This is a genomic window from Haliscomenobacter sp. (assembly GCF_033763495.1).
Taxonomy (GTDB): Bacteria; Bacteroidota; Bacteroidia; order Chitinophagales; family Saprospiraceae; genus Haliscomenobacter.
The window spans coordinates 1-57,671 of sequence record NZ_JANRKL010000228.1; the positions used below are offsets into that span (position 1 = coordinate 1).

Annotated in this window: 41 protein-coding genes and 2 pseudogenes (1 of these 43 running past the window's edge); 20 read left to right on the forward strand and 23 right to left on the reverse strand. The window is 47.4% G+C overall.

Going from position 1 to position 57,671, the window contains the following annotated elements; all coding sequences use genetic code 11:
* Window positions 1-1,579, reverse strand: a 1,579-nt coding sequence (locus tag SFV55_RS26865; RefSeq protein ID WP_320032676.1) for a DNA gyrase/topoisomerase IV subunit A, incomplete at its 3' end; no start/stop codon positions are given.
* A 355-nt stretch (window positions 1,580-1,934) separates the two neighbouring features.
* On the opposite strand from SFV55_RS26865, the gene SFV55_RS26870 reads away from it, so the two are divergent.
* The gene (locus SFV55_RS26870) at window positions 1,935-2,891 is read left to right on the forward strand and encodes a threonine/serine dehydratase (RefSeq protein WP_320032677.1); all 957 of its coding nucleotides are present in this window, start codon (window positions 1,935-1,937) and stop codon (window positions 2,889-2,891) included.
* 166 nt (window positions 2,892-3,057) lie between these two features.
* Window positions 3,058-3,381: a hypothetical protein gene (locus SFV55_RS26875; protein ID WP_320032678.1), complete on the forward strand. Its 324-nt coding sequence runs from the start codon at window positions 3,058-3,060 to the stop codon at window positions 3,379-3,381.
* A 141-nt stretch (window positions 3,382-3,522) separates the two neighbouring features.
* On the opposite strand, the gene rpiB is transcribed toward SFV55_RS26875, so the two are convergent.
* Window positions 3,523-3,963 (reverse strand): ribose 5-phosphate isomerase B, encoded by a 441-nt coding sequence (gene rpiB, locus SFV55_RS26880; protein ID WP_320032679.1) that lies wholly within the window; start codon window positions 3,961-3,963, stop codon window positions 3,523-3,525.
* 74 nt (window positions 3,964-4,037) lie between these two features.
* Between rpiB and SFV55_RS26885 the strand changes: the two genes are divergently transcribed.
* A complete protein-coding gene (locus SFV55_RS26885; RefSeq protein WP_320032680.1) occupies window positions 4,038-4,688 on the forward strand; it encodes a hypothetical protein in 651 nt (216 codons plus the stop codon).
* A gap of 4 nt (window positions 4,689-4,692) precedes the next feature.
* Here SFV55_RS26885 and SFV55_RS26890 read toward each other — a convergent pair whose 3' ends face one another.
* Complete coding sequence (locus SFV55_RS26890; protein ID WP_320032681.1) at window positions 4,693-5,058, reverse strand: hypothetical protein; 366 nt, start codon at window positions 5,056-5,058, stop codon at window positions 4,693-4,695.
* 198 nt (window positions 5,059-5,256) lie between these two features.
* Here SFV55_RS26890 and SFV55_RS26895 point away from each other — a divergent pair, with 198 nt between their 5' ends.
* Window positions 5,257-6,276, forward strand: a complete 1,020-nt coding sequence (locus SFV55_RS26895) for an aldo/keto reductase (RefSeq protein ID WP_320032682.1) — start codon at window positions 5,257-5,259, stop codon at window positions 6,274-6,276.
* A 55-nt stretch (window positions 6,277-6,331) separates the two neighbouring features.
* On the opposite strand, the gene SFV55_RS26900 is transcribed toward SFV55_RS26895, so the two are convergent.
* From SFV55_RS26900 to SFV55_RS26915, 4 genes are all read right to left on the reverse strand, one after another.
* Window positions 6,332-7,498: a site-2 protease family protein gene (locus tag SFV55_RS26900; protein WP_320032683.1), complete on the reverse strand. Its 1,167-nt coding sequence runs from the start codon at window positions 7,496-7,498 to the stop codon at window positions 6,332-6,334.
* A 17-nt stretch (window positions 7,499-7,515) separates the two neighbouring features.
* Entirely contained in the window at window positions 7,516-8,148 is a 633-nt protein-coding gene (locus SFV55_RS26905) for a DUF4230 domain-containing protein (RefSeq protein ID WP_320032684.1), read from the reverse strand.
* 71 nt (window positions 8,149-8,219) lie between these two features.
* The gene (locus SFV55_RS26910) at window positions 8,220-9,128 is read right to left on the reverse strand and encodes a DUF3108 domain-containing protein (RefSeq protein WP_320032685.1); all 909 of its coding nucleotides are present in this window, start codon (window positions 9,126-9,128) and stop codon (window positions 8,220-8,222) included.
* A gap of 91 nt (window positions 9,129-9,219) precedes the next feature.
* Window positions 9,220-10,215 (reverse strand): lysylphosphatidylglycerol synthase domain-containing protein, encoded by a 996-nt coding sequence (locus SFV55_RS26915; RefSeq protein ID WP_320032686.1) that lies wholly within the window; start codon window positions 10,213-10,215, stop codon window positions 9,220-9,222.
* 67 nt (window positions 10,216-10,282) lie between these two features.
* Between SFV55_RS26915 and ruvC the strand changes: the two genes are divergently transcribed.
* From ruvC to SFV55_RS26930, 3 genes are all read left to right on the forward strand, one after another.
* Complete coding sequence (gene ruvC, locus SFV55_RS26920) at window positions 10,283-10,855, forward strand: crossover junction endodeoxyribonuclease RuvC (protein WP_320032687.1); 573 nt, start codon at window positions 10,283-10,285, stop codon at window positions 10,853-10,855.
* A gap of 159 nt (window positions 10,856-11,014) precedes the next feature.
* On the forward strand, window positions 11,015-11,359 hold the full coding sequence (locus SFV55_RS26925) for a PadR family transcriptional regulator (RefSeq protein WP_320032688.1): 345 nt from the start codon (window positions 11,015-11,017) through the stop codon (window positions 11,357-11,359).
* Complete coding sequence (locus SFV55_RS26930) at window positions 11,356-14,052, forward strand: ABC transporter permease (protein ID WP_320032689.1); 2,697 nt, start codon at window positions 11,356-11,358, stop codon at window positions 14,050-14,052. The genes SFV55_RS26925 and SFV55_RS26930 overlap by 4 nt, the downstream gene beginning before the upstream one ends.
* Window positions 14,053-14,089: 37 nt before the next feature.
* Here the strand turns inward: SFV55_RS26930 and SFV55_RS26935 are convergent, their stop codons facing one another.
* The gene (locus SFV55_RS26935) at window positions 14,090-15,403 is read right to left on the reverse strand and encodes a hemolysin family protein (protein ID WP_320032690.1); all 1,314 of its coding nucleotides are present in this window, start codon (window positions 15,401-15,403) and stop codon (window positions 14,090-14,092) included.
* 218 nt (window positions 15,404-15,621) lie between these two features.
* Here SFV55_RS26935 and SFV55_RS26940 point away from each other — a divergent pair, with 218 nt between their 5' ends.
* Both SFV55_RS26940 and SFV55_RS26945 read left to right on the forward strand, forming a co-directional pair.
* On the forward strand, window positions 15,622-17,679 hold the full coding sequence (locus SFV55_RS26940; protein ID WP_320032691.1) for a tetratricopeptide repeat protein: 2,058 nt from the start codon (window positions 15,622-15,624) through the stop codon (window positions 17,677-17,679).
* An 85-nt stretch (window positions 17,680-17,764) separates the two neighbouring features.
* Window positions 17,765-18,412: a carboxypeptidase-like regulatory domain-containing protein gene (locus tag SFV55_RS26945; protein ID WP_320032692.1), complete on the forward strand. Its 648-nt coding sequence runs from the start codon at window positions 17,765-17,767 to the stop codon at window positions 18,410-18,412.
* Window positions 18,413-18,535: 123 nt separating this feature from the next.
* On the opposite strand, the gene SFV55_RS26950 is transcribed toward SFV55_RS26945, so the two are convergent.
* A complete protein-coding gene (locus SFV55_RS26950; protein WP_320032693.1) occupies window positions 18,536-18,838 on the reverse strand; it encodes a DUF4286 family protein in 303 nt (100 codons plus the stop codon).
* A 96-nt stretch (window positions 18,839-18,934) separates the two neighbouring features.
* Here SFV55_RS26950 and SFV55_RS26955 point away from each other — a divergent pair, with 96 nt between their 5' ends.
* Window positions 18,935-21,070, forward strand: coding sequence for an endo-1,4-beta-xylanase (locus SFV55_RS26955; protein ID WP_320032694.1), 2,136 nt, complete (start codon window positions 18,935-18,937; stop codon window positions 21,068-21,070).
* Window positions 21,071-21,131: 61 nt separating this feature from the next.
* Here the strand turns inward: SFV55_RS26955 and SFV55_RS26960 are convergent, their stop codons facing one another.
* Both SFV55_RS26960 and SFV55_RS26965 read right to left on the reverse strand, forming a co-directional pair.
* A complete protein-coding gene (locus tag SFV55_RS26960) occupies window positions 21,132-21,764 on the reverse strand; it encodes a hypothetical protein (protein ID WP_320032695.1) in 633 nt (210 codons plus the stop codon).
* 126 nt (window positions 21,765-21,890) lie between these two features.
* Window positions 21,891-22,484, reverse strand: a complete 594-nt coding sequence (locus tag SFV55_RS26965; protein ID WP_320032696.1) for a C40 family peptidase — start codon at window positions 22,482-22,484, stop codon at window positions 21,891-21,893.
* A gap of 306 nt (window positions 22,485-22,790) precedes the next feature.
* Between SFV55_RS26965 and SFV55_RS26970 the strand changes: the two genes are divergently transcribed.
* Window positions 22,791-24,011 (forward strand): CotH kinase family protein, encoded by a 1,221-nt coding sequence (locus SFV55_RS26970; protein ID WP_320032697.1) that lies wholly within the window; start codon window positions 22,791-22,793, stop codon window positions 24,009-24,011.
* Window positions 24,012-24,047: 36 nt separating this feature from the next.
* Here the strand turns inward: SFV55_RS26970 and rpoN are convergent, their stop codons facing one another.
* Window positions 24,048-25,598 (reverse strand): RNA polymerase factor sigma-54, encoded by a 1,551-nt coding sequence (rpoN, locus tag SFV55_RS26975; protein WP_320032698.1) that lies wholly within the window; start codon window positions 25,596-25,598, stop codon window positions 24,048-24,050.
* A gap of 136 nt (window positions 25,599-25,734) precedes the next feature.
* Window positions 25,735-25,830 (reverse strand): annotated as a pseudogene (locus SFV55_RS30305) (DUF2236 domain-containing protein); the annotation flags it as partial.
* A 340-nt stretch (window positions 25,831-26,170) separates the two neighbouring features.
* On the opposite strand from SFV55_RS30305, the gene SFV55_RS26980 reads away from it, so the two are divergent.
* Both SFV55_RS26980 and SFV55_RS26985 read left to right on the forward strand, forming a co-directional pair.
* On the forward strand, window positions 26,171-27,226 hold the full coding sequence (locus SFV55_RS26980; protein ID WP_320032699.1) for a two-component regulator propeller domain-containing protein: 1,056 nt from the start codon (window positions 26,171-26,173) through the stop codon (window positions 27,224-27,226).
* Between the two features lie 112 nt (window positions 27,227-27,338).
* Window positions 27,339-27,683, forward strand: a pseudogene (locus SFV55_RS26985) (nucleoside hydrolase-like domain-containing protein); the annotation flags it as partial.
* Between the two features lie 208 nt (window positions 27,684-27,891).
* On the opposite strand, the gene SFV55_RS26990 reads toward SFV55_RS26985, so the two are convergent.
* Complete coding sequence (locus SFV55_RS26990) at window positions 27,892-30,315, reverse strand: ABC transporter permease (RefSeq protein WP_320032701.1); 2,424 nt, start codon at window positions 30,313-30,315, stop codon at window positions 27,892-27,894.
* A gap of 322 nt (window positions 30,316-30,637) precedes the next feature.
* Here SFV55_RS26990 and SFV55_RS26995 point away from each other — a divergent pair, with 322 nt between their 5' ends.
* Window positions 30,638-32,065, forward strand: a complete 1,428-nt coding sequence (locus tag SFV55_RS26995) for an ATP-binding protein (RefSeq protein WP_320032702.1) — start codon at window positions 30,638-30,640, stop codon at window positions 32,063-32,065.
* Window positions 32,066-32,189: 124 nt separating this feature from the next.
* On the opposite strand, the gene SFV55_RS27000 is transcribed toward SFV55_RS26995, so the two are convergent.
* From SFV55_RS27000 to SFV55_RS27010, 3 genes are read right to left on the reverse strand one after another with little or no spacing between them, the layout of a single operon-like run.
* The gene (locus SFV55_RS27000) at window positions 32,190-34,571 is read right to left on the reverse strand and encodes an ABC transporter permease (protein ID WP_320032703.1); all 2,382 of its coding nucleotides are present in this window, start codon (window positions 34,569-34,571) and stop codon (window positions 32,190-32,192) included.
* A gap of 23 nt (window positions 34,572-34,594) precedes the next feature.
* Window positions 34,595-36,976, reverse strand: a complete 2,382-nt coding sequence (locus tag SFV55_RS27005) for an ABC transporter permease (protein ID WP_320032704.1) — start codon at window positions 36,974-36,976, stop codon at window positions 34,595-34,597.
* A gap of 16 nt (window positions 36,977-36,992) precedes the next feature.
* Window positions 36,993-39,467, reverse strand: a complete 2,475-nt coding sequence (locus tag SFV55_RS27010; RefSeq protein ID WP_320032705.1) for an ABC transporter permease — start codon at window positions 39,465-39,467, stop codon at window positions 36,993-36,995.
* A 265-nt stretch (window positions 39,468-39,732) separates the two neighbouring features.
* Here SFV55_RS27010 and SFV55_RS27015 point away from each other — a divergent pair, with 265 nt between their 5' ends.
* Window positions 39,733-42,186 carry a S9 family peptidase gene (locus tag SFV55_RS27015; protein ID WP_320032706.1) on the forward strand — a complete coding sequence of 818 codons (2,454 nt, stop codon included), beginning with the start codon at window positions 39,733-39,735 and terminating at the stop codon, window positions 42,184-42,186.
* A 120-nt stretch (window positions 42,187-42,306) separates the two neighbouring features.
* Here the strand turns inward: SFV55_RS27015 and SFV55_RS27020 are convergent, their stop codons facing one another.
* The 3 genes from SFV55_RS27020 to SFV55_RS27030 all read right to left on the reverse strand — a co-directional run bounded on the left by SFV55_RS27020 (window position 42,307) and on the right by SFV55_RS27030 (window position 47,216).
* Window positions 42,307-44,709: a polymer-forming cytoskeletal protein gene (locus tag SFV55_RS27020; RefSeq protein WP_320032707.1), complete on the reverse strand. Its 2,403-nt coding sequence runs from the start codon at window positions 44,707-44,709 to the stop codon at window positions 42,307-42,309.
* 34 nt (window positions 44,710-44,743) lie between these two features.
* Entirely contained in the window at window positions 44,744-45,235 is a 492-nt protein-coding gene (locus SFV55_RS27025; protein WP_320032708.1) for a T9SS type A sorting domain-containing protein, read from the reverse strand.
* A gap of 370 nt (window positions 45,236-45,605) precedes the next feature.
* Entirely contained in the window at window positions 45,606-47,216 is a 1,611-nt protein-coding gene (locus SFV55_RS27030; RefSeq protein ID WP_320032709.1) for a carboxylesterase/lipase family protein, read from the reverse strand.
* 134 nt (window positions 47,217-47,350) lie between these two features.
* On the opposite strand from SFV55_RS27030, the gene SFV55_RS27035 reads away from it, so the two are divergent.
* Entirely contained in the window at window positions 47,351-48,064 is a 714-nt protein-coding gene (locus SFV55_RS27035) for an NUDIX hydrolase (protein ID WP_320032710.1), read from the forward strand.
* A gap of 150 nt (window positions 48,065-48,214) precedes the next feature.
* A complete protein-coding gene (locus SFV55_RS27040) occupies window positions 48,215-48,793 on the forward strand; it encodes a Crp/Fnr family transcriptional regulator (protein WP_320032711.1) in 579 nt (192 codons plus the stop codon).
* A 77-nt stretch (window positions 48,794-48,870) separates the two neighbouring features.
* Here SFV55_RS27040 and SFV55_RS27045 read toward each other — a convergent pair whose 3' ends face one another.
* Window positions 48,871-51,846, reverse strand: a complete 2,976-nt coding sequence (locus SFV55_RS27045; protein ID WP_320032712.1) for a glycoside hydrolase family 3 N-terminal domain-containing protein — start codon at window positions 51,844-51,846, stop codon at window positions 48,871-48,873.
* Between the two features lie 373 nt (window positions 51,847-52,219).
* Between SFV55_RS27045 and SFV55_RS27050 the strand changes: the two genes are divergently transcribed.
* From SFV55_RS27050 to SFV55_RS27060, 3 genes are read left to right on the forward strand one after another with little or no spacing between them, the layout of a single operon-like run.
* Window positions 52,220-53,962 (forward strand): amidohydrolase family protein, encoded by a 1,743-nt coding sequence (locus SFV55_RS27050; RefSeq protein WP_320032713.1) that lies wholly within the window; start codon window positions 52,220-52,222, stop codon window positions 53,960-53,962.
* Between the two features lie 22 nt (window positions 53,963-53,984).
* On the forward strand, window positions 53,985-55,355 hold the full coding sequence (locus SFV55_RS27055) for an amidohydrolase family protein (RefSeq protein ID WP_320032714.1): 1,371 nt from the start codon (window positions 53,985-53,987) through the stop codon (window positions 55,353-55,355).
* A gap of 4 nt (window positions 55,356-55,359) precedes the next feature.
* A complete protein-coding gene (locus SFV55_RS27060) occupies window positions 55,360-56,664 on the forward strand; it encodes an amidohydrolase family protein (RefSeq protein ID WP_413776747.1) in 1,305 nt (434 codons plus the stop codon).
* Between the two features lie 47 nt (window positions 56,665-56,711).
* Here SFV55_RS27060 and SFV55_RS27065 read toward each other — a convergent pair whose 3' ends face one another.
* Window positions 56,712-57,173 (reverse strand): hypothetical protein, encoded by a 462-nt coding sequence (locus SFV55_RS27065; protein ID WP_320032716.1) that lies wholly within the window; start codon window positions 57,171-57,173, stop codon window positions 56,712-56,714.
* A gap of 12 nt (window positions 57,174-57,185) precedes the next feature.
* Window positions 57,186-57,671 carry the 3' portion of a class I SAM-dependent methyltransferase gene (locus tag SFV55_RS27070; protein ID WP_320032717.1) on the reverse strand. Its footprint extends 405 nt past the window's final position, so the window shows 486 of its 891 coding nt (coding positions 406-891); its start codon lies beyond the right edge, outside the window; its stop codon occupies window positions 57,186-57,188.

A 57,671-nucleotide genomic window follows, 5' to 3' on the forward strand; every position in this document is an offset into this window, starting at 1 on the left:
CAATGTCTGAGCAATCTTGCACATACTCGTCTTTTTTCAGACCGTAACCTATGAAGCCGTCGGCGCGGTTGACATAAAGTTTGGCGTTGTTAGCCACCACTGCCGATGCCTGAATAGTGTCGAACTGGGCGATTTCGGTGCGGCGCTCGCGGCCTTTGCCGTGTTTTGCCAATAGGTTTTCAAAATAAGCAATCGCGTACTCCGTGAGGTGTTCGAGGTGGTGTTTCGTCTGTTCGAGTTCCTCGTTCAGTTTAGCGATTTCCTCGTCGGCCTTGAAGGAATTGAATTTGGAAATACGTTTGATGCGGATTTCGGTCAGCTTGACGATGTCGTCTTCCGTGATGTCGCGCATCAAACGCATGCGCTGATCATTGGGGCCCGGGTTGTCAACTGGCGTCGCCACGTATCTGCGCAATTCGCGGTCGATGGTCGTCAGAACTTCCTCCCAACTCTCACATTCTTCAATCTGGTGGTAAATCCGGTTTTCGATAAAGATTTTTTCCAAACTGGCCATGTGCCATTTTTCCAGCAACTCACCCAGTTTGATTTCCAATTCCGTTCTTAACAAATCACGGGTACGGAAGGTATTGTGCTCCAGAATCTCCTCAACGGTCATAAAGCGTGGCTTATCCTCGTGGATCACGCAGGCGTTGGGAGAAATAGACACTTCACAATCGGTAAAAGCATAAAGGGCGTCGATGGTGACATCCGGGGAAGTGCCCGGGATCAATTCCACCTGAACCTCCACGTTTTTACTGGTCAGGTCGACTACTTTTTTGATTTTGATCTTCCCTTTGTCATTGGCCTTGATGATGCTTTCGATCAGGGATTCAGTCGTCACACCGTAAGGCAGTTCCTTGATGGCCAACAGGTCCTTATCGAGTTTTTCGATGAGTGCGCGGATCTTGATTTTCCCACCTCGTTTGCCGCCATTGTAATCGCTTACGTCGATCATGGCCCCGGTTTGAAAATCGGGGAAGATCTGAACCTTTTTGCCCTTGAGGATATCGATGGAAGCCTTGATCAGTTCAATGAAGTTGTGGGGCATAATTTTGGTGGACAAACCCACCGCAATGCCATCTGTACCGGAGGCCAACAACAAGGGAAACTTGGCTGGTAAGGTCACGGGTTCCCTTTTCCGCCCGTCGTAAGACATTTGCCACTCAGTCGTCTGGGGGTTAAACATCACCTCCAGTGCAAACTTGGTCAAACGCCCTTCGATGTAACGGGGAGCCGCCGCACCAGCTCCGGTAGCCACATCACCCCAGTTTCCCTGAGTATCTATGGTGAGCTCTTTTTGCCCCATATTCACGAGCGCATCGCCAATGGCAGCGTCACCGTGGGGGTGGTATTGCATGGTCAAACCAATGACATTGGCAACTTTGTTGTAACGCCCATCGTCGGTTTCTTTCATGGCATGTAGGATGCGCCGCTGTACTGGTTTCAGTCCGTCGTCGATATGGGGTACAGCGCGTTCCAGAATAACGTAAGAGGCATAGTCCAGAAAATAGTCCTGGTACATGCCTTGCAAATTGATTAGCTGGCCGTTGCCGTTGGCGGTTTTGTTCGATTGATCCATGCTCAAAAAACAAATAGAAGTTGAGTTGAAGAGTTAAGCAGTTGAGGAGTTGAGATCTGCGCTTCGACTCCGCTCAGCGACCGATCTCAACTCCTCAACTGCTCAACTCCTCCCCTAATTCAGCAAAAGTACACAAAATAATTTTAAACACAAATTGTTTTTGATTAAAAAAAGCCAACAAATCTATTCAAAAAGCGCCAAAGTAGTGGGGCAAAAATAAATGTTCATTTTTCTTGAGCCATAGAATTAGATAAGACACTTAAATTGAACCGTTTACTTATCTAATCCTATGGCAAAATGAACATCTATTTTTTTATCGCCCTAAAGCTGCGATATTGAGGCAAAATTATCCGTCATGCAGCCTTTAGCTCAGGTGCCTAGCGCCACCGATATCCAGCAATCTCATGCTTTGATTCAGCCCTACATCCACCGCACGCCCGTATTGACCTGTCAAAGCATCAATACAATCAGTGGTGCACAACTTTTTTTTAAGTGTGAAAACTTTCAAAAAATCGGTGCCTTCAAAATGCGTGGTGCCAGCAATGCCGCTCTGCGCCTTGATGAGGCAGCGCGGGAAAAGGGTCTTGCCACTCATTCTTCCGGCAATCATGCCCAGGCGGTGGCCAAAATTGCCCAGGCGCTGGGAGTCCCCGCCCACATCGTTATGCCTGAAAATGCACCCAGCGTAAAACGGGAGGCCACCGCTGGGTATGGGGCCAACATTGTGTTTTGTGAAGCCACTCAGGCTGCCCGCGAAAGTACGCTGGCCCAGGTACTGGCCGAAACAGGCGCTACCTTTATCCACCCCTACGACGATTACAACGTGATCGCCGGGCAGGCTACTGCTGCACTAGAATTGATTCAGGACCTGCCCGATCTGGATGCAATCATCTCGCCGATTGGTGGCGGAGGTTTGATGAGTGGTACGGCTTTGAGTACCCACTATTTTGCCCCCAATACTAAAATTTATGGCGCTGAACCAGAGCAGGTAAATGACGCCTGGTTGTCATTCAAAAGTGGTGTGCGAACGCCGCACCAAGGTTTGCCTTCCATTGCCGATGGTTTGTTGACCAACTTGTCGGAAAAAACCTTCGACATCATTAAGGCTCATCTCAGTGATGTTTTTACCGTCACGGAGGCGGAGATTGTAGCGGCCATGCAGTTGGTGTATGAGCGAATGAAAATTGTAGTAGAGCCTTCTTGTGTGGTGCCCTTGGCAGCAGTGCTGAAACACAGGGAAGTTTTTGCCGGAAAAAAAGTGGGCATAATTTTGACGGGAGGGAATGTGGATGTGCGGAAGTTGCCGTTTTGAAATAGGAATAAAAAAAACTATTGCGTTAACCCCCACCATTAAACCTACCCCCTTCAATTCAGTCAAAGCACCATCGCAAAAATCACCCCTTAGTTCTAAAGCAGGGAGCCGATTCTCTTGCAAATTTGTGGTATTGACAACTGTTAACTTTCAAAATCCTACAACAATGAAAAAAATACTCGTTCTATTCGCCTGCTTGTTCGCATTGACTTTTGCTACCCAGGCACAAAATGTACTGGACAAAGCTGAGAACAAAATTGACCGCGCCGAAAACCGTGCTGACCGCGCTGAAAACAAACGTGACCGTGCTGAAAACCGCAGAGACCGCGCTGAAGATGTACGCGATGCCCAGCACAATGGTGGCATCAAAGACAAAATGGAAGATGTAAGAGATCGGAGAGAAGATGTTCGTGACCGTGCCGAAAACCGCCGCGACCGTGCCGAAAACAAGCGGGATCGCGCCGAAAACCGCCGGGATCGCAGACACTAATACTGGTTAAAAATAGATTCTGGGGCAAAAAATGTTCATTTTGCCCCATCCCAAATGCGCTGCACTTTGCCCTCCGGTTGGGGCAAAGTGCAGCGCATTTGTGGGCTAACCTATGCTGTTTGAGCCTGGCAGAAGAATCATCTAAACGCAGGCTATTTTACCGACCCGTGTCGCATGCCGGCCACCTTCAAATTCTGAACGTAAGAAAGCATTCACAATGGCTTCAGCCTGATTAGGTGTGGTAAAGCGCACTGGAAGGCATACTATGTTCGCATCGTTGTGCTGGCGCGCCAGAGCCGCAATTTCTTCCATCCAGCACAGGGCGGCCCGAACTCCCTGGTGTTTGTTCGCAGTGATGGCCACCCCATTGCCGCTGCCGCACAGCAAGACGCCCATATCGGCTGTGCCATTTTCCACATCGTTGGCTACAGGGTGTACAAAATCCGGATAATCAACCGAATCCAGCGAATTGGTGCCATGATCGATGACTTTAATGTCTTTGGCAATCAATAGCTTTTTGATCAGGTCTTTAAAAGGGAAGCCGGCGTGATCACAGCCAATGGCAATGGTCTTTGTGTTCATATTGCGTTGTCTTTGTGTGCAAAGGTAAGCCGAAAGCCATTTTTTCAACTATCTTCGCCGCCAAATTTGTCAACATGTCGGCTATCAAAATCAAGGCGGGATCGATCACCAACCTCACTGATGCTCGCTATTTTTCAGCCTGGGAAGTGGAATGGTTGGGCTTTAACCTGAGTCAGGGTGAAGAAAATGCCATTAGTCCCTTACAGGTAGCAGCCATGCGGGAATGGGTGGAAGGGCCAAAAATTGTGGGGGAATTCAGCCTGAGCAGCAAGGAGGATATTTTGCACCAGGTGGCAGAGTTGCAACTGGACGCAGTGCAGGTAGGCATGTTTACCGATCTGACCACCGTGATGGATTTGTCCAATGAACTGCCGGTGATTAAAGAAATCGTGATCGAAAAATCGAGCAGTGCCGGAGACATCGAGTTCATGTTGAGCCATTTTTCGCCGCATGCCAGCTATTTTTTGCTCAATTTTGACAAAGGTGGTTTTACTTGGGCTGAGGTGAAAAAAGGGGGAATTTTGAGTCCGGAAATCTTGCGCGATTTTTGCCAGCGTTACCCCATTTTACTAGGCATTGGCGTTCAGGCCAGCGAAGTCAAAGATATGTTGGCCTACTTGCAACCCGCCGGACTTAACCTCCTGGGCGGAGAAGAAGAAAAAACTGGGATAAAGTCTTATGATGATGTAGATGATATTTTTGAACAACTGTCTCTGGGATCATAAAAGATCAATAGTTGTAGTCGATTGTCCCTACTGGGTTAATTGAGTGATCGATTACCATGTCCATGACCTCATCTTCACTATAACCAGAGTTACCAACTTCCGGACTGAAATTTGCAGGAGCTGCATCCGCTGCACCTGCATTTTCAGCAATGGCGGCCAAAATCAACAACAATAAGGCTGCGGCCTGCTCATCAGTGATTTCCCCCAATTCCTGTTTTTCAGCCAGTTTTTGCTTGATGGCCGCCACTTGAGCATCTTCAGTACTGAGCTCGGTGCTGTTTTCCTTGTTGTTGGCATAAGTGCCAGACAAATCACAGCTGTTGAAAAAACAAAGAGCGAAGAAGGCGGCGAAGATGATCAGGTTTTTCATGGCTTTGGATTTTTAAGTAATCAATTCGGAGTGTTTGATGATACAAAGTAAGGCCATCCTGAACTGCCAAAAACCATCCCTTCGAGGGGTTTGTGAAATATCCTCATTTATGGGGAGAAGAATACTGAGTGTTCAACTTTTCTACAGCTATGAGGGTTTTATTAGATCATCTTCCTGATTTTTTAGAACACAACCATCATGAAATACAAACTACTAGGTCGTAGCGGCCTGCGCGTTTCCGACCTCTGTCTGGGCACTATGGGCTTTGGCCAGGAGTGGAAATGGGGTGCTGATTACGATACCTCCAAACAAATTTTTGACACCTATGCCAACGCAGGTGGCAATTTTGTGGATACCGCCAACCGATACACCGAAGGCACCTCCGAAAAATGGCTGGGTGAATTCATCGCCGACAACCGCGACCACTTTGTGGTGGCTACCAAATACTCTTTGCGCGACGGCACCGGCGATCCCAACTTCGCAGGCAACTCCCGCAAGAACATGATGCGCTCTGTAGAAGGGAGCCTCAAACGTTTGAATACGGAGTTCATCGACTTGCTTTGGGTACACGCCTGGGACGGACTAACCCCGGTGGAAGAAGTTATGCGTGGCCTGGATGACCTGGTTGCCCAGGGAAAGGTCAACTACATCGGCATTTCTGATACCCCGGCCTGGATCGTATCCCAGGCAAATACACTGGCCGAATGGCGGGGCTGGTCGAAGTTTGTAGCCTTACAGGTGGAGTACAGTCTGCTGCAACGAACACCCGAGCGCGACTTACTGCCCATGGCCAATGCTTTTGGAATGGCGGTCACCCCCTGGGCGCCCTTGGCAGGTGGGGCATTGACTGGAAAATACCTACGTGGCGAACAAGGTCGCCTACCCGAAGCCAGCGCACGCCGGGCTGATTATGCCAACCGGATCGCCCAGGAAGTAGTAGATGCTGCGGAAACACTAGGCGCATCGCCAGCTCAAGTGGCCATTCGCTGGACCATGGAGCAGGGAAAAACAGTGATTCCTATTGTAGGTGCAACCAAACCCGCCCAACTGGAAGATTGCCTCGGTGCCGCAAACCTCGAATTGACTGATGAGATCATGGCTCATTTGAATGAATTGAGCCGGATTGAGTTGGGCTTCCCCCATGATTTTTTGCGGCAACCTGGAGTGATTGATGTCTTGTATGGTGGCGCAGAAACGTACGAAAAAATACAACCATAATCTGTACGGGCGACCCTATGTGGTCGCCCCTATTGGCAGCCACACAGGGTTGTCCCTACTGGTTTTTACCAAACCATTTCCGGTCCTTCATCCGCTTCTTCAAATCCTGCGCAAACTGATGCTCATCCAACACCCCGATCAGGCGATTCCAAGGGTTATAAACGGGCATTGCGCCAGCATCTGAAACTTGCAGAACGCTGAAGGCACCACGCAAGTTTTCAGCACTGATCAAGGGATAAATATCCGGCAACATGTATTTGCGCACCGGAGCCTGAAAGTCTTTCTTTTTACGGGCATCCAGTAATTTGAACTCTGGCAACACGCCCATCAGGTTTTGCCATTGATCAAAAACCAAAAAATTCCGTTCCAGGCCTAAGGCATAAACTTTCAACACTTCTTCGATGCTGTCATCGAGGTAAATTCGGGAAAAATTGCCCCGCATAAGTTCGTTTACCTTGAGTTTGCTGACCATGTCCTCCATTTTCACGGAGCGGTATTCGTTTTCGGCAGTAAACAGGATAAACAAACCAATCAGAACATACATTGGATTGACCTGCCCCGCAGCCCAGATGCCTTGAATTCCCCAGGTGATCATCCCAAGTGCCAATAATTGACCAATGCGTGCTGCAATCATAGTAGCATTCAAACGCCCCAATCCGATGGATAATAAAGCCCGCAAAATTCTTCCCCCATCCATTGGGAAGGCCGGGATAAGGTTGAAAGTGGCCAAAATGACATTCAACCAGGCCATAAAAAAGATAAAACGATCCAGGTTGGAATATGTGTCGAGAAAAAAATTGCCCTTAGCAAACACCACGCCATTCATGATTTCCCAGCGTTGATCAGGAGTAAACATGAACAGATAAAGGCTAAAAAATATAGCAAGGGCAACATTGACCAGAGGGCCGGCAATGGCTACCCAAAACTCATGTGCAGGTTTTTCGGGCAAATGGTCCAAACGTGCAACTCCACCAATGGGCAATAAAATGATGTCGCGGGTGTTGACCCCATAAAGCCGGGCAGTAAGGGCGTGCCCAAACTCGTGTAAAATCACCAGAAAAAACAACACCAGCACAAAAATCCCCGACCAAAACATGGCAGTTTTGTCCCAATCGGTATCAAATCCGGCGTAAAGAACATAGCCCAATACCAGCATAAAGAAACTCCAATGTACCCGCACCGGGATGTTGAAAACGCGGGCAACCCGAAACGCTCCAGTCATTTGTTGAGTTGAGAAGTTTAGTGGTTTAGTGGTTTAGCCGCTGGAGTCTCCACTTTCGGTTTGGTAGTTGCAGACTCTTGCTGGACAGTCCAGCCCGCGCTTTCGCCAATGAATTGGATCAAGTCAATGATTTCAAGGCCTTGCTCACGAGCCTGTTTAATCAAATCGCTTTCCCTGGCTTTTTGTTCAATCAGGTCCCGTGCTTTTTTATTGAGTTTGTTGTAGTCTTCGGGAGTGAAGGTATTAAAGGAACCCTCCGATATGTCATAATAATCGATGCTGTGATCAATGGAAATGATTTCAGGTTCTTTGGGAATATTGCGAATGGTGATGGTTTTGGTCGACGTATCGGCCTTGATGTCCAGGCCTTCCAGGTTGTAACCTACCGATACCCGTGCCTTTACGCGCAACAAGGCTTTTTTGCGAAAAATCCACCAGTCGTAGCGCCAGTAATCTTTGTGGCTGTACAATTCGGTGAAATAACCTTCTACCGTGACCAGTTTGGCCACGGTTTGCATTTTTTCCAATAGTACCGAAGCTTCCGCCTGGGTAACGACGTGTTCTTTGGGTTTAAAAATGCCCCGGGCAATCCAAAAACCAGCAGCAAAAACCACAATTAGCCCCAAAACAAGCAACAAGCGACGCAGCATAGTTATTTTTTTGATTCAAAGATAAACAAGGGGCGATAAAAATAAGCATTCATTTTGCCCATCAGGAAAGCTTACTTTTCTTCATCTTCGGGGCTGATTTCTTCACCTGCGTTTTTGTCCTTTACTTTGGAACTAACCGGATAACGAACTCCCTTGTAGCTTTTGAGGATCACCTTTACGGACCCGATTGAAATGGGCGACTCAATCATCAGGGGCAAACGGTTTTTGTCATCGGTTGCCCAGATGGTCAGATTGGAACTTTCTTTAAAAATGTACCCCTTGATCACCTCAGGGTTGATGGCCACAGTATTGAAATGCCCCAGACCCCGAATTTTTTTATTGGCAAACTTACCTTTGTAGTTCACCTTCAAAGGCCAGGTTTTTTTATCGATAAAAATTTTGATGGGAAAGTCCTGGCCTGGCCGCATTTGGTCAAAATTGAGGTTGCGGGCACAATACACCATCGACAAAATGTCGTGGATACAGGAATCGGTGTCGTACTCAGTGACCTGGGCAACATCCTTGGTTTTTCCGCGTAGGGATTTTACCTTGCCATTGTCCCGATCAAAAGTCAAACGATCGTACAAAGTGTATTTGCCCTCGTTTACTTCACGTACCGAAGTGATGGGCAGGAGGGTCTTTTTGTCTACATAGGCATCATACTTGTCGCGCACTTTAAAAAAAGCGTCATAACCTTTGTAAGTGCCACCATGCGCCGAAAAGTGGTAGCGGTCACCCAAATCTTCCACCTTAAAAGTCACCTCTCCAGCCGACATCCAGATAAAGTTCCAGTTGTAAAAAACCTTATACACCATTTCTTCCCCATGCTTGAACACTTGATTGTCCATGTCACATTGATCCCCCGGGTACCTGGGAATGTGATTGGGTACACTTTCGGACTGTGGGCTACGGAAGGCACTCAAACCCAACAAGAGGGGAACCGCAGCAATTTTCATCATCCTGGAGAGAAACATAGACATATCGTTTTGATTTCAGGAAAAAATGGAATCGGAGACTTCAAAAACTTCACCATCATTTAAACAGCAAAAAACAAATTCAAGGTTCAATTTTTCACCACTTTTTGACGATGTAAAACAAACCAAGTAACGCAGGTAGAGCCAAATTTAGTACGAACAAAGTGTAGGACGCCGCCAGAATACTCAGTGCGTTGCCCCCCCAAATACCCCAAATCATAAGGGCTATTTCACCTCTGGCCAACAAAGCCAACACCGGGGGCAATGGAATAGCCGTTTGTAGCAAATAAATGCTGCCAACTCCGGCCAGCGCCGCATCCAAAGGTAAAAGAATGCCATAAAAGCGCAAAATGGCGTAATATTGAACGCTGTACAAGCCATAGCGCAAGCAGGCGAAGCCGAAACCAGCCGCAAAAACACGCCAGCTGTAACGCTCTGTAATGTCCAGACCCTGTTGCAGTGGCATTTGTAAAAATTTGAAAAATCCCTGCCAGGTTTCACCCCTGATCCGGTCTGCATAATGATGCAACAATCGGGGGATTACCACTACGCCTAATAAAAGCAAACAGATAAAGAGCCCAATAATGAAGCTTAAAAAAAGTCCAGGCTGCGCAATGGGCCAACTTTTGGTATAATACCCCAGCCACAACAAAGATGGAAAGCCCATTCCCAACAACACCAAAAACTGGCAATAATTGCTGGCGATGGTCGCCAGCATAATTTGGGTTTTTTGGCCTTTTGGAGCCAGCAGCCAGCGCCCCAGATAATCTCCACTGCGGTTGGGTAGTAGCATGGATGCAGCTACCCCGGCTAAAACAGCATGCCAACTTTGTCTGAACGGCATCCCACTCCAGGGTTGGGTGAATGCCCGCCATTTAAAGGTTTCTATCAGCCAGTTAAAGGGCATCAAAAAACTACAAAAAAGTAAGTAGCCCAGAGCTGTTCCAGATAAATTTTGCCGAAAAAGCCCCCAAAGTTGGTCAAAATTGTTGCGGTGGAAAAGCTCGGTGTACAAACCCCAGATGATGGCTAAAGCCAGTAGGTAACGAAACAAAACCCATCCAATCGAAATCTTTTGGTTAGCCTTGAGCAAAACAAAGAGTTTTAATTAATTTGCATTAGCGTAAAAATAGTTCTACTTTGCAGCAAAATCAGCAAGGGTGGCAGATAAATTGGAAAATTACCGCATTCTAGGCGTCGATCCAGGCACAAACATCTTAGGCTACGCCATTCTGGAAGTCAAGGGAGATGTACTGCTTCCGATAGACATTGGAGTCGTTTACCTCAAGCAGTTTGAAGACCATCCCCAAAAACTCCAGCGCATTTTTGAACGAATCACCAGCATTATTTCCCAATACGGGCCCCGCTACCTGGCTATTGAAGCGCCTTTTTTTGGCAAAAACCCACAATCTATGCTCAAATTGGGCCGCGCACAAGGGGTGGCCATGGCAGCGGCCATCACCAAAGGTTTGGAAATTACGGAATACTCGCCTAAAAAAATCAAACAATCCGTTACAGGAAATGGCAACGCAGCCAAAGAACAGGTAGCTGCCATGTTGCAAAATACCCTGAAAGTAAGCCTGGATGGACAGTACCTCGATGCTACTGATGCACTGGCAGCTGCGGTTTGTCATTATTACCAGTCGCGCTCGCCGCTTGGTGGAGCAGGGAAAAAGTACAATGACTGGGGATCTTTTTTAAAAGAAAACCCAGAAAGAGGGAAAGGTAGATAAGCCCAGTCACCCAGGGAAGCGATTTCGTCCGCCCCCGCACAAGCCACTGTCCACATCCGGTCAAATTAAAACTTCTTGCACGCCTATTTACCTCACAATTAGCAGCTTGATTTTTTGGCATGTCATTTGTTCTACAAAAGTTGATATAATGACAAAATCATGCGAAGAAGCTATCTGGGAGAATTTGAAGAAATCGTTTTGCTGACCGTTGCCGTGTTGGGTGAGGGGGCCTACGGCGTATCCATCACCAATGAACTCGACGAACAATCGGGGCGCAGTGTCAGCCTGAGTGCCGTTCACGCCGCCTTGCATCGCCTGGAGGAAAAAGGGATGTTGAGCTCTTACCTCGGCGATGCAACAGCAGAAAGGGGAGGCCGGCGCAAACGCCTTTTTTCCGTCACTGCGCAAGGCAGTCAAACCCTGCACGAAATCCGTTCGGTGCGCGAGCGGCTGTGGAGTTCAATTCCTCCCAATTCCTTGCCTTCGATTGCCTTTGACCTATGAGTGCAAAACTTCCTCAACCACCACGGTGGGCCGACAGGCTATTGGAGCTTTTTTGTGCGCCCCATCTGCTTGAAGAAATCCAGGGAGACTTGTATGAGCGGTTCCAACGGCAGGTGCAGCTCTTTGGACTACGCAGTGCCCGACAACAGTACATTTGGGCTGTGCTCAGTTTCTTCAAACCCTTCGCCATCAAACGCAAACCCCAGCCTTATCCAAACACCCCCTTATTTCATCCGGCTATGTTACAAAATCAATTAAAAATCGCCTGGCGCAAACTTTGGAACCACAAAGCTACCGCCGCCATCAACCTACTTGGTCTCACCCTGGGCATTAGTGCCTGTTTGGTATTGGGGGTGATCATTCATTTTGAGCTGAGTTTTGATCGCTTCCACCCCGATCAGGAGCGTATTTATCGCGTGGTGGGGCAAGCCAAATTTGGTAAGGAGAGCACCTTTAACCCCATTGGTTTTGTGCCTCGGGCAGTGCCTGCTAGCATGCGCGAAGAAGTGAAGGATTTAGAAACCGTTGCTTCTTTTCACAACCTGGAAAGCAATGTTGTGGTGCCCCAGCGAGGGAAAGCCGATAAAGTTTTTCCGGGACGGGACATGGATAAAGACCCCGCCCAAATCATTGTTGCCGAACAAAGTTATTTCAATATCTTCAAATACCAGTGGCTGGCGGGTGATCCAGAGGGGGCTTTGAACGAGCCATATCGGGTGGTCTTGACGGAACCCAAGGCCCGGCTTTATTTTGGGGCAGGCGACCCGCAGTCTTTTATTGGCCGCGAACTCATCTACCGGGATTCCATCCGTATGACGGTGAGTGGCATCCTCGCTCCCTGGACAAAACGTACGGATTTGGGTTTTACGGACTTTCTCTCTGCGCCGACTATCCGGGCCAGTCGTTTGAAAAACGAAATCAATCTGGACGAATGGAATGACATCTGGTCGGCATCGCAGCTGTTTGTCAAACTTGCCCCTGAAACCCCTGAAGAGCAAGCAAGCACCCAACTCAAAGCTTTTGGCAAACGTCATTTTGGTCTCAAAGCAGGAACTGGCGACTTTGTCGTGGATTTGCAATTGCAGCCCTTGTCCGATCTACATTTTAATCCTGCCTTTATGGACAATTATTCCCGAAAGGCTCATTTACCTACTTTATACGGCTTAACAGGAGTAGCACTTTTTATCCTGATCATTGCCGCAATCAACTTCATCAATTTGTCTACGGCCCAAGCCAGTCAGCGCTCGCGGGAGGTAGGGATGCGCAAGGTTTTGGGCAGTAGCCGATGGAGTCTAATTGGGCAGTTCATGAGTGAGACCTTTATTTTGACCTTGATCGCTTTGGTTGTGGCCTTAATCATGGCCAACCCTATTTTGCACCTTTTCCAATCCTTCATTCCTGCGGGCATTCATTTTACCCTTTTAAACCCGACTGTCCTGTTATATTTGTTGGGCATTACCTTAGTGACCGTCTTTCTGGCAGGTTTTTATCCGGCTATCATTTTATCGGCTTATCGACCCGCTATTGCCCTTAAAGGAGCTACTGCATTTGCTGGTTCTTCACGGAGTTTTCTGCGCAGAGGCTTAATCGTTTTTCAGTTTACTGTGTCCTTGGTTTTCATCATTGGGACTTTGATGGTAGGTAGACAATTGAACTTTATGCGCAACAAAGATTTAGGCTTTTCTACCGATCAGATCATTACGCTCAACACACCGAGAGGCGAAAAAAGTTTGATATTGGCCGAAAAAGTACGCCAAATTTCCGGGGTAAAACAAGTAGCCACGCAGTGGGCCGCGCCCTTGAGTCTGAACTATGCCTTGACCAAACTTACCTATAATCATGAAGGGAAAAAAGAAATGGAAGTATCAGCCAAAATTGGAGATGCCAATTTCATTCCGATGTATCAACTCAAACTGGTGGCAGGCCGCAATTACTACCCCAGTGATACACTCCGGGAATTGGTAATCAACCAAAGCTTGGCCAAAATGATGGGCTTTAAACACGAGGTTGAAGCACTCGGTCAGTTGCTCAATCTCAATGGCCGGGATTATCCGGTGGTTGGCGTGGTGGCCGATTTTCATGAAAATACCATGCACCAGCAAATCAAACCTACTTTCATTGCTTATATCCCCAATATGTCGGGTAATTTGGGCATCAAGCTGAGTACTGCAGGGCAGAATATGGGCGACATCCAGGCTGCGCTGTCCAAAATTCAAAGCTCCTGGAACGCGGTTTTCCCGGATGACAAGAAATTTGAATACACTTTTTTAGACGATGCCATCGATCAACTCTACAGCCGTGAACAGAAACTGGCTACCCTGGTCAATACTGCTGCGGCCATTGCTGTGCTGATTTCTTGTTTGGGCCTACTGGGCCTGGCCACCTTTACTGCCGAACAACGCACCAAGGAAATTGGAGTACGCAAAGTGTTGGGAGCCAGCATCAGCAGCATTGTCTTGATGCTTTCGCGGGACTTTGTGCTTTTGGTGGGTATTGCCATCCTGATTGGCAGTCCAATTGCGTGGTGGGGTTTGCGCAAATGGTTGGACAATTTTGCCTATCGGGTCCAACTGGAATGGTGGGTATTCGCCCTAGCCGGAATCATGGCCATAGGGATCGCTCTGTTGACGGTGAGTTTTCAGAGTTTGAAAGCGGCCATCAAAAACCCAGTGGAGAGTTTGAAGGCTGAATAAAAAAACTTAAAAAGAGTAGGCAGCAAACCCGTGCTGCCTACTCTTCCCCCTCTCGCGAAGGCACATCCAAAACCAGCATCTCGATCACCGATGGGCTGTTTTGAATCATATCGATGATCCGCACCTGATAAGGATGAATGATCAATTCTTGCCCTTCTTCTGGTAATTCTTCACTGTGCTCCATGATCAAACCCGCCAGAGTGATGTAAGATTCACTTTCAGGTAGCGGAGTAGGTAGAAATGCATTGATTTCATCCAGTGGATGTTGAGCCTGAATGCGGAAAATTTTATCGGATACTTTTTCCACAATGGGCATTTCGGTATCCGTTTCATCCTGAATATCGCCCACCAGCTCTTCAATGATGTCTTCCAGCGTCACCAGCCCTACAATCCCCCCAAATTCATTGACTACGATAGCCATTTGATTTTTTTGCTCCTGAAACTGGCGGAGTACCTGGCTGATTTTTTTGCTGGACGAGATGAACAACAACTCCCGGATCATGCTGCGAAAATCGACCTGACGGTGTTGGGTACGCAGGGTGGCCAACAGATCTTTGGTCAAAATAAAGCCAATGATGTTGTCCATACTTCCTTCATACACCGGGTACCGCGAGTATCCTTCCTGGATGGCGTAATCAATCGCTTCATCGATAGGGGTTGCCACATTGATGGCCGCAATCTGGTTGCGTGGTTTGAGTACCTGACGTACTGTTCGATCGTCAAAATCAAAAACATTTTGGATCAGCTCACGTTCAGAAGCACGGATGGCACCTCCTTCAGCACTTTCGGCAATGATGAGTTTGAGCTCGTCTTCTGAGTGGATTTCAGCGTGCGGCACTGGCTGAATACCTATCATGCGCAGGATGAAATTGGCAAAACCATTCAGGATATAAATAAAGGGCCTGAACACAAAGTAAAAAGCTTTGAGTGGCACCGAGGTATACAAGGTGGTAGAGGTTGGATAACGGATGGCCAGGGACTTGGGGGCCAATTCTCCAAACACAATGTGCAATACGGTAATGACACTAAAGGCGACTGGCAGTGCAATACGGTGCGCCAATGCTTCGTCTACTTGTATCCGCAGGCCTTCCATGGCTGCTAAAATCAATTTCGTCATGACATCCTCACCAATCCAGCCCAAACCCAGACTGGCCAACGTGATCCCCAATTGAGTAGCCGCCAGATAACCATCCAGGTTGCTGACTACACTTTCGGCAATCCGCCCAGAAAAACTGTTTACTGCCTTGACTTGAATTTGTGAGATGCGGACTTTGACAATGGCAAATTCCGCCGCAACGAAGAATCCGTTTAATAAAACTAAAAAAAGTGTGAGTAATATCTCAGGCCCCATTTTGATCGTTGTAACAAGGTAAAGCAGCCTGACTCATCGGATGTTTTTAATGTGAGCCGTGCTATTGCTACTTTCCTTGAGATGATTTAACCACAAAATTAGGGATATTCTTACAACTTTGTGATATTGTTTTCATTCAATAAAAAAATTGACATATTTCCCGTTTTGTGTGCGGCGCAATATTCTCTAACTTCGGGCATTCAAAATTAATTTTCGCCATGAGCAAAGCGCCCAAAGGAAGGAAAACCACAGGAGGGAAACCCGTTCCCAATAAAACTGCCTCCGATAAACCCTCTAATCCCAGCCACATCCCTGCTTTGGAGGATTCAGGCACTCCACCCACCCGCTTGCATCTGATCATCCTGGCGGTGCTGAGCATCCTACTTTATGCCAACACCCTGGGGCACCAATTCACGCAGGATGACGCCATTGTCATCACTGAGAACATGCACGTCCAAAAGGGTTGGGCTGGGTTGTCGGATATTTTTAATAAGGATACCTTCCACGGTTTTTTCAAAACGGATAAGCAAGGCCTGGTGGAAGGTGGGCGTTATCGCCCCTTCACGCTGGCGATGTTTGCAGTAGAGTTGAGTATTTTTGGCAAAAGCCCATTTTGGGGGCATTTGTTCAATGTACTCTGGTATGGATTGACGGGTTTGGTGTTTTACCTGCTGGCGAGTGGTTTGTTTGCCTACCGTTGGAACAAAACCTTGAGTTCCTGGCTGGCATTTGCCGCTGCCGTACTTTTTGTGGCGCATCCCTTGCACACCGAGGCCGTAGCCAACATCAAAGGGCGGGACGAAATTATGGCTTTGTTGGGCAGTTTGGCAGCCTTGTATTTTTCCTTGCGCAGCTTTAAATCCGGCAACCTGGGCTGGGAAGCCCTGGCCGCAGTGTCTTTCTTGATTGGTATTTTTTCCAAAGAAAACACCATTACTTTTTTGGCAGTTGTGCCGCTTACCTATTGGTTTTTTACCAATGCCTCAATCGGCCAGATGCTGCGACAAAGTGCTCCTTTTTTTGTAGTCGCCATCCTGTTTTTGATCGTGCGCTCCAATGTATTGACCAACGCTCAGATAGGGGCCGCGTCCAATGAACTGATGAACAACCCTTATCTGAAAATAGAAGGCAACCAATACGTTCCTTTCTCCGGAGCAGAGCGTCAGGCTACAGTGTTTTACACCCTGGGGAAATACATCCAGTTGTTTTTGTTTCCTTATCCATTGACCCACGATTATTACCCCAATCACATCCCCCGGATGAACTGGGGGCAACCCGGGGCACTGCTGAGCTTTTTGTTGTATCTGGGCATGGGCATCGTAGGTGTGATGGGCTTGCGCAAAAAATCGCCAGTGGCCTATGGGTTGTTGTTTTACCTGACTACCCTTTCCATCGTCTCTAACGTTTGGCTGGTGGTGGGTACTAACATGTCGGAGCGTTTTGTTTTTATGCCTTCAGTGGGCTTATGTATAGCAGTAGTATCGGGTTTGGCTACTTTGTTTTATGGAGAAAAACTCAAACAAACTGCCCGGCCACAGGCATTGTTGTTGAGTATCGGAGCAGTGGTGGTGATTTTTGGCGCGCTGACTTTCCTGCGCAATTTTGCCTGGAAAGACAATTTGACCCTTTTTAGTACCGATGCAAAAACATCCATCAACAGTGCCAAAGTGCACAATTCCCTGGGTGGGGTACTCATGGATGAGGCCCGTAAAATTGAAAATGACTCCATTAAAAAAATGGCCCTCTTGCAGGAAGCATCCACCAATCTTTTAAAAGCAGTGGAAATTCACCCCAACTACCGGGATGCCTACACCCTTTTGGGCAATTGTTATTTTGAAATGAAAAATTATGCAGAGTCGGTAAAATACTTCAATGCAGCCTACAGCATCAATAACACCGACACACTTGTCAAAAAGAATTTAGGGGTAGCTTATCGCCTGCTCGGACAAGAGGAAGGAGAAAAACGGGGCAATCTGACACAAGCCCTGCAATACCTACAACAATCACTCGCTTTAAACCCCAATGACTATGCCACCCAGCGTTTGCTAGGGGTAGCCAATAGTTTTGGAGGAAATGACCAGGCAGCATTGCCTTATTTTGAAAAAGCCCGCGATTTGGTGCCACAAAGTGCCGATGCCTGGTTTGAGTTGCACATGGCCTATCAAAAGGTAGGCGACCTGACCAGAGCACAGCAAGCCCTGGCCCGAGCGCAACAAATTGATCCTGAGATTGCCCAGAAGTTTGCTCAAAAGGGGGCAAACCCAGCGAATAAATAGGCCAATCACTGGAAAAATTGTAAATTGGCAGAGTTTAAACAAACCTTTCCTCACTTCGGAAGGTCTTAATAGAAAATCGTTCAGAATGATGATAAAGCGCATCTGGTGGATATTGTTTTTGGTTGGCATCACCAGCCTGGGGGCTGAATTGCAGGCGCAACGGGATTCCAATTTGGTTCAGTTTTCAGGTTTGGTTCTGGACGGAAGCAATGATCAGCTCATCCCTGTCCCTTATACCAACGTATTTATCAAAGGAAAAAACCGGGGTACCTACTCCGATCTCAAAGGCTTTTTCTCCATTGTGGTGGAAAAAGGTGACGTCATTCGTTTTTCCACAGTGGGCTACGAAACTGTAGAATACAAAATCCCGAAAGATTTAAAGGATGATCGCTACTCCCTCGTGCAGCTCATGACTCAGGATGTGGTCAATTTGCCCGAAACGGTCATTTTCCCCTGGCCAAGCCGCGATCACTTCCGCCTGGAATTCCTGGCCATGGACGTCACTCCGGAACTGCAAAAACGCGCTGCTGAAAACATCGCCAAAGAATCTTTGAAAAAAGCAGAGGTAGGCACCCGCTTCGACGGCGACGAAAATGCCGACTTCTACCTGCGCCGCCAGGCCAGCAACTACTACTATTATGGGCAAGCACCCCCAATGAATATCTTCAACCCCATCGCCTGGGGCAAGTTCTTTAAGGCCTGGAAAGATGGGGACTTTAAGAAGAAAGAGTAAATCGTAAAGAGGAGAGATAAGAGATGAAAGATAAGAGATGAAAGATGCTACCGCAGAGACTTAGACAGCGGCCATCGTCAAAAACGTTGAGGAAGCATCTTTCATCTCTTATCTCTCATCTTTTCAAACGATTTCCATCAGCGTTCGAAACGCCACATACCGATCCCGGTACCGTTCCATGTGTTTGCGCTGAAATAGTGCAGCGTCTTCCTTTTGATAGCGCTGAAAAGTTTCCATATCGGGGCTGTAGTATTGAATGGCATAGGTAACACCGCCATCTTCATCGTCGTGCAAAAGCCGACAAATGCGGTGCTCACTGAATTTACCTGTAGCCATAATTTCTGGCACTTGTACGGTTTTCATCCAGTTCAACCACTCCTTGTGGATGCTGCCTTCAATTTTTATGGTTTCGTTGTACAAAATCATGGTACTTCCTTCTATTGACTACTTTTCAGAAAAAAGAAAAGCTCGTAAATTGGCCTAACCTATCTTTTCTCAAAACCTGAAATTAAGTAGTCTATTATGAAAAAACTGATTTTACTCCTATTTGCTGGCCTGCACTTGGTCCAACTTCCAGCCCAAAGTGCCTATTACACCAATTTACAATCCCAACTGAGCAGCAAATATAACCTTTCAGGAGGGCTTTGGTTGCTACCTGCAGATGAAAATCAAGCCCTCAGTACGCTCGGTGGATACGGCGGCACCTTAAGCAACAGCATCAACACTACAGGGCAAAGCTTCACCCGCCTGCGGCAAATGACCATCAGCTCCCCGGGAACCGAGCCCTGGAGTAGTGGTGTCAGTTGTAGCAATACTCAAGCCATCACCAAAGGTTCAATTTGTCTCATGGTGGTATGGGTCCGTTCGGCAGGTGCCGAAAAAGCCAAAGTCAATTTGTTTCTGGAACGCGCCAGCACCTTTGAAAAGGAAATTTTCCTGACCACCGAGGTCAGCACCCAATGGCAGCAATTCATCGCTCCCTTTAATGCTGATTTTGATTACGCAGCGAAGCAACTCAATTTTGGTTTTCACACTGGCTACAAAGCCCAAAGCATTCAGATTGCCGGAATCGCCTTGATCGATTTTAAAAACAAATACACCCTTGATCGTTTTCCGCTGGAACTACACCAAAACTATGCCGGTTCTGAAGCCAGTGCTGCCTGGCGTAGTGAAGCGGATCAGCGGATTGAACAAATTCGCAAGGCCAATTTTACCTTAAACGTAAAGAAGACCAACGGCGATCCAGTAACAGGTGCTACGGTAAAAATGGAAATGCTGGAGCACGAATTCAAATTTGGCTCAGCGATTACCGCCAACCGCATTGCCGGAAACAAACAACAGGACAATACCTACCAGCAAAAAATCTTCGATTTTGATGGCAAAGGCCATGGATTCAACGAGGTGGTTTTTGAAAACGACATGAAATGGGATGCCTGGGAAGAAAAATGGTTTGCCAGCAATGCCGATGTGGCCAAAGCTACCTCCTGGCTGAACGACCGCGGGGTGGTGGTGCGGGGACATAACCTGGTTTGGCCGGCCTGGCAATACCTGCCCGATGACATGGAAAAGAACAAAACCAATCCAGCCTACCTGAAACAACGCATCAACAGCCACCTTGCGGAAATCCTGAATTACCCGGGCATCAAAGGCGTAATCAAGGAGTGGGATGTACTCAATGAAATTACCCTTAACGAAGAACTAGCCAAAGCCTTTGCAGGCAGCCCGGGTTATGTGACTGGTCGGGAAATTTATGTGGATATCCTGAAAAAAGTAAAAGAAATAGACCCTTCCATCAAAATGTACCTCAACGATTACACCACCATTGACCAGGGGAACTTACCAGGTAATGTAACCTACGAACGCACCAAACAGTACCTCAAGGAAATACAAAATGCAGGCATCAAAATTGACGGCATTGGCTTTCAGGGGCACATCAGTTCGGGTTTGGTTTCGATGTATGATGTAAAAACAACCTTGGACGATTTTTACAATACCTTTGGTGCCCGTGCCAAAATTACGGAGTACGACTATGGAAGCCTGGTCGGGGATAGCCTTGCTGCACGCTTCACCGCCGATTTTCTGACCATGTGCTTTAGCCATCCCTCGGTAGATGGTTTTTTGAGCTGGGGCTTTTGGCAAGGTGCACATTGGCTGAACAACGGACCCTATTTCCGCCAGGATTGGTCGATGCGCCCCGCAGGCAAGGCGGTTTCCGATTTGATGTTCAACAAGTGGTGGACCAATACCAGCACCAGTACCAATGCCAGTGGCGTTGCACAAGTGCGTGGTTTTAAGGGCAAATACCGGATTACGGTGAGCCTGAACGGAAAAGTTGGGTATGTGGACACCTTGAATTTGACGGAAAACACCAATCTTGCCGTCAGCCTGCCAACCTCGGTTGGAGTAAATGATTTGAGCAAAGACAAATTCAAGTTGCAGTTTAAAAACCCTGTGGCACAAGGTGAAGCCGTAGCGATTAGTTGTTCTGAAGCGCCTCTTCAGATTCAGCTCATTGGAATGGATGGACGCGTTTTGCGACAAATGAATAAAACTGGAGCGAAATTCAACCTAACTATACCAAATCCCCCCGGGCTTTATTTATTGAGGGTGAAACTAAGCAATGGCGAGCTTTGGTCTGAAAAATTATTGGTCCAATAGTTTTAAGTGCCCGATCATAAAGTGCCAATAATTATGATCGGGCATTTACCCTTATTGATGTTTATAAAATATTGTCAAACTCATCATGATCCATCCCCCCCTCCAATTTATTGATGGTGGGTTGTAAAATCCAGACCCCAATGGGGAAAAACCAGACCAGGAAAAACTCACCTACGAAGTCACTGAATTTAACCTTTCTTTGCAATTCAGCGGTTTTGATGGATTTGGCTACAAAATAAATGCAGTAGAATATGCAAAAAATGGAAAAGAAATGGATAGGTAGAATAACAGCAATGATTATCGGATTGATATGAGGTTCCTGTTCTGGAACAAGCAAGGAAAGTTGACTGACCATACTCAGTACAAAAATGGAAACCGCAGTAATATAGAAGGCTGGAAGGAATAAAAACACTTTGAACAGCTTGGTAGAAAGCTTCAACTCATCAGGTAATTTGTGTTGCAGGCCAACGCCCACCGACCAGTACCAGACCCAATACACGATCATACTGATTAATGAGAATCCCATAAAGTATTTGAGCGGTTCAAAAATAACCATGGGATCAGGGGCTCCTGCGTCTATCTCGCTGAACACAGAAACCATTTGGAAAACTATGTAAAGGTAAACCAGGAAAGGGATTCCGAAAATCACGACGAACAATTGCCAGTGTTTGGCCCTTAAAATAGTACTTACCATTGCTTTAAGGTTTGAGGTGAATAGTAGTTTTGGTGTAAAAACAATGACAAGTTAAGGGGAATCAACATGAGATGCTGGTTCCAAGCGCTTTAGGGATGGCATTAAGGGAATTATTCGACTAGCTGATTATTTCCTCGCCACAACATCCTTTGCCGAATCGATATACGGTTTCCAGTATTTGCTCGCAGTGATGTTGTCCACGATCACCCCGCGGGAAGTGGTGCTGTGCACCACCTGGATGCCTTTGCTATCGTTGGAAACCACCAAGGATACGTGGAAAATGGGCTCCGATGGACTGCGCCGGAAAAAAATGAGATCACCCGGCTTTACTTTGGCAACATCAACACTGCTGCCTTGTAGCGCCTGATCACGGGAGCTGGCGGAGATTTTGATGCCATATTTGTTCATCACAAAGGAGGTAAATCCAGAGCAGTCAAATCCGGTACTTGGGCTTTTACCTGCATACTTGTAAGTGATGCCTAGATGGGTTTGGGCAAAAGAGGTGATGTCCTTGCGCAGCATCATTTCTTTGCTGGAAACAGATGGTGGAACGGGGCTATAATCCGTGCCTGTTTTTTCAACGGGGTCTTTAGGCCGATCTGTTGTCAAATCGCGCAGCACATTGCAACGCACGGCCAACCATACCAAAAGTAGCAAAAACAACAAGCGTTTGGTCTTGAACATCCAGATCTGGAATTTGGTGGGTCGACGGGTAGCCATAAGGTTCTTTTTTGGACGAAATGTAAGGCTTGAACGAAAAGTTTTGCCCGAAGGTTACATGCTGGGTCGGTTTTTAACGTTTTCGTAAAAGTCCAGGATCCCATAAGGTTGTTTTTCAAAACCTTATTCCGTTCAAAAAATGCGCTGAAATTGGGTTTCCAAATGTTCGCGCATGGCTACACAAAAAGCGTCGGGGTTGCCATTGTCCACCATATTCACATTCGAAGCTATGAAGAGTTTATTGGGCATGAAGGGTGCAACCTGAAAGATTTCCCTTAAATTGTGCTAATTAAAGACCCTTCTGCAATGAAAAAATTGTTTATACTCCAGCTCTGCGCAACGATCCTCCTCGTTCCACAATTGTCTTTTACACAGGTCACCACTCCAGCCAGCCTCCGCTTATTGCCAGCCGAGGAGGAAGAGTACCATCAAATCGAAACCAACATCAACGCCAAAGACCTGGTTGCTTTTCGGACCTCACGCGGGCTAAAACTGGCCACAGTGCCCAAAAAAATGAGCTTCGATAAACAGGACATGGTACCTGAAGCGATGAAGTTAAGGGGTAAAACCTCCCTGAAGTTTCGTCGCAAAAGTTATCGGATAGAATTGAACACGCCCTTTACATTCAATACTTCACAAGGGCAAAAGGTGCTTAAAGATTTTCATTTGTTGAGCCTGACGATGGATCGGGGCTATTTTGGCAATCGCTTGGCCTTTGCGTGTTTGCGCGAAATGGGTGTTGCCAATTTATACCACAGTTTTTTGGAACTCAAAATCAATGGGCAATCGGAGGGTTTGTATTGCTTTATCCAACGCCCGGAGGATTATGCCCTGGAAGATTTAGGCTCCCCTTACGTATTGCGACGCTCCGCGGTGGATATTGTCATCGCCGATTATAAATTGGCCAAAGGACAGGCACCTGAGCTCAAAACCCAGGCTGAAGAGGCTTATCAAGCGATGATTCGTGCAGCCAACGAGTTGGAAGGGGACGCCCAATTCGAGTATTTTCGCACCCACCTCGATTTGGATGCATACTGTACCTGGCTGGCTTTGAACACCTGGTTTCAGAATGGCGATTATACGGACGAAGTACTCTTTTACGTCCAGCCTGGTAAAACGCCCATGCGTTTTGGAATCATTCCCTGGGATTTTGACGATGTATTTGCGACCAGCCCTCATGAAGACTGGCCCCGCAGAAACGCTGCATTGGGAGACAAACTGTTGTTTTCCTCAGAAGTGAGCCTGGATCGCTGCATCGCCAATAACCCCCTGCTCTACCGTTTTTACCTACAAAAGATGAAAGCCTTGTTGGAAGCCTTGCCCGAGGCTAAACTTCGGGATCTCTATGGTACCATTTATGCAGAATTGTTTCCTTACTTCAAACGAACCCCCATTTTGGAAATGAGTCAGTACGATCGGCAAAAAGCGACAAGCTTGACAAGATTGGAAACGCAAATGAACGAATCCTTTCAGTTTTTGGTCAAACGGCGTGGAAGCCTATTGAGGATGATGGGTGAAATCAAATGAGATCTTGGGGTTCTTCCCTGGTAACCGAACGCGGTATTACAATTCTTTGCGCAAGCTTGCTTTGGGCACATTCAACTGCTCACGGTATTTGGCCACCGTTCGCCGGGCAATGTTGTAGCCTTTTTCCTGTAACAATTGAGTGAGTTTGTCATCCGAAAGTGGCTTGCGCTTGTCCTCTGCGCTAATGATTTCGGTGAGGATTTTTTTGACCTCCAGAGTAGAGACCTCTTCTCCTTCGCTGTTTTGCAAAGATTCTGAGAAAAATTCTTTCAGCCGACGGGTCCCGTACTCCGTCTGCACGTATTTGCTATTGGCTACCCGGGAAATGGTCGACACATCGAGGCCCGTGCGATCGGCAATGTCCTGCAAAATCATCGGACGAATCTTTTTTTCATCACCACTCAAAAAGTATTCTGTTTGGTAGTCCATGATGGCGTACATTGACTTGTACATCGTTTCATGGCGTTGCCGAATGGCATCGATGAACCAACGGGCCGATTCTATCTTTTGGCGGATGAATTGCAAGGTTTCTTTCTGGCTGCGGGTCAGTTTGTTGACCCTGCGCTGGTCATTATAAGAACGCAACATATCGCGGAAAGAATCACTGATGCGGAGGTCCGGGGCATTGCGGGTATTGAGGGTCAGTTCCAGTTCTCCATCCCGGTTGAGCACAATAAAATCAGGAATGATGTACTGCGCCGAACGTTCCATGGACCCGGCAATGTAAGCACTGGCGGGTTTGGGATTGAGCTTCAGGATTTCTTGATGAGCGGCTTTGAGTTGTTTTTCAGTAAGGTTAAATTGCCGCTGAAGTTTTTCAAAATGTTTTTTGGAATAGGCTTCGAATTGCCTGTTGATGATTTTACCAGCTACTTTAAGCGCTTGTAATTCATCGTCGTCCAGGTCTTCACCCTGTTCTATCTTGATCAACAACTGGATGTACAGGCATTCCTGCAAATCGCGCGCGCCGATGCCCGGTGGATCTAAGCGTTGAATTTTTTTAAGGATATCAACTACCTCTTTTTCCTCAATCATCAGGTTTTGAGAAAAAAGCAGGTCGTCTGCAATGGCATAAGGCTCGCGGCGCAAATAACCATCTTCGTCAATGCTGCCAATGATTTGCAGGGCAATGGTTTCTTCCCGCTCATTGCTGAGGTTGAGCAAGCCGATTTGTTGTTCGAGGTATTCGTGGAAACTGTTCTCGATCGCCACCGGAAGGGTTTTTTCTTCCTCGTCGGCCTGGTAACTCTCGCCCCGTTCTTTGTAAGAAGCTGGATCATCTTCCATGTAACCGTTGAGGTAATCGTCGAGGTCGAAGTTCTCGTCACTGTACTGGGTTTCTTCAGCATCGGCCTCATTGTTGGCAGATGCCATTTCTTCTCCGGCTGCGTCAGTACCTGCTTCGTAGTCTACTTGTTCGTCGGCAAACTCGTCGTTGGTTTCTTCCAGCGCCGGATTTACTTCCATTTCCTCCTTGATGCGTTGTTCGAGCAAAGCAGTGGGTATCTGCAGCAATTTCATCAACTGAATTTGCTGTGGAGATAACTTTTGGAGTAAGAGCTGACGTTGTCCTAAACTTGTTTTCACGTTACAGTACTGGCTAGATGTCTATTCAATTAAAGGTAAATACGCAAAAATCCGAGGATGGTTGCATCGTTTAGCAAAAATCGTTCCAATTTCTCAAATTTAGGGGGTATTGTGGCAAGAATCAAGGGGAAGTAGTGAAAAAAGCGGCAGCACCCGCAAAAATGAACAGGATGGTGTCACTTTTGCCCCAAATTTGCCGAACCATGGAATGTTTTTCAACGAAACACTGCATACCTTTCCAGAGTTTGTTGTTCTATGACAAACAGGTTTAGACTCATTTACGAAACGTAAAATATCTGTAAACATAAGTGCAATTTATTTACTTCAATTTTGACAAGCTCTAAGTTTTTAAAACATTTCAACCATTTACATTTCTGTTACATCATTTTACATTTTATATAGCCTTCCAAAATGCCCAGTGATCTACCTTAGTAGTAGGGCAAAAATAAGTGATCATTTTTCCTGAGCCAGAGGATTAGATAAGAAACTTGAAATGACACGTTTACTTATCTAATCCTCCGGCAAAATGATCACTTATTTTTTTATCGCCCCCTTAACAAAAAGGTTTTTCCATGAAAAAAAATCTCTCTCGCCTATTTTTTTGCGCGCTGGTTCTTTTGGCAGCTGCCCATCCACTTTGCTCAGGGCAGACCAAAGTCGCCCAAGAACCCATCGACCAATACGTGGTAGAAGTTTTTGAAGACTCCAAAGGCAAGCTCTGGTTTGGAACCTTGTCCAAAGGGGCAGCCTGTTATGACGGGAAAAAACTCAGTTATCTCTCCACTAAACAAGGCTTAATCGGAAATGCAGTGGTCAGCATTGTTGAAGACCGCAAGGGCAATATGTGGTTTGGCACCCAATCCGGTCTTTCCAAATACGACGGCAAAACCTTTACCAACTTTTCCCGCAAAGAAGGGCTTATGAACAACCAGGTTTCAGATGTTTTAATCGATAAAAAAGGAAACGTTTGGGTAGGAACCTGGGGTGGGGTTTTTCGCTTTAATGGGAGTACTTTTTCCAGTTTTCCCCTCCCTACCCCCAATCTGCAGCTATTGAGTTATCAATCTACCATGAACTGGGTGACTGAAATCATGGAAGACAAGAGGGGCAATATCTGGTTTTGTAGAGATGGATACGGTGCTTGTAAATTTGATGGTAAATCCTTTACCCATTTCACCAAAAAGGACGGCCTGGCCTCCAACAATGTACAAGCCATTCAAGAAGATAATCAAGGCAATATTTGGTTCGGCTCCAGAATTACGGAAAAAGATAATCCCGACCCCAAGAGCAGAACTGGCGATGGGGGACTTAGTCGATATGATGGTAAAAAAATCATTCAATACCCGGCTGTAGAAGGTTTAAGTAAAAATGAAACCTACGCCATCCACACTGGTCGCTCCGGAAAAATCTGGATTGGTGCCAATCGTGTAGGGGCTTATTGCTACGACGGAAAAAAATTCACGCTTTACGGCGAAACCGATCGAGCAGACCTGATGCCTTATGGTTATGGCATTCAAGCCATTTTGGAAGATAGCAAAGGGAGGATTTGGTTGGGGTTATCAGGGGGGCTTTTTCGGCTTAAAGATTCAAAGATTGCGCATATGGGGGAAAATGGGCCCTGGGAATAAAAAGCTGTCGATACAGGATAAGGAACGGGTTCAAAATAATGTTTGATCTGTGAAGGCAGAAAAATTTATTTTTACAAGCAACCAATGCTGCCAAAATAACATATTCAAACCAATGAATAAATTCAGCCTCCTATTTTCCCTTTGGTTTTATTCCCTTGCACTTATTGCTCAGCAACCCGTACCTAGCAAACCCCGCGTACTCATCAGCACCGACATCGGCGGTACCGATCCCGACGACAATCAATCGATGGCGCACCTGCTGATGTACAGCGACCTGTTTGAGCTGGAAGGGCTGATTTCTTCTCCTTCTTATGGCAGTGGCAGCAAAGCAGAGATTTTGCGCATGATTGATTTATATGAAAAGGATCTGCCCAAGTTGCAAGCGCATAAAAAAGGTTTTCTCGCTCCTGATTATTTGCGTTCCATCACCAAACAAGGGCGCCGCGGGGCAGCTCCTTAACGGGGTTATGCAGATGCTACGGAGGGCGGATGTTTTGCTGGATTGGGCAAAGCGTTGGGTCTGGTTGAGGTAATAAAGGGTTTATGAATTTCCTACCATTCCCAAAAACCTAACTGAGGTAGCGCTAAGATGAACTGAGGTGGTTCAAAAAACAGGCCTTTTCGGGCTTGCGCGCTGTTACTTTTTGCACCACCTTAGCCCATTATCACTCACTCCGCAAACTTTCCACTGGATTCGCCAGGGCCGCCTTTACACTCTGGAAACCAATCGTCACCAAAGCCAGCAACAGCGCCAAGCCTCCAGCCAGCGCAAAAACCCACCACTGCACAGGCGTGCGATAGGCGAAATCGGCCAACCACTGGTTCATGAAATAATAAGCGATGGGAGAAGCGATGACAATAGCCACCATGACCAGTTTGAGAAAATCCACCGTCAACAAGCTACTGATGCTGCCCACACTGGCCCCCAGCACTTTGCGGATGCCAATTTCTTTGGTGCGCGATTCCACTGTGAACACCGTCAGGCCGAATAAACCCATGCAGGCAATCAGAATGGCCAGGATGGAAGCCGCGCTGAAGATTTTTCCGAACTGAGCCTCAGCCTTGTACTGCTTGTTGAACAGTTCATCCACAAACAAGTATTCAAAAGGATTGCCGAGGAAGTATTTTTTGTAAATTTTTTCTAGTTTAGCCAATTTTGCCGGGAGATTATCTGTACTCAGTTTAATGGTGAGGTCATTGACTTGGGCAGGGTAAAAAACCATTGGGCCGATGGCTTTTTGCAAACCCTCGTGGTGATAATCCTTAACCACTCCGATCACTTGCAGGTAGCGTTCATCCCATTTTATTTTGGTAGTCAAAGCGTCTTTTACGTCTTCAAAGCCCAGGGTTTTGGCTGCTTTTTCGTTCAGGATTACCTTGTCGTTGTCGTTCCATTCTATATCCGTTTCCGTAGCGGTGAAATTCCGGCCAGCCTTGAGGGGAATTTTAAAGGTGGGCAAATAGTTCTCTCCAATAATGGCAAAGGAGAAGGATTGGGTTTCGGCACCTTTTTTTGATTTGGGCGAACTGAAGCCGTCGGTAGAAAAATTGTAACCCCGTCCTGGCCCACTGCCCGAGGTGCAAAAACCCTCCACAAAACTTTGTTGGGCAATTTCATCCTGGTAAGCCGCTCTGCGCTGTTTGTAGGTCTCATCCAGATTCAACTGGGGCGCTGCAATCAGCACCAGTTGTTTGCTGTCGAAGCCCAGATTGGCCTGCTGCATAAACTTCAGTTGTTTGAACACCAGCATGGTGCTGATGATCAGAACTACGGAGATGCTAAACTGAATGACCACTAAAGATTTGCGCAGAAAAACACCCGAGCTGGTTTTGGCGATTTTACCTTTCAGCGTATCTACCGGTTTGAAGCGTGCCAAAACCAGCGCAATGTAAACACCAGAAACGATTGAACTCAAGAGCAACAAACCTACCCCCAGTGCCCAAACCGGGTTTTGGAACAGGGTCTGCAAGCTGAGGGTCTTTTCAAACAGCTGGTTGAACAGTGGCTGCAAAAGCACCACCAAAACAATGGCCAGCACAAAGGCAGAAAGATTGACCAAAACAGATTCGGTCAGGAACAAACCCAATAAATCCTGCTGGCTTGCGCCAATGGCCTTGCGCACCCCAACTTCATTGGCGCGTTTGATGGAGTTGGCGGTATTCAGATTGATGTAGTTGAACCAGGCGATCAGCAGGATCAGGAAGGCAATGCCCATCAGCATCAGAACATAGCGACGATTGCCGGTGTGTTGCAGGTCATCCTGAGCAGATTTGGCCAGGTGTACTTCGGCCAGGGGTTGCAGGCGGAATACGGTGGCATCTTTTTCGGTCTGAATCTCTCGTCGCAGTGCCGTAAGCTTTTTTTCCAGGGCTTTCAGGTTGGTGTTAGGGCTTAATTCAAACAGCATGTTGATGTACTGGTTGTCCAGATTGTCCAGGTCTGCCCAAGAATTTCCGTTGAGGTTTTCTTTATTTTTCAGGTTTTCAAGGGAAAAGACCATGTCGAAGCGGATGTCCGAATTGTCGCCCATGTCTTCGTATACCCCTTTTACTACGTACACGCGGTTGCCAAATTGGTTGTTCAGTTTCAGGGTCTGCTCCAGGGGGCTTTCCTCACCGAAGTATTTTTTGGCCATCGAAGCGGAAATGAAAGCCGCATCGGGTTGATTCAAGTCTTTGGCTTGGCCTGCTACGAGCGGGAAACTGAAGAACTCAAAAAAATTGCCTTCTACGTAGCTCAGATTTTCCTCGCGGAAGGAGCGATTGTTCAATTGGTTTTGCACCACACCTTGGGTAATCCCATCGGAAAAACGGCAATAGGATTTGATTTCTGGTAGCCGCGATTTGGCTATTTCTGCCCAGCCGGGTTCCACCTGTGGCCAGTTTTCACCTTGCGCATTTTGGCACATCATGCGGGCCAGATTGGGCAATTTGGCGTGAAATTGGTTCACACTTTTTTCCAAACTGACGTATTCCAGAATGAACAGAAAGGCAGCAATGCCCATGGCCAGACCGGCTATGTTGATGGTGGAGTAAATTTTGTTTTTGCTGAGGTTGCGTAGTGCAACCGTGAGGTAATTTCTAAACATGGATTTTGATTTTATCGGCCTGAATAAACATGCAATAGTAAGGCCTTCACCAAGTAAATCCCACCCAAAACCCATGCCAAATCACAATAAATTAATAATCAATAATTAACAACTAAATATTATTAAAAACATGTTCGGTTTTGATACACTTCCTGTTCAGGTTTGGCCATTTTTTGGAAGAAAACTCATTTGCTTTTGTGCAAAATGAGGAGGAGGCATTTAGAGATAACTTGTCTAAAATTTTAATTATAAATAGTTTTTAGACAAGTTATTTTTTATTTCTTGACTAAAATTGTTATTTTTATCTAAATTTAGTCAATCAATGGAGGAAATCATTGGACGCCGTCCGCAAATTGCACAATTTGAAGCGGCACTCGCTTCGCAGAAATCCGAATTTATCGCCGTGACTGGAAGGCGGCGTATCGGCAAGACTTTTCTCATCAAAACCTTTTTCAAAGAGGATATTTGCTTTCACTTCACGGGCATTCAAAATCAAGCGCTTAAATTCCAACTCCTCGCTTTTACGCAGGAGTTGAGCCACCGCAGCAATACCATTATTACCCCTCCGGACAATTGGCTGACAGCCTTTAGTTTGCTGCGCGATTATATAGAAACGGTCAAAAGCTCGCGCAAAAAAGTGGTATTTTTGGATGAGTTGACCTGGATTGACACCAAAAAATCCGGCTTTTTGCAAATCTTCGCCCACTTTTGGAATTCTTGGGCCGCTTGGGAAGGCAATATTATTTTGGTCATTGCGGGTTCTTCTACGTCTTGGATCGTCAAAAAAGTATATGGCGATCCTGGCGGTTTGCACAATCGTGTCACTAAACGTATTTGGCTCAAACCCTTTACTTTGGCAGAAACAGAGGCCTTTTTAAAGAGCAAAAACAGCGTCTTGACGCGTTATGACATGGCCTTGATTTACATGGCTTTCGGCGGCGTGCCTTTCTATTTAGACGCCATCAACAATGACGAAAGCGCAGCGCAGTGCATTGAACGCTTGTGCTTTGCAGAGGGAGGATTGTTGCGCAATGAATTTGAACACCTTTACACGGCAATTTTTCAAAAACCTGATGCCCATTTACGCGTCGTCAATGTTTTAGCCAAACATGCCTATGGATTGGAAAGAAACGAGTTGCTACAACAAGCCAATATGAGTAATTCGGGCGGTTCCACCAAGGTTTTAGAAGACTTGGAAACAACAGGATACATCGAATACGTCGTACCCTATGGTAAAAACAGCAACTTGGGCAAATACGTTTTATCAGATTTTTACTCGCGCTTTTACTTGAGTTTCATCAACAATCCCAAAATTTCTACTTGGATGGCCCATATCAACAGCCCTGCTTACAAAACCTGGTGTGGCTTGGCTTTTGAATGGCTGTGTTACATACATCGGAAAGAAATCGTTCGCGCTTTGGGTTTGAGTGGCATTCAGACCAGCGTCAGTTACCTCAACATCAAAGACGATGCCGGAAAAATCGCCGCTCAAATTGATTTGCTGATCGACCGCGCCGATAACGCGATAAATCTCTGCGAGTTGAAATTCTCAAATAACGTCTATTCTCTCTCAAAAGACGAAGCCGAGGGCATGCGCAAAAAAGTATTCTACCTGCAAAAGCTTTTGAAAAAAAACCAATCCGTTTTCCCTACCATGGTCACAACTTTTGGTTGCGAAAAAAACATGCACTTTTTAAGCCAGATCACCCATCAATTGGATCTAAATGCTCTGTTTAGGGTGGAGGATTGAGGGTGTAGTTGCAGCGAAAAAGCCAACTTTCGGAGGGGTTAAAGTGAAGGGATTTGACCAGGTAAGATCAAATCCCTTCGTTTTGCCCAAAAATTGAGCGCTCATTTCCAAATCCAAGCGGAAACTACTCGCTGCGCAGACTCTTCACCGGATTCGCCAATGCCGCCCTCACACTTTGAAAGCCCACCGTCAAAAACGCGATCAGCATCGCTACTACACCCGCCACTACAAAGATCCACCCGTTCAGTTCCACTTGATAAGCAAAGCCCTCCAACCAGCGATCCATACAGTACCAGGCTAGGGGCGAAGCAATAAGAATGGCAATCAATACCAAGTGCAAAAAGTCTTTGGCCAGCAAATTCACAATGCCCGCAACTGAGGCTCCCAGCACCTTACGAATACCAATCTCTTTGGCACGTCGTTCCGCCATAAAAGACACCAGCCCCAACAAACCTAAACAAGAAATAAGAATAGCGATGCCCGCGAAAAATCTCGACAAAACGGTGATGCGTCCTTCTGCTGCGTACATCTGCTGGTATTGCTGATCCATAAAACGGAATTCAAAGGCATACCCTGGGTTCATTTGTTTATAGATGGTTTCGATGGCCGCTAGTGCGGCGCTTTCTTTGCCTTGAGCAATTTTTACTACGATGAAAGTGGTCTCAGGTGGTTCAAAGCGCATCACCAAGGGGCGAATATTCTCGTGAATGGAATTGTCAAAAAAGTCTTTCACTACCCCTACAATGATTTTGTCTTCGCCCCACATGCGGACCTTTTTGCCTATTGGGTCTTTGATGCCCATGGCTTTGATGGCGGTTTCATTAAAAATCAGGCTGTTTTTTTCATCGCCAAATTTTCTGGAAAAACCACGCCCTTGAACTATTTCCATCCCCAGGGTTTCGATCAAATCGTAATCCGTTGTTTTGACCGAAAAATTCACTTCTTGATCTTCGGGTTTACCTTCCCAAGAAATGCCTCCGGTACTATCGTCCTCATTGGCTAGGGCCAGGGCTCCGCCCAAAGTGGCCACACTTTTTACTTCGGGTAAAGCTTTGAGGCGGTCTAGAAACGCTGGCGTATTGCTCATCAGCGGGCCCTCCCGATTCAGGGTAATCACATTGTCGCGATTGTAACCCAGATTCATGGTCTGGATGAACTGCATTTGTTTGTTGATCACCATCACCGCCACGATGAGCAAGAAGGAAATGACGAACTGGAAAACCACCAGCCCTTTTCTGGCCAGGAGTTCAGCAAAAGAAGCGCGTAATTTGCCTTTCAAGATAGAGATCACGGGCAAACCCGACAAATAAAAAGCAGGATAAGCCCCCGCCAACAAACTGGTCAGCAAAGTAATCCCCAACAAATAAGCAATATTGAGCGGAGTGATCGCCAAGTGGATGGCCTTGCCTGCAAACATATTAAAAGCGGGTAAAAAGATGAGCACCATGATCAAAGCCATGACCAAAGCCAGGCCACTCACCAGCATAGACTCGCTCAAAAATTGAAAAATCAGATTTCCACGCGCCGAGCCCACGGCTTTTCTCACCCCAATTTCTTTCTCGCGGGTTTGTGCGTTGGCGGTGGCCAGGTTGATAAAGTTGATGCAGGCAATGATCAAGATAAACAGCCCAATGATGGAAAACAAGCGGACATAGTCAATCCTGCCTCCAGCTTGAATCCCGCCTTCGTAATGACCATACAAATAAGCGCTGGAATAAGGACGTACAAAAAGCTGGAAGCGATCACCCTCACCTTTGCCTTTCAGGTAGTGCTCAATTTTGGCATTGAACGCGCTGATGTCGGTACCCTTTTTGAGTTGTAAAAAAGTAGTGGGGCCCTCGTTCGACCATTCTTTGAGCGAAGGTATGGCTTCAAAAAGCTTTTCCTTGGTCAACATCAGGTCAAATTGTTTGCTACTATTGGCTGGAACATCTGCAAATACCCCGGTGATGGTGGCCAGTCCACTAAATTCATAAAAACTCCACTCTACGGGTTTACCCATTGCTTGGTGAGGGTCACCGTACAAACTTTTGGCTAAACTGGCAGAGATCACCGCGCCATTTTTATGCTGCATCACCTCGTTTGCTTGGCCTTCGAGCAAGGGGTAGGAAAAAATTTCAAAAAAGTTGTTTTCAGCAAAGGCGGTCGCTGGTTTAAAAACTTTGGATTGCTCCGTTTTCAGGCTCAGGGGAATATTGTTGTCCGTAAAGGGGTAAAACATACAGCCTTTTTCTATCTCCGGAAAATCCTGGGCTAAAGACTCTCCCAACAAACCTTGGGTAGCTTCAAGTATATTGATCGATTTATTGGCATGCCCAATTTCCATGATTTGATACAACTGGCTGTCTTTCTTATGGAATTTATCCACCGAAAGTTCGTCTCGTACCCACAAGGAAATGAAAAACACCGCAGCCAGTGCCACGGAAAGTCCAATCACATTGATCAGGAATGCGCCTTTGTGTTTCCACTGGTTTCTCCAGGCTATTTTTAGGTTGCGACTGTTCATATGATTCTTATTTTTTGTATTCTTTATTCAGATTTTAAAGACTTCACCGGATTCGCCAGCGCCGCCTTCACACTTTGAAAACCGATGGTCAAAAAAGCTATTAACAACGCCATTACCCCGGCTGCCGCAAACATCCAACCATTCAATTCCACGCGATAAGCAAATCCCGCCAGCCAACGATCCAGGCCATACCAGGCCAGGGGCGAAGCAATCACAATCGCGATCAGCACCAATGCCAAAAAGTCTTTGCTCAACAAACTAACAATCCCGGACACCGAAGCACCAAGCACTTTGCGCAAACCAATCTCTTTTCTACGGCGTTGAGCAGCAAAGGCGACCAAACCAAATAAGCCCAAACAGGAAATGAGGATCGACAGTGCGGCAAAATAATTGGAGAGGCTGGAAACCCGAAGTTCGGCAACATAAAGCGCTTGATAATCCGCGTCGAGAAAAGAGTATTCAAAGGTGTATTTTGGATGAAAAGCGCGGTATTGACTTTCAATTGCTTTCAGTGCAGCTTGCTCTTTTCCCGCGTCCACTTTCACCAAAACATGTTGCCCCATTTCAGTGCCCCTAAACCTAAAAATTAAAGGGGTGATCTGCTGATGCAAAGACCCGTATTGAAAATCCTGGACTACACCAATGATTTGACTTTCAAAATTCCCTTGTTTGATGACCTTTCCAACCGGATTTGCTAAGCCCATCATGCGCACCGCCGATTCGTTCAAAATGATATTGGCACCATCATCAGCAAAGTTTTTTGAAAAACTGCGGCCTTCTTTCAGTTTTATGCCCAAGGTTTCAATCACGTCGTAACCAATCCTCGGCGATTTAAACAAATAGGCCTCATCGGATTTTTGGCCGCGCCAGGAAAACCCAGACACCGCATCTTTGCCATTCAAAATACTTTCTGGCATTGTCGCTACCTGCTCCACTCCGGGCAGAGCTTTTAGTGCGCTCACAAAAGCTTCAGGGTTTTCTCCATAGCTGCCTTCTCGTTGGAAAGTGATGATGTGATTGCGGTCGTAGCCTAAATTTTTGGATTGGATGAAGGCGATTTGCTCTTTCACCGTGATGAAGCCCACGATAAAGCAAAAAGAAACCACAAACTGAAAAACGACCAATCCTTTGCGGGTGAACAGTTGCAAAGGTGAAGTAGTCAACTGTCCTTTCAACACCGCAATCGGTTTGAATCCGGACAGGTACAAGGCTGGATAAGCGCCAGCCAGCACACTGCTCAACAAAATGACGCCCAACACCGCCAATAAAAACGGTGGATCAAGGGCGAAAAAGAGCTGTTTGCTGGTGAGTTCATTAAACACAGGTAACGCAATCCCAACCACTAACAACGCAATAGCCATCGCTAAGCTGGTCAGTAAAAGGGTCTCACCAAAAAACTGCGCAATCAAGTGCCCACGCCCCGCGCCCAATGATTTTTTAACCCCCACCTCTTTCATTTTATCCATGGCTTGCACTGTGTAGAGGTTGATGAAATTGATGCAGGCAATCAATAAAATGAATAGCGCAATGAGTGAGAACAAGCGCACGTATTGGATTCTGCCACCCGCTATTTTCCCATTCTCGTAATTCCCATGCAAGTATTGATCTGAAAATTTTTGGAGAAAAATCGAGCAAATCTCATTTCCGGGAGCTTTTGAACGGGTATAACCCTCTATTTTCTGGCCGAATTTTTCAAGGTCAGTCCCCTCTTTCAGCAAGAGGTAAGTTTCTGCATAAGTACTGTTCCAGGTTTTGGCATTGGCGTCGGCATCTAGCAAAAGGCCAAAATTGAAAATAATGTCAAACTGGCGACTGGCATTGGCAGGTGGGTTTTCAAAAACTCCGGCGATCTCCAGAGGAATCCCGAAGTCTAATTTATGCGCCCATTCTAAATGAGTTCCAATCAGATTAGTCGTACGGCCAAAAAGGGTCTGGGCCAATTTTTCAGAAATCACCACCCCCGCTTTTTCCGTCAAAACCAGGTCTTTGTTGCCTTCCAAAAGTGGATAGCTGAACACATTGAAAAAGTCTTTGCTCGCAAAAATTCCTTGCACCTTTTTGGCCTTTTCAGCATGCGATGCAACCCCTTTCCCGGCAAAAAAATCCATAAATCCATTCACCGCCACCGCCTTTTCTACTTCGGGCATTTCTTGCGGAGCTGCCTCCACCAATGGATAGGGCGTATAATCAAGCGTGAGTACCTCGTTGGGCAATTTTAGGCTGTACATTGCCTTGTAAATTTGCGCATCCTTTTCATTGAAAGTATCCACGCTTAGCTCATCTTTTACCCATAAAAAAATGAACAAAACACAGGCCAACGCAGAAGAAAGCCCAATCAGATTGAGAAGGGTAAACTGGCGGTTTTTTAACAAGCTTCGAGTAATCAGTTTTAGGTAAGTTTTCATAGCTCTATGTTTAAATTTATTCGCTGCGCAAGGATTTCACCGGATTCGCCAGCGCCGCCTTCACACTCTGAAAACCAATCGTCAAAAACGCAATACCAACAGCCACTACACCCGCCACTGCAAACATCCACCACTGCATATTGATGCGGTAGGCAAATTCAGCCAGCCATTGGTTCATAAAGTACCACGCAACAGGAGATGCAATGAGAATGGCCAACAAGACGAGTTTGAGAAAATCTTTGGCCAGCAAGGTAGTGATGCCAAAAACGGAAGCACCCAACACCTTGCGAATGCCAATTTCTTTGGTGCGTTGCTCCGCAGTATAAGCTGCCAACGCAAACAAACCCAGGCACCCAATGAACAAAGCCAAGGCCGTAAATACCCCCAACAAGGTCGCTGCTCGCTGTTCTTCCTGATACAAGTTGCCAAAAGAATCGTCCAGGAAATCGTAATCAAAAGGAGCACCAGGAATTTCCTTCGCCCACAGGGCTTTGGTCTTCCCGATTACTGCCTTTTCAGATCCCGGTGCCAGGCGCAGCGACATATAGGATGCCCAGGTGCGGTAAGTTTTGGAAGATTCGTGGAAAATGGCGGCGGGTTCGATGGCAGCACGGATGGTTCCACTGTGAAAATCGCGCATCACGCCCACTACTTGAAAACGTTGATTGTCATTGCCAGGATAAGTCAACCATTTGCCAATGGGGTCTTCCCAACCAATTGTCTTGACTGCCGCTTCATTCAAAATCACCGACGTGGAATCACTTTGGGAATTACTGGCGTAAAATCCACGGCCTTGGATGATCTCGATACCTAAGGTTTGGATAAAATCAGCATCGGTCAAAAAAGAACTCAAGGCGAGGTTTTTGATCACCGCGTGTTTTTGATTGCCTTGATCGGGTTCATAATAATCGCCAAAGCTTCCAACGGAAGGCAAAAAAGTAGAATGAGATGCTGCTTTGACCTCTGAAATTTGTAGCAAGCGCTGGCGGAAAGCTTCCATTTTACCGGGTTCTTCCAAATTGCGCAGCATGGGCATGATCATCACATTTTCCCGCTGTAAGCCTGGCGATTGTTTCAGCGCAAATTGCAATTGCTGGTACACTACCCAGGACCCCAGCATCAAACTCACCGACACTGCAAACTGGAATACCACCAGGCCATTCCGCACGCCCGCATGGCCGCCTCGGGTAGAGCTACCCATTTTTCTAAAAATCTCGGTAACCTTGAAGCGGGAGAGGAAAAATGCCGGATAAGTACCGCCTAGTAGCCCCGCCACACAGGTCAGCAGCAAACCAATGCCCAATACTTTGAGGCTTAAGAGGCCACTCAATCCCATTTGCATCCCCGTCAATTGGTTAAACAAGGGCAGCGCTACTGCCGCCAACACAAAGGCCAATGCCCACGCTATGAAGCTAAAAAATAGGGATTCTGCCAAAAATTGTCCGACCAAGGTACCACGTTGTGAGCCCAGGGCCTTGCGTACACCAACCTCCCGAGCGCGTTGCATCGAACGAGCCGTAGCCAAGTTCATAAAGTTGACACAAGCCAGTAGCAGAATCAAGCCACCGATGAGTGCATACGTCCGCACTTGTTTGCCATTGCCCAGGGTGGTGAGCCGGGTAAACTGGAGAGCTTGACCCAGGTGCAAGTTATTGAGTGGAAAAAGTTTGACATTGTAGCGGTCGCCTTTTTTTAGTTGAGCCAGCAGATCAATGCCAATCCGATTGTAAGCGGCTGGAGCATGTGCTTTTACCATTGTAGGAAATTTGGCTTCCAGCGCTGCCAATTTTTCTGGCGTAACTGCTTCTCTGAGCTTCACCCAAGTATCTACCTGCAACCAAATCCAGCTCCAGGCAAAATTTTCCACCACTTTGAAAGTGCTCATGGAAAGCAAAAAATCGAAGCGTACCGTAGAATTCAATGGCAGGTTTTTCGCCACCCCGGTCACCGTGTATTGAGTATCGTTGAAGAAGAGGGGTTGCCCCATCGGAGATTTTTTCCCAAAATATTTCTCGGCCATCCGTTCGCTGAGTACCACGGTGTTGCTGCGGTCAAGGGCCGTACTGGCATTGCCTTGCAACATGGGGAAGTCGAACAGTTCCAGAAAAGCCGTATCGGCCCCATAAGCTGTATTTTCATTAAAAACCAGGGGTGCTTGCCCTCGCGTTTCGCGCCTTACGACCGTTTCCTGGAGGAAAAAAGTACGCGCAGCCGTTTCCACCTCTGGGAAATCCTGTAAGATTCGGGGGCCCAGTGGAGGCGGGGTATTGGTGGTCAATCCTTCTTCTTCTCCAAATTTAAGATCTAGACCCACTGCGCAAATCCGATTCACATCGGGCACAAAGTTGTCATAACTTCTTTCGTGCAACACAAACAAGCCGATGAGCCAAGTTGCGGCTAGCCCTACGGCCAAGCCACTGATGTTAATGAGGGTGTAAAGGCGGTTTTTTTGAAAATTGCGAAGGGCAATTTTTAGAGCAGTTGTAAGCATTGGGAAGGCATTTGGTAAGGTGTAGGCCAATTTTTATGCCAAATGAATAAGATGTTGTTTTTCAGTTTTTTACCAAATTACCAATCTCTTCTAACTGTCCGATTTTGAACAAGCTTGTGCGATTTTGGAAAACAAGTACAAGCATTCATCTTCACAACCCTAACATATCCCCCACCAAAACGCCCAATCGACGACATACCCACTTCCCTAAGTTGTCCAAGTGTTAGATTGTGGCTAATTTAACTTTAAATAAAACCAATTTGTCATGCTAACACGACAACTGTTTTCTATCGTCACCGGATTTTTACTATGTGCTGCGGCGCCCCTATGCGCCCAGGAGGATGTAGCCTACAAAACACCGCCCAAAACCATTTCCGATATGCTCCTGGCCAAACCTGCACCCAATGTGAATGTGGATGAGAAAGGCCAATGGATGTTACTAACTGAAGTGAGTACCTACCCTTCGGTGGAGGAATTGGCTCAACCTGAACTGCGCATTGCGGGTTTGCGGATCAATCCCAAAAACTACTCGCCCAGTCGCCAAAATTTTATCAACAACCTGTACCTGAAAAACATCGCTACTGGGAAGGAATCCAAAATCACCGGTTTGCCAGTGCCACTTAATGCTGGAAACGTAAGGTGGAGCCCAACGGATAAAAAAATTGCCTTTACCAATACCCTGGGCGATCACGTCGATTTGTACGTCATCGACATTGCCACACTCAAAGCCACCAAAATCAATAAAATGGGGGTCAATGCCGTGTTGGGTGCCAGCTACCAATGGTACGACGACAATACCATCTTGTACAAGGGAATTCTCGCACCTGCTGCAAGTGCACCGCCCAAACCGATCATGCCCAAGGGCCCAACTACCCAGGAAAACTATGGCAAAGCAGCTCCCCAACCTACCTTCCAGGACTTGATCAAAAGCCCTCATGATGAGCAGTTGTTTGGCTTTTATGCCAAGTCTCAACTGGTGAAAAACGTGAATGGAGTGGAAACCAAAATTGGGCTGCCTGCCATTTACGCCAGCATCGACATTTCCCCCGATAAAAAGTACCTGTTGACCCGGACTTTGAACAAACCTTTCTCTTATTTGGTCACAGCCAACCGTTTTGCTTCTACTGTAACCATCACGGATCTTACTGGAAAAGTGGTGAAAAAACTGGTTGATTTGCCATCAGGTGAAACGACTCCAAGCGGTCGTGACAACGTACAAAATGTACCTCGTGGCATCGAATGGCGCGATGACGAAGCGGCTACCGTCGTTTGGTGTATGCCCCTCGACAGTGGCATGATCAAAAAGAATGTAGAATACCACGATGCGGTGTATGCCCTCAGTGCTCCTTTTACGGGCAATGAAAAAGAGCTGTTCAAAACCAAGTTGCGTTACTATGGTACATCCTGGGGCAATGCCAATCTGGCCCTGGTTACCGAGGGACTTGGCAGCAAACAAATGACCCGTACCAATCGCTACAACCCCAGCACCGGCGAATTGAGCATGCTAATGGAGCGCAATACCACCGATGCTTACGGTAACCCCGGCTTACCGGTTACTGAAATGAACCAGTACAATCGCAGTGTCATCAAAACCATCGATAACGGCAGCAAAATTTTGATGAATAACCCTACCGGAGCTTCTCCTAAGGGCGACTTGCCATTTTTGGCTACCCTGGACCTGAACACCAAAAAAACCGACATCATTTGGCGTTGCCCCGAGGGCACTTTTGAATCGGTAGTAAGTGTACTCGATGCAGATAAACTGACGCTACTGACGCGCCGGGAAGACGAAAAAACGATGCCCAACTATTGGCTCAAGGACCTGAAATTGCGCATTGCCGACCGGAAAATCACCAATTTCACCAACCCTTATCCACAATTGGACGGCGTAAGCAAGGAAAAAATCACCTACAAACGCGCCGACGGGGTTGACCTCACCGGGGATTTGTACCTACCCAAAGGTTACGACCCCAAACGCGATGGGCCCCTGCCAACCCTCATCTGGGCTTACCCTCGCGAATTCAATTCTGCTGCCGATGCGGCCCAAATTCGGGGTAGCGAGCACCGCTTCACCTTGTTGAACTGGGGCTCACCAATTTTCTACGTGACTCAGGGTTACGCGGTGCTCAACAACGCAGAAATGCCCATCGTAGCAACAGATCCGAGCAAACAACCCAACGACAACTTTGTAGATCAGGTGAAAATGAATGCTGAAGCAGCCGTCAACAAACTGGCCGAAATGGGTGTGGGCGACCGCAACCGCATGGCGGTAGGTGGCCACAGTTACGGTGCCTTTATGACGGCCAACCTCTTGGCGCATACCAACCTGTTCAAAGGAGGGATTGCACGCAGTGGTGCCTACAACCGGACTTTGACCCCCTTTGGTTTCCAAAACGAAGACCGGACTTATTGGCAAAACCCCGATTTGTACCACGCCATGAGCCCATTCAGCTTTGCGGACAAAATCAAAACGCCGATTCTGTTGATCCACGGTGAAGCGGACAACAACACGGGTACCTACCCGATCCAAAGTGAGCGGATGTTCAATGCCATCAAAGGACATGGGGGCACCGTAAAATTTGTGAGTCTACCGCACGAAAGCCACGGTTATGCTGGCCGGGAAAACATTCTGCACATGCTGCAGGAGCAGTTTGGTTGGTTGGAGAAGTATGTGAAGAATGCGAATGTGGATGCGGGTAAGGTGAGTCCGAAGCCTTAAGCGCAGCATTCCTGAGGTGCTTCTTTGGTGTCTTAGGTTTCTTAGGTGGTGAAAATTGTGTTTTTTACCACCTAAAAAACTTAAAACACCAAAGAAGCACTTTAGGAGCTTGCATAATGTTTATTTCCGTTTTCCTACCGCCTCACTTAGCGTCTCCTTCACCTGGTTGTAATACTTCGCCATGTCCTGGGCCTGCTCCGGGTGATCAAACATATACGCAATCAAAGGGTACCTATCCAGGTTGATGTTCGCCCGTTCTACCAGTGCTTTTTTCACATCTTGCAGCATCTCCTGGCGGTTGGAATAATTTTTACCCTGAAAATAATTGTCCATTTGAGAAGGGTGGGTATTGGAAACCGTGAAGTCTGGTGCGGCTGGGCGATTTGCCAAAGTTGTTTCTCCTACTTCAAATAGGTGCGGCTGGTAATCAGGCTTCAGCTCCTGAATTGCCTTTTGCATTTGATTGATCACCATTTGCATTTCTTCGATGAGTTTCCCGGTGTCATTTTGGTTCAAACCCACGGCAGTGTTGATCAATTTGAAAAACTCGCTGCCGTCAGCGGCTTCCCAGGCGACACCGATAATGCGTTTGAAATCGCGGGCCTTCATCTTATCGGGGGCTACAGCAATAGCCAAACCATCACCCTCGCCCGAAGGCAGCAAGTAATCGCCGATGTTTACCACACCTCGCGCTTTTACAGGTACTTGCCCCATAAAGGCAATTTTTTCGGAGTTCTTTTCTCCTTCCTTCGTACTTGGCATATTTCCCAGCACAATTGGTGAGGCGGATACGACCATAAAACGCTCGGCTTGGCTGAATTTTTTGGACACTTTGCCTCCATTTACACCCACCACATCACCAATGCTCATGGTTTCGGCTGGGTCCACACGAGGTAGCCACTCGGCATAGTCACCTGAGCCCGACTCAAAAGCCACGCCCAAACTCAAATCGGCATAAGTGGCCACCAAAGTCAAATTCGTAACATCAATCACCAAATCAAAAGCATCACTAAAGATGTCTTCGGGGTCGAGTACGCTGGCCAGGCTGGTCACTGTTTCTACTATCGAGCCAAAAACCACAACCGAGTTGGTGAGGATGTCCAGGGTATAGTTTGAAAAAATCTGAGACTTGAAATTGGTGGCGGCTTCAGGTCCAGCACCGATGGTAAAAAGCCCGGTTTGGGGATCACAGGCGATGGGTTCAAAAATGTTTTTATAAATGAAACTGGCTGGCCCACCCGTGGGATTTTCGATGAACTCCAGAAAGTTTCCAGGTAAGCGGGTGAAGGGATTGTCGAGATTTAGGTTAGGCAAAGTGACAACCACGTCTACGCTAAAAGGATCAAAACTTGCATCGACATCTACTTTTGGCAACAGATTGATGACCAAATCTCCAAATTTATAACTAATACCTGGAGGTGGATCAGTAACCATTTTGGTGATCAGGCCAACCAAACCCGAAGGGTCGAGGTCTCCCGTATTCATGCCCTCAATGCGGCCAGTCATTGCTCCATTTTTCCAGAAGGACACGTAATTGTTGCCACGGCCTGATTCCAGGTTGCTATTGGTTGTTGGGGTGACTTCGATGGCAATCCCCTGGGTACTGCCCTTTACCAGCAGAGGATAACTCTCCTGCTTGCTTTGGCTTCCATCAGCACCACCGTTTACAATCAAACGGCCATTGGTCGTCAACGGGCCATTCACGGTGGCCGATTCATTGACTTGAAGGATTTTGGTGGCGGTTTGATTGCCAATGCTCAGGTCTTTGGCAATGGAGCCATTGTTGCCCACACTTAAGTCTTTGCCCACTGTTCCGTTTTTACCTACAGTCAGATCATTTTTGGTATTGAGGTTAAAAAAACTACCATCCCCATCTACCGTAAGGTTGCCGTGGATAAACAGGTTACCTGGCATATCTATCCTCCCGTCCGCTAAAATGCGGAGTCTTTCCACATTGTTGGTTTTAAAAACCAGGTCTTCATCTACCGTTGTGCCAATAAAATGGCATTCATCGGACACCTTGTCATTGCCATTGACGGTCCAAAAGGGCATTCCGGCGGCCACCCGGCTACAGGAGCTTTTTTCATTGTTTTCATGAAAGTGCAAGGTTTCAGCCGACCCAGCGTGGTAGGCATAAGGCACTGCCAACAACTGGCTGGCTCCAATTACGCTAAACGCTTCTTTTTTGCTTTCAGACAGGGCCAGTTCCAGCCAAATGTTTTTTTCAGCCCAGGGAATAGTTTGAAAGGTTTTGCCTTTGCTCTCACCTTTTCCGATGACGAGGTTAAATAACCCGTTTTCGTTGGTCGTGACCTGGTGTATTTCTGAATAAACGGCACTGCCTGTTGGGCCATCGGATAAAAGATTTACCCGCAAAAAAACGGTCTTTTTGGCGAGCAATTTACCTGCAGCGTCGCGAGCAACGGCCTGGTAATTCATGCCTGGAAAAGAGCTGATTTGTTGGGCTTGAGCAAAGCCAATCCAAACGAATAAAAGAACATATAAGGCGAAAAATTTTTGCATGACAATGAAGTTTAGGGTGTTAAAATTTCAGGGATTATTGCTTAAGAATTTTAGCAGACTGCAACACTTTTCCCTTGGTATTCAGCACCAGAAGGTAATAGTGCCCGGCCGGGAAACGCTGTAAATCCAATTGCTCGTCGACCAATCCTCCCGTAAGACGATCGGGTAAAAGCAGGCGGCCAGTGGGATCGATCAAGCGTAGCCAAACTTGTTCATTGGCCCGCAATTTGGCTTTGACGAACAAATCGGCACTTACCGGATTGGGGTAAATTTGAAAGCGTTGGTCGGATGTGGTCAGTGTCTGATCTGATTCAACGATTAGGTAAGGTTGGTGAAAGCCTTCGTTGATTTCGCCGCCGGGATGCTCAAAGTGGCTAACGGCTACCTCCCCTAATGTCCATTCCAAACGAATGGTCTTGCTGGCGTCGGTTTTACCTGCCGCCCCCAACACGGATCGCTCCAGGCTTTGTCCTCGGATATAAGGTGCCAACAAGCAGGCGAGAAGGACTATAAGGATTTTTTTCATGACGTATGTTTTTTTGAAATAGATATACTTATCCACAAGCTCGCTGATGGAACTTTGAATGCTGATACGGGCCGTCTTGTTTTGTTTTGAGTAATTTACAGAATCAGAGAAGGGAGGACAAAAAAGCGCTCTGAGTCAGCAATATACGTTTTTTTTAATGTCTGTGCATTTTTTTAACGCTTCTATTCAAAAGCAAACCTAAATTCATCGTGAATTTTTTAAAATAAATCTAAAGCATTTTATCAGCACAAAGGCTGGGCCATCCTGAATTGTTGAAATTTCAAATCCAAGATGACCCAGCTTCTGTTGTGCTCGTTTTGCCTTTATTCTTAGTTTGAACGATTGGAGTGATGCCTGTTTTTAGCTCGATTTATTGCGCGGCCACCAGTTTGATCAGGTCTTGATCATGGTGGTAACGAATCTGGCACAAGTTGTCAAAAAATAGGGTAGCTCCCTTAGCTTCGGTATATTTTTCCCAGGCTGGAAGTCCGGCATGAGCAGGGTTGCCAGTGCGTGCAAAATTGATCCAGGATTGGCTCATTTTGGCTGCCAGGGCGTAGGCCTCTTTGGTGGCTCCGGTCATTTCCGCACAACGGGCAATGTTGTTGAACACAAAAGGCAATTCCATACAGTGCATGGCTTTGTACTTACCATCCATAACTGGCGACTGCCAGGTGAACAAGTACATGTAGACTGGGGCACCGCCTACCAAAGACGATTTGATATTGGCTTGATTCACGGCACCTGGGCGGAAGGTCATGTCAACATCCAACAGATCTGAGGGCTTTTTATCGTTGGGATAAGCCTTTTTTACTGCTGCAACAAAGGAAGTAGTTTTGTCGCCTTGCTGTTTTTTGATGTATTCCATTACCTGCTCCTGGCTACCATTGCTCAGTCCGGCGCGGCCAGAGGCCATAAATTCGTTTTTCACCGTACCAATCAGCAAGGGAACGGTTTTGGACAATTCCAGCGCCTCAGGCGACATGGGTTGGTAAGGCAACAAATCACCATCGATACTGGGCCCCCAGCTGAGACCAAAACCTGGAATTGTTTTGCCTTCTGCCCGCATGCGCTCAGTAATGTTCCGCAATGCCTGATTGCCGGCAGCGCTCAATTGCGCAAAAGGAATTTTTTGCAGGCTATCGGCCTGATTTGGTGCCAGTTTGAGCACTTTGAGCACTTCGGCAGTAATGGCCTGGGTTTCGGTTTTTCCCATCATATTTGAACGGAAAGCTCCACTCTGGTTGATGGCTTTGTGGAACAAACCCTTTGCCGATGGCATGGCCATCAGGGTATTCACTTTGGCCCCGCCGCCGGATTGACCGAAGATGGTTACGTTGTTGGGATCACCGCCAAAGTTGGCGATATTGGCTTTAACCCATTCCAGGGCCACCCGCATGTCGAGAATGCTCAGGTTGGCGGAGTGTTTGTACTTGTCTCCATAAGCCGAAAGATCCAAATAACCCAAAATGTTGAGGCGGTGGTTGATGGACACTACTACCACGTCGCCTTTTTTAGCCAGATTTTCGCCATCATAGGAAGGCAACTCCTGCGAAGAACCTGCGGTAAAGCCACCGCCGTGGATCCAAAACATCACCGGACGTTTTTTACCATCGCTGATGCTGGGCGTCCAAACGTTGATGCGCATACAATCTTCTCCTGGAAAACCCCAGCTGTGGTTGAACACAAATTCCGATTCGTCACCTGCTGCGGTTACATTGGTGGGCGTCAATAATGGTGCAACTGGCCCGTAAGTCATCGAGCTCCGCACTCCAGTCCAGGGTTTGGGCTTTTGTGGCGATTCAAAACGCTTGGCCTCGGCGTAGGGAATGCCCTTGTAGGTAAAAATCCCGTTGTTGATGTAGCCCCGTACTTTACCGGCGTCGGTGTTGGCAACTGCTACGTTTTCGCCCGTGATCTGCTGTGCAAAAGCAGCAATGGCAGCTCCCACTAAAAGGAAGCTCAATCCTAGTTTTTTCATTGCGAATGGATGAAGGTTAAAGAAAGTGTTACGTTGTAAAATGGGCAAAAATCCTATTGTATCAATTTGTGACAATAATAGCGCTATTTTTGAAAAAATCCTATTACTTTTGAGAAAAGGTTTGAATGCCCATTATGCAGAAGACTTCTCCACCTACCGTTATTGATCATTTACCCCATCTTGCTTACGATTCGGTGATTTTTGGATTTTCCGGCACGCAGCTGAAAATCCTGATCATGGAATACCACAACACCAATATTTTTGCACTACCTGGAGGTTTTGTACAAAAAAATGAACACCTGAATGATGCCGTGAGGCGTGGGCTGAAGGAGCGGACCGGGCTGGACAATATTCACCTGGAGCAGTTTTACACCTTTGGTGATGCCGATCGGAACAATGCGGAACCGATGCGGACCATTTTGATCAAAAACGGGCTTTCTCCCGAAAAATACCATTGGATGTTGGAGCGCTTCATTTCGGTGGCCTACTATGCCTTGATCAATTACAAGGACGTGGTGCCGCAGCCGGATGCCTTGTCTGACTCCTGCCGTTGGTATCCCGTCAACGCCTTGCCACCGCTGATGATGGACCATACGCAGATTGTGGGAAAAGCCTTACAAACCCTGCGGGACAATCTGGATCGGAAATTGGCGAGGGGCAATCTGTTGCCACCTAAGTTTACCATGAAGGAATTGCAACAAGCTTACGAAGCAATTTTAGGTACAAAACTGTTGCGCACCACTTTTCAGCGCCGCATGTTGAGCTTGAATTTGTTGGAACGGCATGAAAAACAGTACTCGGGGGGGGCGCATAAGGCGCCGTATTTGTACAGTTTTATGAAACATTAGTCATCCCCAATTTTAGCTGAAAAAAGCAATTGAAGAAGACCGTTTGTTTCTAATTGCTTTTTTCAGCTAAAATTGGGGATGACGAATGTTTGTGTCCTCGGTGAAACTATGCTGCTTTTGCGTTAATTTTGAAAAACAACCAAACTCCCTATGCCCAACGAACTCGAAAAATACATTCAATCCTATTTCGGCTTCCCGCCTGAAAACCTCCAACAGGTCCTTCAATTTTTTAAACCCAAAACCTACCCCAAAGGAACTTATTTGTTGAAAGAAGGGCAATACGCAGACTCTTTAGGCTTTGTACAAAGCGGCATCATTCGAGAATATTTGATCGACAACAAAGGCCGGGAGGTCACCAAGTGGATTTCCTCACCTGGTTATTTTTCGGTTGATTTGGCCAGTTTTTTATTCCAGCAGCCCGCCCGTTGGAATTTGCATACCTTGAGTGAAGTAGACATGTTGGTGATTTCGAAAACAGATTACGCCAAAATTGACCAGGTGGTTCCTCGTTGGTCAACGCTGGAAAAATTGTTTATCGCCCGCTGTTTTACCATGTTGGAAGAGAGGATTGTCACCCACCTTTCGCTATCAAGCGAGGAGCGTTACCACTTGTTTTTTAGTCAAAATCCGGAGTTGTTCAATCAGGTGCCGCTGCAATATTTGGCGTCCATGTTGGGCATGACGCCGGAGACGTTTAGTCGGATTCGGAAGCGGCAGTTGGAAAGGTGAGGTATTGACTACATTGACTCTATTTTTTCACAAAGGACACAAATATGCCGCCTTGGAATTACTGTAAGATAGCGCTCCTACTGCGCCGAACTCGCTCCCCCAGCCCCCTTCGGCCGAATCGACTTATAAACCACCCCCTGTATCCGCTGCCGGGTATCAAATTTCTCCAAACGATTGTTGTGCTGAGAAGGAAAAGTGCGATTGGAGAGGAATACGTACACTAAATTGTGCTCGGGATCCACCCAGGTACAAGTGCCCGTAAAACCTGTATGTCCAAAAGTGCTTTCCGAAGCCTGCGCCGACATATTGGTGGGGTAACTCGCCCCCATGGGGTACATGTCGAAACCTACCCCTCGGCGAATGCTGCGCGGGTGGCGGGTGATGAAGTTTTGCACCGTTTGGGGTTCCAGGTAGCGATTTCCCCCATAGTAACCTTGTTGTAACAACATTTGCATGATCACGGCCAGGTCATTGGCATTGGAAAAGAGGCCCGCATGACCACTTACCCCTCCCAACATGGCTGAGCCCATGTCGTGTACATAGCCTTGCACCCGCTGCTGACGGTAGTAATGATCCTCCTCGGTGGGCGGCATTTGTTCTATCGGGAATTTTTTCCAGGGGTTAAAAGTCGCAGACTGCAATCCGAGCGGAGCATAGAAGGTTGAATCCACATATTTGTCAAAACCCATTCCACTCTGGTGTTCCACCATTTGCGCCAATAAGTAAAAACCCAGGTCGCTGTAACGGTAGTTGATGTTGGGGCGCAACTCCGATTGGCGGATTTGCAGAAAAATGCTGTCCATGAAATTTTTATGCAGGTACAAATTACTGGCCACGGGTACCACAAAGTCTCCTTCGGGTGCGCTGCGGTAATATTTTAGGGATGGTTTGTTCAAACTATCTGGTGTATGCGCCAAGGTTCGTTTGTAAAAAGGCAACCAACCGATCAAACCCGCATTGTGCGCCATGATGTCCTGAATGACCATAGCGGCCTTGTTGGTGCCATTGAGATTCGGGAGATAATTGCTGAGGGGCTTGCGCAAATCGATGCGGCCATCGTCCATAAAACGCATCATGGAAATGGTGGTGGCCGCAATTTTGGTTACGGAAGCCAGGTCAAATACATCCGAGGTTTGGGTCGGATGGTCCTTGAGGTAAGTATGGTGTCCAAAGGCTTTTTCATAAATGATTTGCCCATCCTTGGCTACAAGTACCACACAACCCGGCGTTGCTGCCACATTGATGGCTTCGTTGGCGATGAGTTCAATGCGGTTAAGGGTATCTGAAGACATCCCCACTGCTTCTGGAATACTGTACCCCATCCGGCCATTGGCCTGGGTTTCTTCACCGGCATTGAAACGGCTACGCTCGGAGGCGGTGATGGGCAAACGCCCCGTCATGCCAAATGCTCCGAAAAGTGCCTGAGCACTCAGGTCCTGTACCAGGGCCTCACTTTCGTAAGCCATTTGTACCGATTCAAATTCATCAAAAAACTTCAAACTATAAGGTGAGCCAAAAATGCTGAGCACCACCCGGGTTTTGGTGTTGAGTTTTTTCAAAAACTGAATGCTGCTGTATGAAATGCCGTAGTTTTTGGAAGCCGAGGAAGTCATGTCGTGCAAGCCGACAAATACGACCTTGTATTTGCTCAATTGCGCCAGCAAAGCCGCCTGACGATCGTCATTGAGCTCCTTGCCGGTATACAGATGAGTCATCTTGGCGTAGGAAGACAGTCGTTTCTGAAAAGCCGTCATCCCATCGGCACCAATGCTCAAAGACGCAAAACTCAGGGTATCCACCCGCCCAAAAGGCACCAGATGTTGGGTGTTGCGCACCATGGTCAGTGCATTTTTGATCAACTCACGTTTGAGCGCTTCGGCTTGGGCCGCATTGACATCTTTGCGAGCAGTAAGTACATCTTTAGGCTGGTATTTGGTCAAACCCAGGCGAAACTTGTAGCTCAAAATCCGTTTAACACTGGCATCAATTTGCTCCTGACTGATTTTGCCCTCCCGCACATAACGCTGGAGTGCTTCGATGGCCTTGGCGGTACTGGGCGGCACACAAATCATATCATTGCCAGCCAGAATTGCTTCAGCTTCGGCAATGCCATCCGAAAAATGTTCGGTAACGCCCTGCATTTCCATCCCATCCGTAAAAATCAAACCTTCAAAGCCCATCGCCCGCCGCAACACATGGGTAATTGTATTGCGCGACAAGGAGGTAGGCCGATTATCCCGATCATCCAGGGCAGGCACTTGTAAATGGGCAACCATCACGCCACCTATGCCATAGTTGACCAGCGAGCGAAAAGGATAAAACTCCACACTGTCCAGGCGGTTCATTTGGTGGTTAACCACCGGGAGGTCGTAGTGAGAATCGGCATCGGTATCGCCATGGCCCGGAAAGTGTTTGGCGCAAGCCATGATCCCATTGTCCTGCATCCCCTTCATGTAGTGGTAAGCTTTGACAGTCACATTGTAACGGTCTTCACCAAAGGAGCGGTAACCTATCACCGGATTACGGGCATTGCTGTTGATGTCGGCAACGGGGGCAAAATTGACATTGAGGCCAATCCGTTTGCTTTGGCGGGCAATTTCCTGGCCCATTTTGTAAAGCAGGTCGTTGTTTTGGATGGCACCAAGGGTCAATTGTTTGGGAAAGCTGATGGCGCTTTCTTTCATGCGCATTCCCAAGCCCCATTCGCCATCAATGGCCACCATGAGGGGAATGCGGGAAAGCGTTTGGTATTTATTAGTGTATTCCAGTTGTTTTTCGGGAGTGCCCTGAAAGAAGCAAAGGCCACCTACCTTGTATTTTTTGACAATTTCCGCTACTGATTCCGCATAGGCATCTCCTTTGTCGGAATGCGCCCGAATCATGATCAATTGGCCAATCCGCTCGTCTGTACTCATGGATTTGAATACCGAATCCACCCAGTGTTTTTCAGTGGGGGAAGCGGGGTTGATACTGTACACTTTTTGAGCCGCAGTCCGAGCTAAAAACAGGACACAAAGCATTAGCGTGAGTAGAATGGCTGCTACTGGTTTCATGGCTAAGTACGTGTTTGGCGAATAATGCAAAAAATTAGAGCATGTGCTGATACGTCGATGGGATGAGCTGATCAGTAATAAGCAGTAGGTTTTTCAATACAAAAAGCTCTATTTCAGGTGTTAGGGCTAGTTGTTTTTCATTTTTTGACAACCTCAATGGCTTAAATATAAGGCTTCCTGTGGATTTACAGTTCTCTTTTCCCGATTTTGTGAAAATTTAACATTTTATGATTTTTTAAAAACTAAACTTTCCTACTAACATTTTATGCCTTTTGCGGTATTTTTAGCGTCATTGGTCGCTTATAGAAAAATGGGATTTTTTTTCTACCTAAAATAACGCCAATATTTATTTTCAACCTTGTAAAACCTGAGTATGAAAGGACTATCGCTAACCCTTACCACCCTACTAAGTGTATGGTGCCTGAGTACGGGCTTAGCTCAAAGCAGTGAAGAGGCTCTCAAGCCGATCACCCGAACCTATGCACTCAAAAATGCCACCATCGTAGTCAAACCAGGCCAAACCATCAGCAATGGTACGGTCGTGATCAAAGATGGGTTGATCATCAGTGCGGGTCAAAATGTGAGCATTCCTGCCGACGCTAAAATCATTCCTGCGGACTCCATGTTCGTATACGCTGGATTTATTGATGCCCTCTCCAATGCGGGTATTCCCAGGCCAGAAGTACGCCCCACTGCCGGGGGTGGACCTGGCGGCGGAGGTGGTGGCCAAGGCCAACGCCAAACGGGGGTTAACCCAGGCAGCCCTCCCAATGACCTGGCGGGCATTCAGCCCGAATTGCAGGCCCGCAACCTCATTAAAGCTACTGAAAAATCCATCGAAGATTTGCGCAAACTGGGCTTTACCAATGCCCACGTTGCGCCAATGGGTCGGATGCTGCCAGGCAGTAGTGCCCTGATTTCGCTGGGCGGCACGGCTGCTGACAATATGGTATTGAAAGACAATTACGCCATGATTAGTCAATTGGTAGGCGCGCAGGGATTGTACCCCAACACCGTGATTGCCGTAATGTCCAAATTCCGGGAATTGTACAAACAGGCCGAACAAGCCAAAGCGCACGAAAAAATGTACGCCGCCAATCCTGCCGGTATGTCTCGCCCTGAGGTGGATCGTTCTTTGCAGGCATTTTATCCGGTCATCGACAAGCAACGTCCAGTTTGTTTTGTGGCACCTGACCTCAAGTCGGTTTACCGGGTACTGGCGCTGCAACAAGAACTGAAATTCCCGCTTATCCTTGGCGGTCTGCGTCAAGCCTGGCCACTGGCCGACCAGCTCAAGGCTCAGAATATTCCAGTGATCCTTTCTTTGGATTTGCCTAAAATGGATAAAAAGGAACCAGCTAAGAAGGACACTACCGCCAAAGACCCTGAACTGGAGCGCCTTGAAAAACGCCGTGCTGACGAGATGAAACTCTACGAAGCACAGGCTGCTACCTTCGCGGGAAAAAGCATCAACTTTGGCTTTTCGACTATGAATGCCAAAACTGCCGACATCCGGGAAGCCTTGCGGCGCATGGTTAAAGCGGGTTTGAAAGAAGATCAAGCCTTGGCAGCCTTGACCACCACTCCCGCCGCCATGTTTGGCGTAGCGCAAAGTTTGGGTACGGTGGAAAAAGGCAAAATTGCCAACCTGGTGGTGTCAAAGAAGCCTTATTTTGATGAAAAATCACAGGTGCGCTACGTATTCGTTGATGGTGCCATTTATGAATTTGAAGCGGAAGCAGCTGCTCGTCCTGGTGCAGGTGGCCCTGCAGGTGCCCGTGGTAGCGCGGCTGCCCCAAGCGACCTGAGCAAATTCATCGGCAAATGGAATTATGAAATTGATGCACAGGGAACCTTATACAAAGGCATTCTGAGCCTGATCGATGACGGCGGTAAAATTGGCGGTAGCTGGACCGGTGCGGACGGCCAAAGCAAGTCCTTGACCAGCCCAGCACTAAAAGGCAACGAGTTGACCTTTAGTTCTACGGTTAACATGGGCCAGGAATTGCCCCTCGACTTCGCGATTACTTTTGACGGCAACAAGTTTTCCGGCAAAGTAAAAGTTGGAGACTATGGCGCATTCCCCGTCGAAGGTTCCAAGGAGCCACGCGATTAATGAAACGGTAAAAAACAAAACAATGAAGCAATTCACCATCATAAGTTGCTGCCTGTTGATTGCCCTGGGTCTCAATGCCCAAGCTAGCAAAGGCAGTATGCTCATCAAAAACGGCACGGTATTGACCGTGACCAAAGGTACGCTGGAAGGCTCCGACGTCCTGATCGAGAATGGAAAAATCACCCGCATTGGTAAGGGACTGACAGCTCCAGCCGGAGTCAAAACAATAGACGCCACTGGCAAATACGTGATGCCGGGCATCATTGATGCCCACTCTCACATTGCCATTGACGCAGTAAACGAAGCCACCAACCCGGTTACGGCTGAAGTAGCCGTAGGTGACGCTATCGACCCTATGGATATTTCCATTTACCGGGCTTTGGCGGGTGGATGTACTTCCAGCCACGCCATGCACGGTTCGGCCAACGCCATTGGCGGGCAATGCCAAACGATCAAGCACCGCTACGGCACCCTCAATCCCAACGAATACCCCATGGAAGGTGCACCACGGACCATCAAATTTGCCTTGGGTGAAAACCCTACTCGCGTACACGGGATTGGCCGGGGGATCGTACCACGTACCCGCATGGGGGTTGAGTTTGTGATTCGCAAATCTTTCTCCGAAGCCAAAGCCTATAGTGAGGCCTGGAAAAAATACAATGCCGAAAAAGCCAGCAAACCAACGGTTTTGCCTCCCAAATACGATCGCCGCTTGGAAACTTTGGCCGCTGTATTGAGTGGCGAGATCCTGATTCATTGCCACTCCTACCGCGCTGACGAAATCCTGATGCTGATGAATGTGTGTAAGGATTTTGGGATCAAAAAAATCACCTTCCAACACGTGAACGAAGGTTTTAAGGTTGCGCCCGAATTGGCTGCCTTTGGTGCTTCGGCTTCGGTGTTTGCCGATTGGTGGGCTTACAAGTTTGAGGTGTATTACTCTACGGCTTACAACGCAAGTATTTTGACCAAAAATGGCGTAGTCACTTCCATCAACTCTGACTCTGGCGACTACATCCGTCACTTGTACCACGAAGCGGCCAAGACCCAATATTATGGTGGTTTGACCGACGAAGAAGCCCTGGCTCTGATCACCATCAACCCGGCCAAACAGTTGGGCGTAGAAAACCGGGTTGGTTCCCTGGAAGTAGGCAAGGATGCGGATGTGGCCATTTTTGATGGACATCCCCTGTCCGTGTATGCAGTACCTATGATCACCATCGTTGACGGGATAGTACGTTTTGATCGCGCCAATGATCCAGACGATATGCGTTTGGACATTGACCCCATCCGGGCTACGACCACTTTCCAAATGGGCTCTGGCCACGATCACGACCGTTGTATGCAAGGCGTGGCAGAAGCGATGGAGCAATTGTTTCAATTGAAAAATTAATCAGATGAAAATGAGATTTCTAAGCATATTTTTTCTGGTTTTAGGGGGCGTTGCGCTGTTTGGTCAGGTGGCCAAACCCAGCAAGGGAACCTATGCCCTGACCAACGCCAGCATTCAAACCGTGACCAAGGGCCTGGTGCAAGGCACCCTGGTGATCCAGGATGGAAAAATTACGGCCCTGGGTGCCAACGCTGCTGTGCCAGCGGGCGCTCAAGTCATCGACTGTAAAGGTTTGACACTGTATCCCGGCTTGATTGACGGGGGCACCCAATTGGGCCTGGTGGAAGTAGAATCAGTCGACGTGACCAACGACGACGACGAGTTGGGCGACCTCACCCCACAGGTAGAGGCCCTTACTGCGGTCAATCCCAATGCAACTGCCATTCCGGTTACCCGCGTAAATGGCGTGACTACAGCCTTGGTAGCCCCTACGGGTGGCCGCTTCCCAGGCACAGCATCTCTGATCAATCTGGTGGGGTATACGCCGGATCAGATGTTTGCCGGATTCAAAGGAATGATCATGAATTTTCCCAGCCTGGGCCGGGCGGGAGGCTTCTTTGGTCCTCAACGAACCGAGGAAGAATTGAAAAAAGAGCAGGAAAAAGCCTTATCCAAGCTCAACGAGATTTGGGAAGGTGCAAAATTTTATGCCAAAGTAGATTCAGCTGCCCAAAAAGACGCGAGTGTAAAAGTGCCTTACAATCCGGAAATGGCGGCTTTGGCACCCGTAGTTCGTGGCCAGATGTTATTGATGATCGAAGTGAATCGCGCGGAAGACATCGAAGGTGCCATCAAATGGGTAGAGAGCAAAAAAATCACCAAGGTGGTTTTCACCGGTGTAGCTGAAGGCTGGCGGGTAGCCGATAAACTGGCCAAGGCCAAAATTCCGGTCATCACTGGCCCGGTGATTGCCTTGCCTACTCGTTCATCCGATCGGTATGACAAAGCCTACGCCAACGCGGGTTTGATGCACAAGGCAGGGGTCAAAGTAGCCTTGCGGACCTTCGAAGTGGAAAACGTGCGGAATCTGCCCTTCAATGCAGGCTTTGCAGCGGCTTACGGGTTGGGCAAGGAGCAGGCACTCAAAGCCATCACGATTATTCCCGCAGAGATTTTTGGCGTGGATAAGAATCTTGGATCACTGGAAGTGGGCAAAAGTGCGACCTTATTCGCCACCACTGGCGATGCGCTGGAAACCAAGTCGCAAATCAAGTACTTGTTCATCGACGGTTGGCAAGTGCCGCTGGATAGCCGGCATATTCAGTTGTACCATGAGTTCTTGAAGCGCTCACCGGGATTGGATAAGTAAGAGATGAAAGATGAAAGATGAGAGATAAAACATTTGCGTTACCGCTCTCATCTTTCATCTCTCATCTTTCTATTCCCTTCTTCTGACAAAGTCTCGAATTTCCGGGTCAAAACTTTGATGTACTCCACCCTTCTGAAGCGCAGGGCACTCCAATCTTCGTTGACGGCCACCATTCTTACACTTTCAAGTCCGAGTTTGCCCAAAGCTGCCCAACCGGTATCCCGATTGAAATTACACTTGTAGCGTTTGGAGGTACCTTTGGGATACACAAACCAAATGATGGGATCAGCTTCCAGGCGGCCTTGCAGACTGTGCGCAATGGCTTCAATTTCGGACAACTGGGTCACGAAGAAAAGGGCAAATTGAGGTTTTTCTACTTTATCCAGGCTATCGACCAATTCGGTCACGCTCTGAATGTAATGGGCAAAGTCGCTCAATTCAGCAGGGAGATTGAGCAAGAGTATGGGGGATTGGTCTTTGTAGTTGAGTTTTTTGAGGAGCTGTTCCATATTACTCAATTTTTATTTTTTACAAAACCTTGCAAAAACCCCCAGCGGCAACTTCCTCCCCCCCTGATCCTGGATGTACAATTCCCCATTTTCTACCTCTTGTGCAAAAGGAAAGTATTGCTTGGCCAGATTTTCGGCAATCAGGGCAGAGAAGCCCATTGAATACAAGTTGAGGATCAACAAATGATGTTCCGGGTCCAGGATTTGCCCACAATGCTCCAATAGTTCAGGCAAGTGTTTTTCCAATAACCATTTTTCACCCTCCGGGCCACGGCCATACGCCGGTGGATCCAGGATGATGGCCTGGTATTTACGGCCTCTTTTGGCTTCTTTGCGTACAAATTTTAGGGCATCCTCCACCGTCCAGCGGATGTTGCTCAGTTGGCTGGCCTCCATGTTTTGGCGGGCCCAGCTTACCACAGGTTTAACCGAATCCACATGGACCACGTCGGCACCAGCAGCTTTGGCGGCCAAGGAGGCACCACCCGTATAGGCAAA

Coding starts and splice junctions, on each gene's coding strand:
- SFV55_RS27055 (WP_320032714.1), top strand. CDS start 53,985: ATGAAGCAATTCACCATCATAAGTTGCTGCCTGTTGATTGCCCTGGGT.
- SFV55_RS26955 (WP_320032694.1), top strand. CDS start 18,935: ATGAAAAAACTGATTTTACTCCTATTTGCTGGCCTGCACTTGGTCCAA.
- SFV55_RS27065 (WP_320032716.1), bottom strand. CDS start 57,173: ATGGAACAGCTCCTCAAAAAACTCAACTACAAAGACCAATCCCCCATA.
- SFV55_RS26930 (WP_320032689.1), top strand. CDS start 11,356: ATGAGTGCAAAACTTCCTCAACCACCACGGTGGGCCGACAGGCTATTG.
- SFV55_RS26995 (WP_320032702.1), top strand. CDS start 30,638: ATGGAGGAAATCATTGGACGCCGTCCGCAAATTGCACAATTTGAAGCG.
- SFV55_RS27025 (WP_320032708.1), bottom strand. CDS start 45,235: ATGAAAAAAATCCTTATAGTCCTTCTCGCCTGCTTGTTGGCACCTTAT.
- SFV55_RS26980 (WP_320032699.1), top strand. CDS start 26,171: ATGAAAAAAAATCTCTCTCGCCTATTTTTTTGCGCGCTGGTTCTTTTG.
- SFV55_RS27045 (WP_320032712.1), bottom strand. CDS start 51,846: ATGAAACCAGTAGCAGCCATTCTACTCACGCTAATGCTTTGTGTCCTG.
- SFV55_RS26990 (WP_320032701.1), bottom strand. CDS start 30,315: ATGTTTAGAAATTACCTCACGGTTGCACTACGCAACCTCAGCAAAAAC.
- SFV55_RS26965 (WP_320032696.1), bottom strand. CDS start 22,484: ATGGCTACCCGTCGACCCACCAAATTCCAGATCTGGATGTTCAAGACC.
- SFV55_RS26870 (WP_320032677.1), top strand. CDS start 1,935: ATGCAGCCTTTAGCTCAGGTGCCTAGCGCCACCGATATCCAGCAATCT.
- SFV55_RS26940 (WP_320032691.1), top strand. CDS start 15,622: ATGAGCAAAGCGCCCAAAGGAAGGAAAACCACAGGAGGGAAACCCGTT.
- SFV55_RS27050 (WP_320032713.1), top strand. CDS start 52,220: ATGAAAGGACTATCGCTAACCCTTACCACCCTACTAAGTGTATGGTGC.
- SFV55_RS27020 (WP_320032707.1), bottom strand. CDS start 44,709: ATGCAAAAATTTTTCGCCTTATATGTTCTTTTATTCGTTTGGATTGGC.
- SFV55_RS26900 (WP_320032683.1), bottom strand. CDS start 7,498: ATGACTGGAGCGTTTCGGGTTGCCCGCGTTTTCAACATCCCGGTGCGG.
- SFV55_RS27060 (WP_413776747.1), top strand. CDS start 55,360: ATGAAAATGAGATTTCTAAGCATATTTTTTCTGGTTTTAGGGGGCGTT.
- SFV55_RS26910 (WP_320032685.1), bottom strand. CDS start 9,128: ATGTCTATGTTTCTCTCCAGGATGATGAAAATTGCTGCGGTTCCCCTC.
- SFV55_RS26950 (WP_320032693.1), bottom strand. CDS start 18,838: ATGATTTTGTACAACGAAACCATAAAAATTGAAGGCAGCATCCACAAG.
- SFV55_RS27040 (WP_320032711.1), top strand. CDS start 48,215: ATGCCCAACGAACTCGAAAAATACATTCAATCCTATTTCGGCTTCCCG.
- SFV55_RS26875 (WP_320032678.1), top strand. CDS start 3,058: ATGAAAAAAATACTCGTTCTATTCGCCTGCTTGTTCGCATTGACTTTT.
- SFV55_RS26945 (WP_320032692.1), top strand. CDS start 17,765: ATGATGATAAAGCGCATCTGGTGGATATTGTTTTTGGTTGGCATCACC.
- SFV55_RS26960 (WP_320032695.1), bottom strand. CDS start 21,764: ATGGTAAGTACTATTTTAAGGGCCAAACACTGGCAATTGTTCGTCGTG.
- SFV55_RS26935 (WP_320032690.1), bottom strand. CDS start 15,403: ATGGGGCCTGAGATATTACTCACACTTTTTTTAGTTTTATTAAACGGA.
- rpiB (WP_320032679.1), bottom strand. CDS start 3,963: ATGAACACAAAGACCATTGCCATTGGCTGTGATCACGCCGGCTTCCCT.
- SFV55_RS26905 (WP_320032684.1), bottom strand. CDS start 8,148: ATGCTGCGTCGCTTGTTGCTTGTTTTGGGGCTAATTGTGGTTTTTGCT.
- SFV55_RS27015 (WP_320032706.1), top strand. CDS start 39,733: ATGCTAACACGACAACTGTTTTCTATCGTCACCGGATTTTTACTATGT.
- SFV55_RS27000 (WP_320032703.1), bottom strand. CDS start 34,571: ATGAACAGTCGCAACCTAAAAATAGCCTGGAGAAACCAGTGGAAACAC.
- SFV55_RS27035 (WP_320032710.1), top strand. CDS start 47,351: ATGCAGAAGACTTCTCCACCTACCGTTATTGATCATTTACCCCATCTT.
- SFV55_RS26890 (WP_320032681.1), bottom strand. CDS start 5,058: ATGAAAAACCTGATCATCTTCGCCGCCTTCTTCGCTCTTTGTTTTTTC.
- SFV55_RS26970 (WP_320032697.1), top strand. CDS start 22,791: ATGAAAAAATTGTTTATACTCCAGCTCTGCGCAACGATCCTCCTCGTT.
- SFV55_RS26895 (WP_320032682.1), top strand. CDS start 5,257: ATGAAATACAAACTACTAGGTCGTAGCGGCCTGCGCGTTTCCGACCTC.
- SFV55_RS27005 (WP_320032704.1), bottom strand. CDS start 36,976: ATGAAAACTTACCTAAAACTGATTACTCGAAGCTTGTTAAAAAACCGC.
- SFV55_RS26885 (WP_320032680.1), top strand. CDS start 4,038: ATGTCGGCTATCAAAATCAAGGCGGGATCGATCACCAACCTCACTGAT.
- SFV55_RS27010 (WP_320032705.1), bottom strand. CDS start 39,467: ATGCTTACAACTGCTCTAAAAATTGCCCTTCGCAATTTTCAAAAAAAC.
- SFV55_RS26925 (WP_320032688.1), top strand. CDS start 11,015: ATGCGAAGAAGCTATCTGGGAGAATTTGAAGAAATCGTTTTGCTGACC.
- SFV55_RS27030 (WP_320032709.1), bottom strand. CDS start 47,216: ATGAAAAAACTAGGATTGAGCTTCCTTTTAGTGGGAGCTGCCATTGCT.